The organism is Paraburkholderia sp. FW306-2-2C-D06C (genome assembly GCF_058781505.1).
This window is the reverse complement of sequence record NZ_JBYSWU010000030.1, coordinates 1-57671: the sequence shown is the minus strand read 5'-3', so window position 1 is coordinate 57671 and position 57671 is coordinate 1. Positions and strand designations below refer to the sequence as shown.

The window sequence follows — 57671 nt, the reverse complement described above, 5'->3', positions numbered from 1 at the left end:
CTCTCGACGATGCGGGCGAAGGTCTGGACAGCGGGACGGATGGCTTCGATATCGAGCGCGCCGAACCCCAACAGAAATCCGTCACGAAATCCTGGATCGCCTTGATTGAACGTGTGCAGCCTGCGAAGGTAAATTCCCTGTTCAAGCGATCGCGATACAGTCGTATCGAAGTCAACCAGATCCCGGATCCTGATTGTCATATGCAGACCCGCCGCGTTCCGTGATGTTTCAAGTGCATCGCCAAAGCACTGGTCCAGACATCGGAGCAATTCCGATTGTCTTGCACCGTAGATATCGCGCATCCGCCGAATGTGCGTCGAGAAATGACCGTCCGCAATAAAGTCTGTCATTGCTGCCTGCAAGGAAAGGTGCCCTGGTCTGTATAAGCGCAACGAAGCGGCTGCGAAGGAATCGACCAGGTCGGGCGGAACGACTATATAGCTGAGCCTCATGCCGGGGTACATTACCTTACTAAACGTTCCCATCAGAATGACACGGCCGTTTTCATCGACGCCTTGAAGAGACGGAAGCGGACGCTGGTCATATCGGAATTCACTGTCATAGTCGTCTTCCAGAACGAATGCGTCCCACCGCTCAGCGGCCGCACGCAGACGGGCACGCCGTTCGTCCGACAACGTCACCCCCATTGGAAACTGATGCGATGGGGTCATCACTACGAGTCGAGGTCGGCGCAAACATCGTTCGAGCTTCATACCGTTACTGTCGACAGCAATAGCCTCCACTTCCAGCCCGTTGGCGCGCAACAGGATTGGCGTTGCCCAGTGGCAAGGGTTTTCAACATAGGCTAGTTCACCCACGTCGGCCAGAATGCGTGAGCAAAGGTCAATCGACTGATTGCTCCCCATTGTTACGATGATCTGTTCCGGGGAGGCCCGAACCGCGCGCGATACGCGCAAATACTCCGACAGCGCGCGGCGCAACGGGAGATATCCGCCTGGATTGGAGTAGCCCATGAGGTCCGCATGCTGCTCCCCGAGATAGCGATTCTGGATACGCCTCCATATCTGATAAGGAAAATAATCCGTATCGCAGACGCCCGGCACGAACGCCCCCTTGCGTTCCTGGATGCCCGCAGGAGCGCGTATCAGTTGCTCCCCGCGCTCGGACAGGGTTCGTGCGGTTGATTCCCGAGGCACCGACTTCATCGATTGCGGCAGCTTGTCGGAGACAAGCGTACCGCTCGTGGAATCGGTATGGAGATAGCCGTCGGCCGACAGCCTGTCATAAGCCGTTACAACGGTTATTCGGGAGACCCCTAGTGCCGCCGCGAGCGTACGGGAAGACGGCAAACGTGCGGAAGCCTTCAGAGTGCCGTCGGATACCGCGTCTCGGATCCCGTTCGCGATCTGGATCTGTAGGGGTACGGACCCGTCCCGACGGAGACGGCCGATCAGGAGGTCAGCAAGTAAGGAGTCAGCCATTGGACCTATCAAACTTTTTGAATTGGACTCATAGGTTCGCCGCGGGTACGCGTACTGTCAAGTCTCGCCGTCGACCAAAGCCCTAAGTCGAAGTGCGCCAGGAGATTCATGGATCTTACAGATATTAAGCATCATAGGATGTTACTTTGGATTCCTATCTTATCTGGTTTACTCCTAACGTACTGTTTGGGCGGCATCTCGGTAGGAGGCATGGTTGCTAATCGCAGGATATTCGCAACGATGATACTGCCGGGCGTTGATCATCTGCCTCATACCCACAGCCTGCCAGACATGGCCTTCTCTAAGAACCAGCCCACGTGGGGCGCGCACCTCGCATCTGACCTCGAGCGACTGGTGGCGCTGCACGACGCCTCATCCATCGCAGCAGTCATCGTCGAGCCGATGGCTTGCAATCAAAGCCAACGTCATTCCAGTTATTGGGGGTCCTATGCGTGTATCTCTACGTGAGCGTATTCTTCAGCTACATCGCGTGATAGGCCTGAGCATCGGTCTATTCGTCGTCATGGTGGCGGTTACCGGCGCGGGCATGCTGTTTCGGGCGCCACTCGAACCCGCCATCTACCACGATCTGCTCAAAGTCGCATCGTGCAAACAGCGCCTACCGCTGGATACGTTGATTGCCAATGCCAGCGCTTCTAATCCAGTCGCAGGCCGGCCAAAGCAGCTGCGCATATACGACGACGCGGATTCCAGCACGCGCGTTCTTTTGAGCGACAACCGGTGGTACTACGTCAATCCATGCACTGGCGAAGTGCTTGGAAGCGAGCATCGTTACGGCGGCCTGTTCGGTACGATGGCCAGACTGCACAGCTTTCAGTTTCTGGAGAATGGAAGCGTCGTCGCTGGAACGCTTGCGCTGACATTCGCGATTGTCCTGGTCGGTGGCGGCTTGGCTGTGTGGATTCCAGAGGCCTTGCGTAAGCGCAGGCGCGCCGTCACGATCAAGCCCAACCTCACCGGTCGCGCGCGCTGGCTCAATCTGCACAAAACCCTTGGCGTCTATGTCAGCCTCATCGTACTTGCGTCCGCGCTCACCGGCGCGCTGCAATCGTTTCAATTCGTGAGGGATGCGCTCTACACACTGACAGCCTCGAAGCCCCCCGCACCTTCTCCTGGATTGGTCGTGCAGGCCGATACGCAAAGCCTGCCAGTCGAGGCCCTCTGGCAACGCGCACAGGCATTGGTGCCGCAACCAAAATATGCCCGCATTCGCTACCCTGGCAAGCCCGGGGATGCTTTCAACATCGATCTTGTCGCACGCGACGCACCGCATGTAAATGCGTTTTCCTATGTCAGTTTCGATGCGAGCACAGGCAAAGTGTTGCGTTTTACCCCATATGCCGAGAACAGCTTAGGTCATCGAATTTACCTGACGGCGCTTGCGCTGCATTACGGATGGCTGAGCGGCGGAATTATTCAAGTCCTGCAACTGATCGGCATGCTCTCTGTACCGGTATTGGCTTACGCCGGCATCGGCAGTTATCTGCGCGGCAAACGCCGTCGGACGGCTTCCGTGTCGCCCCGAACGACGCTCGCGTTGAAAGTGTCCAGAAAAACGGCCGAAACGGAGAACATTCAATCTTTTGAACTTGTCGACCCTGCCGGAAAAGCACTGCTGCCGTTTACGGCCGGTTCCCACATTGATATTCATGTGCCCGGCGGAAAGGTTCGACAATACTCACTGTGCAATCCTCCTGGGGAAAGACATCGCTATCTCATTGCCGTCATGCGGGCAGAACCAACGCGCGGTGGATCGCGAGCCATGCATGAGCAGGTCGAGGAAGGCGACTTAATTGAAGTCAGCGCTCCGAAAAATCACTTCCCGCTCGTGGAATCCGCGAAGCATTCCCTGCTCATCGCGGGTGGTATCGGTATTACGCCGATTCTTTGCATGGCGGAACACCTGGCGGATCTCGGAGCCGATTTCAAAATGCATTACTTTGCGCGCTCGCCGGCGCGCGCAGCCTTTGTCGACCGCATCAAGCGCTCGAAATTCGCCGACCGCGTTTTCTTCCACTTCACGGAAGACCAGAAACAGCAACGGCTGGATCTAGCCGCGCTTCTCGAAACGCCCGATGCCGAAATGCACTTATACGTATGCGGCGGCGAAGCATTCATGAATGCAGTCATCGACACCGCATTGCAAAAAGGCTGGCACAAAAACCGCATGCACAGGGAATATTTCAGCGTTGAACGCAGGGAATCCGACAGCAATGTCGAATTCGACGTCACGATTGTAAGCACTGGCAAGACTATTTGTATCCCTGCAGACAAGACGGTAATGGCTGCTTTGGCGGATTACGGAATCCACATTACGACGTCGTGTGAGCAAGGCGTCTGCGGCACTTGTGTAACGCGCGTGCTGGAAGGCGAACCGCAGCATCGTGACGTGTTTCTCTCCGACGACGAGAAGAATAGGAACGATCGCTTCACTCCCTGCTGTTCGCGTGCCAATAGCCGGAGGCTGGTACTCGATCTGTAGATGGAAAAGCCGGCACTGTCGGCAAAACTGTGAACAAACCGTTTTTTGCCAACCACTGAAGGAGACACAAATGAGGATCACCGGAAAGCTTGCTATCGTGGCAAGCATAGTTGCAGGCATGGGCGCAGCCAGCCTGGCGCAGGCCCATGGCATCTGGTTTGCGCAGCGCTCGAACCAGCTGGCGCTGATCTACGGCCTCGGCGGCGACGACCTGGATGTCATCAAGCGCCAGCAAAAAGTGAAGAGTGTCACGGCCTACGACGAGCAGGGCAAGGAGGTCTCCACGCAGCTCACGCCCAGCGGCCCGCTGCTTGTGGTGAATACCGACAACCAGCCGGCAATCGTTGCCGGGATCATGGACAACGGCCTGTGGAGCAAGACGGCGGACGGCAAGTGGTACAACAAGGGCAAGGAAGAGGTGCCCAACGCCACGATCAGCTTGCACACATTCAAGTACGGGGTGCATCTGCGCCGGCCTCTAGATGGGGCGATGCCCGTACTGCCCGGGCAGAAGCTGCAGATCGTGCCGATCGGCAAGCGGCTGCCGGATCAGATGGGCCAGCCGCTGACGGTTCGGGTGCTCTACGACGGCAAGCCCGCGCACGGCGCCGAGGTGCAGCCAGACCTCCTCAACGACCCCGATTCCGAACCGCTGAAGACCGGCGCCGACGGCACCGTGACGATCAAGGTGCGCAACCAGGGCCTCAACGTAGTCGTTGCGAAATTCGATTCGCCGCCGTCGGAACCCGCCAAGACGAACAGCGACGAGCATGAGGCCACACTGTCGTTCATGCTGCAGCACCTGCCCGAATGATCAACCGTTATCTGCTGGAGCTCCTCCCATGAAACGAATTTCCGGCCTGGCCGCACTTGCTGCGGCCGCTCGCGGCGTGAAGCTTGTCAAGGGCGACAAGGTGATGGCTCTCGCGACGATGGAAGACAAGTCGACGAGCGGCGCGCACTTGGTCATCAAGTAAGGAAGGCGTCCCTGGACGCCGTCAACTCTGGTTGCCGGCGTTTTAATCTTTCCCGGAAGCACCGCACTGCAACCAGCGTGACGAAGGGGTTTGCACCTGCTTTCGGCAGGCTCTCGACTGTGCCCGGAGATCCAAAAAGAGTCGTCCAAGGGCAGGCCGCGTGACCTCGCTGATTGTCGAAAAGATTGGAGTGAGACAGTGAAGAATTTTTTTATCCAACCACAAAACATTCATATGAAAAAGTCCTTGATTGCGGCGGCCCTCATAGCCTCGTTCGCATCTACGGCACAGGCTCAGAACAGCGTCACACTCTACGGTATGATCGACGTCGGCATGAACTATGCGAACAACGTTGGTGGCCACAAGCAGTATTCGATGGTCGCCGGAAATCTCAGTGGCGACCGTTGGGGGCTGCGAGGCGCTGAGGACCTCGGCGGCGGACTGCAAACACTTTTCGTGCTTGAAAACGGCTTCAGTGTTGCGAACGGAAAGCTCGGTCAAGGGGGCGACGAGTTCGGACGCCAAGCCTATCTCGGTTTTTCATCATCGAACATAGGTACCGTTACGTTCGGGCGTCAATATGATTTGATTAACGACTTGACCTACATGTTCGTGGCGGCACAGATGTGGGGCGGATACGCCAGCGCCCATCCTGGCGATGTAGATAACACAGATGGCAGCAACCACGTCAACAACGCGATCAAGTTTCGAAGTGTGTCGTACGGTGGATTGTCGTTCGCAGGCCTCTACAGCTTCGGCGGTGTCGCTGGAACATTCAACCAAAACCAGATCTGGTCAGTCGGGGCGAACTACAATTTGGGACCACTCACGCTTGGCGCCGCCTTCGTCGACGCGCGGGATCCTAACTTCTCCTATTTTGGCAATACCGCGGCTTCAAGCACTACGGGGTCCAACATGACTGCAAGCCGCGTGTATTCCGGCTATGCGTCCGCGAAAAGACAGCAGATCTTCGTCGCAGGCGCTTCTTATGCCGTTGGTGCCGCTACGTTCGGCGTTGACTACAGCAACACGCAGTTCAAGGATATCGGGACGCTACCGGGTCTCCCGGCTACCGGCGCAGGCGGCGATGCAAGATTCCACGACATTGAAATCAATGTCGGCTATCAACTCACGCCGGCCCTCCACCTCGGCGTCGCCTATAACTACCTGAAAGGATATGGCGTCAACGGTGCAACTTACAATCAAGGCACGATCGGGGCTGACTACTTCCTTTCCAAGCGAACTGACCTTTACACAGTCGCTGTTTACCAGCACGCGTCGGGCACTGATTCGACCGGTGGGAAGGCGGTCGCAAACCTCACGGGCCTAACCGCCTCCTCAACTCAGAGCCAAGCGCAAGTAGTTATTGGCATCCGGCATCGCTTCTAGCAGAAGCTTGAGGCAGGCTTCAGTTTGACGAGCTAGGCGCCGTGAAAATGAGTCTCGTACGCGATCAGCCGTTCAGGCAACGATGGGCTGGCTAGCGGCCAGCCGGTGCCTGGTGCACGATGGCCGCGCCGCGACGGCGTTTGCGTCCGGGCTCAGGTGCTTTGCGAGATGCAGCAGAGGCGCCCGGTGAGCCTCAGCAAGGCCAGGAGCGAAGCTGATGATGATAGGAGGCCAAGACTTTAGACTTCGCCCTAGTTTAGGGAAACGCTGATCAAAGGGCTCACCACTTGCCTGGCAGACAAGACAGCTTGCGATTTTCAGAGCGCCGAAGAGATTCGATCGTGATCGAAGTGGGTTCCAGTCGTATCAGGAGTCTCTTCTCGCGCATTTTTCATACAGCGGACGCACTTCTCCCATAAGCAAAGCGCAGCCGGTTTTTCGCGATCACCAGATTGGCCAAAGCGAACAAGCTGAACAGTTGCGCCGTGTTCTTGACCAGCCCCTTGTAGCGCACCTTGGCGATGGTGAAACAGGTTCTTGACGATATGAAACGGATGCTCGACTCGCGCACGAATCTGCGCCTTGGTCTGCTCGACCTCGATGAGCAGCTCTTTAGTGCACCGTCGCGCATCGCCTTCATCTTGCCGCGCTTGACGGCTACGTGCCACTTCACCGACTTGCCCTGCATCTCGTCGGGCTTGTCTACGCCCGTGTAGCCACCATCGCCGAATGCTTCACGCTCATGGCCGTTCAGCAGGGCATGGGCCTGCGAGACATCCGACTCATTGGCCGAGGTGCCGACCACGCTGTGAACCAGGCCCGAATCGGCATCGACACCGATGTGCGCCTTCATCCCGAAGTGCCATTCGTTACCCTTCTTCATCTGATGCATCTCTGGGTCACGGCTGTTATCGGCATTCTTTGTCGACGGCGGTGCCGCGATGATCGTCGCACCGACCAACGTGCCTTCCTTCATTACCAGCCCGCGCTTGCACAACGTATCCGCCCGAGAATCCCCGTTATCGAGCGAACGTCGCTGATGGCTGACGATTCTCCCATTGCGATGACGGGAGGATATTCATGCAGGAAACGGAGAAGTTGCCTGGGGATGCGGCGGGTGTGAGTTCGCCACCAGCGAGAAGGCGGCGCAATCGTGGCACACGGCCTTGGCGAGAGGTCATAGGCGAGTATCGAGCAAGCGGGTTGACGATCCAAGCCTATAGCGAGCGCAGCGGAATTTCCCGTTCCTCGATGACGAGGTACCTGGCGCTTGCTCGCCAAGCCGAGCGAAGCGGTGGCGCGGAGCACGCCGCGAGCGCCACGGTTGCAGTGGCGCAGACCATGGCGGGCTTTATGCGCGTTGGAATCGTCGATTGCGGCGTGGACGCCACCGGCAACGGGAACGTGTGCGACGTGCCTGAGTTGATTTTGGGCGATGGAGTTCGGCTGCGACTGCCTGCTTATGCGCTCGAGCCTTTGCTTCAGGCGATGATCAATCGTATCGGTGCGGGGGCGCGATGATGATGCTCTCGACGGCGGTGCAGGTGTCGATCAAGGCAGGCAGGATGACGCCGTCGACGATTCTGCGCCGGCTCGGCTCGGAGAGCACGAAGAACAAGCTCTATTTCGCATTCCGGGAGCTGGGGCGCGTGATCCGCACACTGTTCCTGCTGAAATATCTGAGTGATCCGGAGCTGCGTCGCACGATTCACGCCGCGACCAACAAGAGCGAGCAGTTCAACGACTTCGCGCAATGGCTGATGTTCGGCGGCGAAGGCGTCATCGCGGAAAACGTCCGCCATGAGCAGCGCAAGGTGATCAAGTACAACCACCTCATGGCGAATATGGTGATCCTGTACAACGTGCAGTGGATGTCGCGCAAACTGAAAGAGCTGCAGCAGAAGGGGCATCCGGTCGACGCCGAGGTACTCAAGGTGCTATCGCCGTACCGGCGGGAGCATATCACCCGGCTCGGGGACTATCTGCTGGATCTACAACGCCCCGTTCCACCACTCGACCCGACCATCGATTTCGCGTTCAAATCAGCAGCTAAGGCCGAGATGTGGCGGATTTTTAGCGAATCCCGGTCGGACCTCAGAATATGGCGGTACGCTCAGGCCAAGCGCAGCCGGTTGGTTGTTGCGGCTGTACTTCGCGACGAAGCTTAACGATACTTAAGCGGCTTCGGCCGCAGCTTCTCGGGGATCGCGCAGCGGACGTAACTCGCCGCGGGCGACGGCCTCGTGAATGGCGAACGAATATCGCCCGAGCATGTTGATGTGGTCGAAGCCGAGCGGATCGAGCCGCGCGACATCTTCGTCGTGGACCGGAAACCCTTCGGCCCGCAACTGCGTCAGCACGGCGTCCATGTAGATGGTGTTCCATAAGACGATGACGTTCAGGATCAGCGCGAGCGCTCCCAACTGGTCTTCCTGTCCTTCGCGATACTGCTGATGGAGTTCACTGCGCTTGCCATGAAACAAGACCCCATAGATCGAAGAACTCGAGCCAGATGGCATTTTCGGCGGCTATGTGCGTACTACCCCTACACTCTGACCGGCGACGAAGCGTTGTCGAACGCGGAAGCGATGGCGCGCATCGGTGCCGCGCTGGGTCGCCGGATCGACTACGTGGCGGTGTCGGATGAAACCGCCATCGCCTCGATGCGCGACGCAGGCATGGATGACTGGTCGATCGAGGCACTCATGAGCCTGAGCCGGACTATCCCCGCCGGCTACGCGGCGGGGATCAGCCCGGACGTTGTGCAGTTGCTGGGTCGCGCGCCTATCGGTTTCGACCGTTTCCTGGCGGACCACCTGGCAAGCTGGAGATAGCCCATAACGGCGAGTCAACATGGCGACATAAGTTATGTCGCCATGTTTCTCACTCAACCCGGCTAGAACGAATGCTTCATCCCGATCCGCACATCGCTCTGCGTATTCGACGTCGACGGTGTGAAGCTGTAGCCGATCACCGCATTCACGCCATCCGATGCACGCAGGTAGTCGCCGGAGATATAGACGTCGGTACGTTTCGATAACAGGTAATGCAGCCCGAGCGAGCCCTGATTCCAGTGGTTTCCTTCGAAGCGCGTGTGCTGATATCCGCCGTACAGAACCAGCGCCGGGGTGAAGTTGTAGGACGCGCCCGCTTCGTAGACCTGCATGTGCGAGGTCTGCCCGAAACCCTTGATCGTCGTGTACGTGAAATCCCCTGAGAGCATCACGTTGCCCATCGTATATGCCGCACCGATCGCGAACGCGCCTTGTTTATCGACCGGGAACGACGACGAGCTATATAGATCGGTAACCGCGCCGGTCGTCGGATTGACGGAAACGGTCGGCTGGCCGAGGAAGGTCCGCGTGCCGATCATCGCGTACGGGTCGAACGCATAGATGCCGAACGGATTGTTCAGCTGCGTATACGCCGCGCCGATGTTGAACGTGCTGTGCTCGTAATGCACGCCCACGCTCCATGCGCTCTTCTGATGGAAGTCGCCGGCGGTGTTGCCGAACGAGTACATGCCGCCGAACTTGAAGCCTGAAAAATCGCTCGATACGAATTTGACGGAATTCGGCAGGCGATCGCCGTTCATGCGGTCGAAGTCGCCCTGGTGGATCGCGTAGCCGCTCGCCCACGAGGAGATGTTGTACAGATAGACGAACTCATCGGTCATGTCGAGCTGGTTGCCGAACGAGAACGTCCCCCAATTGTTCTTCAAGCCCACGTATGCCTGCCGTCCAAACTCCGCACCGCCGAATCCTGATCGTCCGTTGCCTAGATGGAAACCCGATTCGAGCACGAACACTGCCTGCAAGCCGCCGCCGAGGTCCTCGACACCCTTGAAGCCGATCCGGTTGCCGTATGAAATACCGTCGTCGAATTTGAACTGATGGGCGCCGCCGGCATTGTTCACGTAGGTGATACCCGCATCCAGGATACCGTATAGCGTGACGCTGCTCTGCGCGTGGACAGCCGCGGGCGCGCATGCGGCGCTTGCCGCGAGAGCGAGCCCCGAAAGGCTGACGGCATTTCTCTTCTTCATCTAATTCTCCCCTGCTCTTTGCCTGCGTATTTCGTTGGATAAAGCGATCCCTGCTGCGTGTAATAACGTCTTACGCGCGGCGCTTCTCGCATGACGGGCAGATCTATACCGATTGAGACCGAGTGACGCTGGAGGCGATGCATGCAATGCGTCCGGCATGCCTGCATCGACGGATCAAGAATACGGGTCCAGATTTAGAAGGATTCGACCGGATGCGACATGAATTTTTCGAGTAGCGACCTGGTGGTTAGGAATGCCGCTGTTATTTCACGCCGAGTGCGGTCTGCACGGCTTGCAGACCGTTGGCCCCGCTAGCGGTGTTCACGCCTTCGAGCCATGACTTCAGTAATTCCGGATGACGCTTGAGCGCATCGGCGGCAGCCACGTCCACGCCGGTCTTCTTTTCCAGCACCTCGGCGATCACGCCGTTTTCCAGATCGACATTGAACGTCAGTTGCCTGAACAGGCGGCCGACATTCGGGCATTGTTCCGCGTAACCCGTGCGCGCAACGGTATTGACCGTGGCGCCGCCATAGTTCGGGCCGAAGTACTTGTCGCCGCCGTCGAGATAGGTCAGCTTGAACCTGGTGTTCATCAGATGTGGCTCCCACGCCAGGAACACGATCCATTTCTTCTCGCGAACCGAGCGTTCGGCCTGGGTGAGCATGCCGGTCTCGCTCGACTCGACGAGCTTCCAGCTGCCGAGTCCGTACGCTTTTTCATCGACCATCTTCTTGATGTTCTGATTGGCCGGCGCCCCCGGCTCGATGCCGTAGATCTTGCTATCGAACTTGTCGGCGTTCTTCGCGAGATCGGCGAACGAATGCACGCCGGCCGCCGCCACGTAGTCGGGAACCGCGAGCGTGAACTTCGCGTTGCTCAGATTCGGATGCACGACCTCGATCGACCTCTCATCCTCGAACGGCTTGACGACCGGCGCCTGCGCGGGCATCCAGTTGCCGAGAAACACGTCGATCTGCCCTTTCTTCAAACCCTGATAAGTAATCGGCACCGACAGGTTCGCCACGTTCTGCCGGTATCCGAGCGCCTTCAACAGAACGCCGGTCATCGCATTGGTCGCATCGATGTCGGTCCAGCCGGGCCCGGCCATGTTGACCTGGGTGCACGACCGCGGCTCGGCCGCCGACACGAACGTGGTCGCCGCGCATAGCAACACAACGCCGGATACCGCCTGTTTGAAGAGCTTTTTCATGTCGGCTTCCTGAGGGTGAGATGAGAGTGAGATGAATCGCTAACGGACGCGCTAACGGACGCACTGGCGAACCACGGCCGGGAAACGCGCCATCGCTTCGAGCGTATCGAGGTGGATGTGATTGCGCATATAACGCTGGCCTGCATCGACAAATGGTTGCCAGTCCCATGACGCGACCGTGCCTTGCGTCGTGGCCTCGAAATGAAAGCGGCGGCGGCGCTGGCTTCTCAGCACGTCGTCGTGCAGCGCGGCGAGATTCCAGCGCCGGGCAATCTCGCCGCGAAACGCCGCGACCCGCGATGCGTACTCCGCGCGCGCCGCGAGATTCTCGCGTTCCAGCGGATCGGCGGCGACGTCGTACAGCTGGTCCGGATCGGCTGGCGTGTGAATGAACTTGAAGCGGCCGCGGCGCAACATCACGATCGGCGCGATGGCGCCCTCGCCCAGATATTCGCCGATCGCTTCGTCATGGCCGCCATGCGCACCACGTGCGCCGAGCAGATGCGGCACGAGGCTTTGGCCGTCGAGTGAATCGGGCCATGCGGCGGGCCGCTCGCCACGCGCCAGCTCAACGAGCGTCGGCAGCAGATCGAGATGCGACACCGACTCGCTCACGCGATGCGCGTCGAACTTCCGGGGCGCATGCACGATCAGCGGCACGCGGCAGCCGCCTTCGAAGAACGTCATCTTGTACCAGAGGCCGCGCTCGCCGAGCATCTCGCCATGATCGGACGTCACCACAATGACGGTGTCCTGAGCGAGTCCGGACTGCTCGAGCGCTTCGAGGATCGCGCCGAACTGGTCGTCGACGTATGAGATCGCGCCGTAGTAAGCACGGCGCGCATTGCGGATCTGCTGAACGGTCGGCGGCGTGCGGTCGGTTTCGCATACATGGCGCAGGCGCTTCGAATGGGGATCGGCTTCATCGAACGAATCGCGATGTGTGGGCATGTCGATCTCTTCGTCGCGGTACATGTCCCAGTATTTCTGCGCAATCGCGTACGGGTCGTGCGGATGCGTCAGCGAGGCAGCCATGCAGAACGGCCGTGCATCTTTACCGGCGTGGCGTTCGCGCGCGATATCGAAGAGCTTCTGACGCGTGGTGAACGTGACTTCATCGTCGAAGTCGAGTTGATTCGTGCGCACGCAGGGACCGGAGTCGATCACCGAACTCATGTTGTGATACCACGTCGGACGCGCTTCGAAATTGTCCCAGTCGGGCGTCCAGCCGAAATCGGCGGGATAGATGTCGGTGGTCAGGCGCTCCTCGAAACCGTGCAACTGATCGGCGCCGCAAAAATGCATCTTGCCCGAGAGAATCGTGCGGTACCCTTCCGCGCGGAGATAATGCGCGAACGTCAGCGTTTGCGACGGAAATTCTGCTGCATTGTCATAGGCGCCGATCGCTGACGGCAGCTTGCCGGAAAGAAAAGAAAAGCGCGACGGCGCGCACAACGGACTCGCGCAGTACGCCGATTCGAACACGACGCCCTGCTTCGCCAGCCGATCCAGATTGGGGGTTTTCGTCAGACGATGCCCGTATGCGGCAAGCGCGAATGGCGTCATCTGATCGGCCATCAGAATAAGAATATTCGGTTTCGTGTCAAGCATTGGAGCGCGCCTCGAATAGAATCGCAAGTGTCGGTGCAAGCAGCGGGACGTGAGTGCGAGTCCCGGTATGCGCACCACTATTGCCGTCCAATTCGCCGCTGTGAAGACTGCAAATCGTTATGTGCCTATAAGGGGGTGTTATGTCGAGGCAGGATCGCTTGCCGCCGATGCAGGCGTTGACGATGTTCGAATCGGCAGCGCGTCTGGCCAGCTTCACGGCAGCCGCGCGCGAACTGGGCTCGACCCAGCCGGCGGTCAGCCAGCGTATCGTGCAGCTCGAGGAAGCGCTCGGCGCGCCGCTGTTCGAGCGCGGCCATCGCGGCGTCACGCTGACGGAAGACGGCGCGCGCCTGTTCGAAGCGGTCCGTCACGCGCTCGACACCATTCGCCTCGCCACGGCCGACATCCGCGCGCGGCGCACTCCGCAAACGTTGACGCTCTCCACCGACTTCGGCTTCGCAACCTATTGGCTGATGCCGCGCCTGTCGCAATTCAAGGCGCTGATGCCGGACGCCGACGTCAAGATCATCACGTCGCAGAACGTGTTCGATCCATCGCACAATCAGGCGGACATTGCGATCGCTTTCGGCGACGAAGATTCGGACTGGACCGCCCGCGGCGCGGTCAAACTGTTTCCGGAGCGCGTTATACCGGTGTGCAGTCCGGCGTTTCTCGCCGCGCATCCGCAGTTGCGCTCGCCGTCCGATCTGACGATGCTGCCGCTGCTGCGCCTCGAACCGACCAATCCTGCACGCTGGCTGTCGTGGGCCGACTGGTTCGCCGCGCAGGGTCTCGACGCGCCGGCCGCGCATCGCGGCATCACGTTCAACAGCTTTACGCTGGTGGCGCATGCGGCAATCATGGGTCAGGGTGTCGCGCTCGGGTGGGCGCCTTTAGTCGACGAACTCGTCGCGACTGGGCAGCTCGTCGAACTGTTCGATACGCCGGTCGTCACCGACCGCGGCTATCTGCTCGTCACGCAGCGCGCGCCCACACCCGCGATCAACGCATTCCGCCAATGGCTGCTGGGCGAGTGCGGGCTCGATGCCGAATAGCCGCTGACGCTCCCATTCCAGCGCGACGGCGGTTAGCTTCTATCCGTGCGCATCGCTGATTTGCTCTACTTCGATGATGGGGTATTGGGGTGATTGTACTTACAAGCCGTCTAAACGCGGACGTAGCCGGCCCCGCAGAACTCGCGCTACAGCGCGTACTGCAACGCCAGGTCGAAACCGATGACGACCAGCGAACAGCCGAGGCCGGCCAGGAGATTCGCGACCCGATGTTCGAAATCGTGATCCCGGCTCATCCAGGCACCAATCAGGAAAATCCCTTCAAAGACGACCTGGAGCGCAACGAACACAAGCATCAGCAGAAACTCGTAACCCATGAACCTGAAGTTCGCGAAGTTCATCCCATAATCGAAGATCCACCTGCCCACCCTATACACCTCATACGCCAGCAACAGGATCGGAAAGAGGTAGCTGGCAACATAGGTCGGCACGCTTGCGTGCCGCAGTTCCAGGTGAAAGTGACGAACAGCTTGCATATTCCCTCCTGCGCCGGCTTTTAGTACTCACAAAACTCTTTGCTCGATTGCTCGGCCACAGATCCTGCTGATCCGCGTTTGCATCGCGTGATCGGCCGCCCATCGAAAGGCGCAACCGAACTGCTAACTTTCCGTTTCCGGAATCGTTTTGACGATCATTGAGAATAATTTGCCGAGATCGTCTTCAAGTTTGACCCCGTCGAACGGGTCACGATTTGCTCCAAAGGCGGCGTCGATCTCCACCCAATCTTCCTTTGTCAGCAGACGTCTGGCGGCCGGCAAAATCAACGTCTCTTCCATACACCGGTGGTCTGCATAGAACTCGCCATACTCATCCACCATGGCTCGCAGCTCCCGAAGTGCGGGGGCACCCTTCAATTCATACCGGGTCAGCGCACGCTCGATATTTATCAACTTCACGTCACCTCGAGCGTGCTGGGATTCCAGTTCCGCAAGGACATAGTCAAATTCATCTGTCCGATCCCGCAACGGCCTGAACAGGTAATGATCCTCCTTAGGATGATGCACCTGCTGAGGATACTCGCGGATGTAATAAAGCATGCCCGTAACACAACAAGTCCCGGAGCAGGCGTACCTGCTGCCAGCAGACGCACAAAGCGCCGCATGCCCTCTATCACGGTCGACAGCTGCTCGTGTTCACGAAGGATGACGGTTATCGCACTATGCGGTTCCGGCGACTGCATATCAAACTCCGCGCCAGTACATGAAATGAAGTGGCGAATCGATTTGCTGGCACACATTGGCGGCAAGCGCGAGAAGCTGCGCCCATATATTGGATGTTAGTCATCCTCGGCTTGAAATGACAGCGCGCTGACCTCACGGCCTTGATGAAGATCAATGGATGCGCAGCGCGTACTCGTTTGAAACTACGGGGATACCCACGATCCCACCCATGTTGTGAAAGCGCGACGCCTGGCAAGGTCGCCGCCATCACACCGAGCCCCTTTTCCGATATAGACCCATCGCTCCTGCGTGTCAGCCATCAATCTGTGCAGAAAAGGAAGTTATGAAGCAGTTTAAATACCGTCGGTATCGACTTGGCCCGTCTGACGGCTCCTGCCCATGTAATGGCAGTGGCGAACAGTAGGCTCAGGGATATTCCCTGAGCCAATCTGGCCAGCCAGCGATGCCGATGACGTCAGCCGATTCGCTCCATCAAGCCGCTCCTTCGCTTCATCCCGAAATCATACCGAATGACAGGATAAGTCGAGATCCGTCAGCGCAATTGAGTTGCATCAATACCCGAGCGCAACGCATTTCCTGGCGCTAACGTGCCCCTGTCGCGGACCCCAATGGAATGTGCGTCACGGCCGCTCACCGGCTCCCACTCGCGGCAACCCGCTGAGGCGTCGCGCCACTACGCCGTTGATCTGAATCAACGGCGACGACTATCTGGTCTATAGACTCAAAACATGCGCTCGTGTGCTATTCACCGACATCTGGAGCGACTGCAATGAGCTACAAGACCATCGTTGTCCATCTTGATACGAGCCAGCACGTGCATTCCCGGCTCAAGCTCGCACTGTGGCTCGCCAGGCGCAGGTGTCGGATACCGGAGCCGATCTGCTCGTGATGGGCGCATACGGCCATGCCCGCTGGCATGAACTGGTGATGGGCGGAGCGACACGCTCGATCCTCAAGTCGATGACCGTGCCGGTCCTGATGTCGCATCGATGAACGCATGCCCCACTCAGGAGAGCTCTCCATGTATCAGCAGATTCTGGTTGCCGTGGACGGCAGTGAAACGTCTGCTCGCGCGTTCGACGCCGCATTGCAACTGGCGCGCGAGTCCGGCGCGCAGTTGCAGCCGCTCTATGTCGTCGACGTGCCGCTGATGTCCTACGATGCGCCGGGGTACGACCCGACGTACATTCGCGATGCCTTCCTCCAGGAAGGCACCCACGTGCTCGGCGACGCCGTCGCGCGCATGAGGCGTGAGGGCGTGCGGGGTTCGTCACGAATCATCGAAGTCGATCCGGCGGCCGACGACATTGCGCACTGCATCCTGCGTGCGGCGAACGAGTTGAAAGCCGACGTCGTCGTGATGGGTACGCATGGCCGGCGCGGCTTCCCGCGGCTCGTGCTGGGCAGCGTCGCCGAACGCTTTCTGCGGATTGCAGAGTGTCCGGTGCTGATGATATCGGCCCATAGCGCCGCGTCGGCGGCCACGGGCGCCGACGCACAAGCTCACCCCGCCAAGGAACCGTCATGAACTACAAAACTCTGCTCGTACATCTCGACGACAGCGCCCACAGCTCCGCGCGCGTCGACTTCGCGCTCGATCTGGCGCGTCAATATGATGCGCATCTGATTGGCCTTTATGTCGTTTGCCAGGATCTCACGCAACCGCTGCTTATCTACGGCGAAGGCTTGCGCCCCGCCATCAGCGAGGCGCAGCACGACATGAACCTCAAAAGTGCCCAGGCACGATTTCTCGCCACGGCCGAGCAGGCTGGACGCAGCGTCGAATGGCGCGCGCCGTCGGGACCGGCTGTCGAAACAGCGGTCCTGCACGCGCGGCACGCCGATTTGCTGATCCTCGGTCAGGACGACGTGGAGGATCGCGCATCGTATATCGCACGTCATTTTGTCGAGGATGTGCTGATGAGTTCGGGCCGTCCGGCTATCGTGTTGCCATACGCCGGACACGTTCGGTCGTTCGCCGAGAATGTGCTCATCGCGTGGGACGGCAGCCGCGAAAGCGCACGGGCGATTGCCGATGCGCTGCCGGTCATCCAGCATGCGAAGTTTGTCACCGTGATGACAGTCCAGCGGCATCCCGACAGCGAGGCACCAGCCGGTATCGACGTTGCCGCCTGGCTGGCGCGGCATGGCATTGATGCGGGGTTCGTGGCCGCCCCCAAGGAGGCGAGCCTGACGACGGGCTCGATGTTGTTGGACGCGCTGGCTGACCGGCATGCCGATCTGCTCGTGATGGGTGTGTATGGTCACACGCGCGTTCAGGAACGGCTGCTCGGTGGCGTCACACGGACCATGCTCCAAACGATGACCGTGCCTGTATTGATGTCGCACTGAGCCGCCGTGCTGGGCCGTGCTGATGTGAACGTGGCATGACCTCAGTCAATTCCGGTTCATGACGCGGGCCTACGCTGGAGGGGCCCTCATTGCGTTCCGGAGCCGACCATGCCCAGTCATTTCATCCCGCCGCTGCACAAGCCACTGCATGCACGGCAACGCGAACACCTCGCGCAGCGCGGCTGGCGCGCAATCGATCGAGCGTTGCAACGGCCCTGTTCATACCGCCATCCGGCAGGTCGGATACGCCGTATCGAAACGCATATTTCGGTGATCTATCTGACTGGCCGCTACGCATACAAGCTCAATAAACCGGTCAATCTGGGCTTTGTCGATTTCACGCGGCCTGCCTCACGGCAGCGTGCATGCTGTGACGAAGTGCGGCTGAACCGTCGGCTCGCGTACGAACTTTACTGTGGTGTTGAAACGATTGTTCGCCGGGGACGCGTCAGCAAGATCGGCAAGCACGGGCGCGTGACCGAACACGCGGTCAAGATGCGACGATTTGACGAACGCGATGTGTTTTCTGCATTGCTCGCGCGCGGCGAACTCGGCTTTGCAGAGATCGACGCGCTCGCCGAACGCCTCGCCGCCTTTCATCGCCACGCAACGCATACGCCACCGGACCACCGCTACGGCTCGGCAGCGGCGGTGCGTATGCAGATGCAGACAGTGCTGGATGCATTCGAGCGGGAAACACGGACGCTCGTGCCCACCCAATTGCGTGACTGGTGCGAGAACGAAGGCAAGCGGCTCGCGGGACATCTCGAAGCACGCCGTGCCGGCGGCTTCGTGCGCGAATGTCACGGCGATCTGCACCTCGATAACGTCGTAGGCCGTGGCAAGCATGTGCTCATGTTCGACTGCATCGAATTCAGCGATGCGTTGCGATGGATCGACGTCGCCAGCGATTTGAGCTTTCTGCTCATGGACCTGCAGGCGCACGACCGGAATGATCTCGCGGCGCGGCTCCTCAATAGCTGGCTGCAATGGACCGGCGATTTTGCCGCGCTGCCCGCGATTCGTTACTACATGGTTTACCGCGCACTGGTGCGTGCTTACGTAGCGTTGTTGAAAGCGCGCGGCAACCTGGCGCGGCACGCCGCTGAGCAGGCGAATCGATACCTGCGGCTCGCCGAACGTATGATCGCCATGCAGCGCCCTTACCTGCTGCTGTGTCACGGTTATTCAGGGTCGGGCAAATCGGTCGCAAGCGACGCGCTGGCCAGTCTGATCGGCGCGATACGCCTTTCCAGCGACGTCGAACGCAAACGCTTGAGTCCGTTCGCGCCGGTTGACAACCGGCCGATGGCTGCCACCGCGTATTCAGCCCGCTCGATCGATCACCACTACAACGTACTGCTGGCGCTCGCGCGGCAGGTGCTGGAGGCCGGCTATCCGGTGCTGGTCGACGCTACCTTTCTCAAGCACGAGCATCGATCACGTTTTTCGGCATTGGGTGACAGGCTGTCGATTCCCGTTGTCGTGCTGGATTTTCATGCGCGCGCGTGTCGACTTGTGGAGCGGGTACGCACCCGTGCTTTGGAATTGCACAACGAGTCCGACGCCGGGGCGGTCGTGCTGGTCAAACAATTGGCGAACGAGGAGCCGCTTACTTCAGAGGAAATGGCGGGTACCGTCTGTTTCGACACAGAAGTGCCGCTTGGCGCCTTCGCGCATGTCGAGTACTGGACAGCACTGTTGCAGAGGCTGGACCAGCTTGCAGCGGCTCTGCCGGAAACGGCGCACGCGTGAGCAGCGCCCTCGACCAGCGCCACCCGCGATCGCCGCGCGTCACTGCACCGGGATTCGACATGACCGCGACCATGCCGGCATCGATCTTCCTCCTGGGCTGCCCCCGGCAGAGCGAACGTCGGCGTTCATGAGCAAGGCGATTGATTTGAGTCAACTACCGAAAACGGCGGCAGCGCACGATGATTTTGTGCCGTTTGCCGTCCTCGCTCGTATTAGCTGCTTTCGCCGGCGTGGCATAAGGCTGTCATGGAACATCTGTTCAGATTGTGCACCGCGCTTTACGATTCCGCGCGCCCACGTTCGGTAGCCGATGTGGCGTCGCAGCGGATCTCGCGGGGACGGCACCGCCCCTACACTGAACCCGGAACCTGTCCTCGAGTGTGTCTCGTGAATACCCTGCCCTTGCGCTCTCTCATTGCAAATGCACTTACGCTGTTGCTGGCGGCAAGCGGCGCAGCGCTCGCGCAGTCCGAGCCGACTGCGCTGGTCGATCAGCAGCATTGCATGTTCTGCCATACCCGGGACGCACCCTTTCTCGCACCGTCGTTTCAACAGATTGCGGACCGTTATCGCGGTGTGCCACACGCTGGCCTGATGCTTGAACACAAGCTGCGACTCGGCGGCAAAGCCCATTGGGGCGACATGGCAATGCCGCTGCCGGCGGATCGCGGCGGCCCGTTGACGCCCGAAGACGCCCACACGTTGATCCAGTGGGTTTTGAGCCAGTAGACATCCAGCTCGTTTGCACGTGTTCGTAGCATGTACGGAGAACCTCATGCGCCTCACCCTCCACCTCGACACGTTCGATCGTGTCAATCCCATGGCATTCGCCATCCTGTGGCTCGACAAGGAAACGCGTCAATGGTCTCGCGAGGGCCATATGGGGCTCGAGTTGCCCGAATGGGGCGCCTTGCACGTCGATCGCGGCAGCACGCTCGTCTGCGGGCCGCACGATTCGACGCCCTGCTGCGTACTCGAAGGGCTCGATCTGAACGCCGATTCCGGACCGTTCGAGGGCGAAACCGGACGCGCGCAATGGTGCTCCGATGCCGGCAGATCTCTGATGACAGGCCATTGGCACGTGCAATGCGTCGACAACGAAAGCACGCAGCCGGAAGACGGCATCTTCGCCGCCGACGACAGCCAGTGAGCGTTGCCGACACAGCCACCGAGATGAGGTACATCGTGGCATTGACTGCTGATCTGGACGGCGTGCGTCATGCGTACGGGCTCTGCTTTGTGCGTGCGCCCTGGGCCTATTTCACGCGTTTGACACTCGATCAACAATGGGGCGACGGCTGGGAGCGCGCGCCTTATGAACAGCACGCTGGAGTCCCTTATTCCGACAGTCCCGAGCAGATCCTGACCGTCGCCTTCGACGGTCCGCTGTACCCACCCGACCTCGGCTATGACGCCCGATCCGTGGCCCGAACTCAAGACGTTCATTCAAGGGATGCGGGGTGCGGACTGTGCATAGCATCAGACTCCTTTGCCGGATGAACTCTCGGCAGTTTTTGACCCACGTCAATTCCTGCGCGTCCGTGAAGACGATACTGATCGCCATCGATTCTTCGTCTGGAGAAAAACATGGATCAACTCATGAAAGCTGCTGTCGTCCACGAATTCGGCGCCCCGCTGCGCATCGAGGAGGTACCCACGCCGAAGCCGGCTCGCGGGCAGATTCTCGTCAAGATCGAGGCATCCGGCGTGTGTCACACGGATCTGCATGCCGCTGACGGCGACTGGCCGGTCAAACCCAAACTGCCGTTCATTCCCGGCCACGAAGGCGTCGGCTATGTCGCCGCGGTCGGTGAGGACGTCAAACACGTCAAGGAAGGCGACCGTGTCGGCGTGCCATGGCTCTATACCGCCTGCGGTCATTGCGAACATTGCCTGGGCGGTTGGGAAACACTGTGCCACGAGCAGCAGAATACCGGCTATTCCGTGAACGGTAGTTATGCGGAATACGTCCTGGCCGACCCGAACTACGTCGGCCATCTGCCGCCGGAGGTCGGCTTCGAAGAGATCGCACCGATCCTCTGCGCCGGCGTGACCGTGTACAAGGGCATTCGCATGACGGACACGCGCCCCGGTCAATGGATCGCCATCTCAGGGATCGGCGGCCTTGGCCATGTTGCGGTTCAGTATGCGATTGCGATGGGACTGCGCGTGGTAGCAGTCGACGTATCCGCCGACAAGCTTGCACTCGCCCGCGAACTCGGCGCCGCGCTGACGTTCGATGCCGCGCAATGCGACGCTGCCGCCGCAATCCAGAAGGAAATCGGCGGAACGCACGGAGTACTCGTCACCGCGGTATCGCGCAGCGCCTTCGCTCAGGCACTCGGCATGGTTCGCCGCGGAGGCACCATTGCGCTAAACGGACTGCCGCCGGGCGACTTCCCGCTGCCGATCTTCTCCACCGTGCTGAACGGCATCACCGTGCGCGGCTCCATTGTCGGCACACGCAAGGATTTGCAGGAGTCCCTCGAATTTGCCGCCGAGGGCCGTGTCCGTGCACGCATTCATGTCGACCGGCTGGACAATATCAATCATGTTTTTGCCGAATTGAAGAGCGGTCATGTCGACGGGCGCGTCGTTCTGAAAATCGACTGACGCGCACAACCACTTCCCGACGCCGGTACGACGCCCCTGCCCTGCTTCATGACCGGCCAACCGAGCAGACTCGCGTCATCGAGACCGATATAGCGACGTCATCTCGACCATCAGAAAGGGCCAGGAAGCCCCGGCGACCCAGCCGCGCTAACGGATGGTCAGCACCGCCGCACCGGTCAAGTTGCCATCACGCAGATCGCTTAACGCCCGGTTCGCGTCGGTGAGCGCGTAGGTCGTCGTTTCGATCGCGAGGCGCGTCTCGGCCGCAATCCGCATGAAGGCGAGTCCATCGTCGCGAGTCAGATTCGCAACCGACACCACGCGCCGCTCGCCCCACAGAGACGCGTAAGGAAACGACGGGATGTCACTCATGTGTATCCCGCCGCACACCACCACGCCGCCTTTCGCGACCGCTTTCAACGCCTGCGGAACCAGCGCGCCGACAGGCGCGAACAGCAGCGCCGCATCCAGTTCGCTGGGCGGCGCCTCGTCGCTGTTGCCCGCCCATGCTGCGCCGAGGCGCAACGCCAGTTGCTGGGCCGCATGGTCGCCCGGGCGCGTGAACGCGTACACCGTGCGTCCCTGACGACGCGCGACCTGCGCGACGATATGCGCGGCGGCGCCGAACCCATAGATGCCGATCCGCTGCGCGTCACCCGCCATGCTCAGCGTGCGGTAGCCGATCAGGCCGGCGCACAGCAGCGGCGCCGCTTCGATATCGGTGTATTGCGCAGGCAGATGGAAGCAGTAGCGACTGTCGGCGACGGTGCGCTCGGCGTAACCGCCATCGATCGTGTACCCCGTAAAGCCGGGCTCGTCGCAGAGATTCTCCCGCGCTGACAGGCAGTAGCGGCAATGGCCGCAGGTATGGCCGAGCCACGGCACGCCGACCCGGTCGCCGACGGCGAAACCCATGACACCCGCGCCGAGTTCGGCTACGGAGCCGACGATTTCGTGGCCCGGAATCACCGGCTGCCGGGGATGCGGAAGCTCATGGTCGACCAGGTGCAAATCCGTGCGGCACACGCCGCACGCATGGACATCGATCAGGATCTGCCCCGGACCGGGTGTGGGATCAGGCACTAGCGATTCATGCAGCGACGTCGCGCTGCCGTCGAAGACCATCGCACGCATTCAGTTCTCCTTGACCTTGCTGGCCCGGCGCATGCCGCACGCCTGACAGACGCGGCGCCGCGGCAGAGGCGCGGCCGTCGGCCGGGTCATACGGATTCACTCGAAAAAACGAAAAAAACCGCTGTGCATGAGCACCGGTTTGCCGCCGACCTCGCCGAGCAGCCGCCTCGCCGCATGTTCGATGGGATGCCGGTTCGAATTGAACGCGGCAATCAGATCGTCTTCACGCAGCGAAGCAGCGCCGAAATGATCTTCGAGCGCTTCCGCCGTGATCGCGCACTGCACGCGCTCACCATCCACTTCGGCCGGGAACGCGACGACGAGATCGCGCGCGCAATATTCCGGACGCTCGTGGGGAAAATGAATCTTCATGACCGCCACCTGATTCAAAGCGCGGAAATGCCAGGCTCCAAGGGGCGCGTTTGCGGACCCGCGCGTCGCGCGCAACGCTCCGAAGCGGATGCGGCATTCGCGGCGCCCGCTTGTCAACATCATAGGAGTTATGCGCGACCCGTCAAATCCCGTCAAATTCAGGCCCTGCGACCTGGTTGATCGAAGTCAATTCCAGCGCCGCATGGCGCAATCGGTTGTTATGCGCTCTCGCCCAGCGTATGGAACAGTTCTTCCTCTTGCGCGCAATGCAGCCGCACGATTACATCGAGCCCGTACAGCAAGCGCTGCAGTTTGCGCAGACTTCCTGGATCAGGGCCTCCGGGCGCCACGTCGGCGGTCATCCGGTTGATCAGGCGCATGACTGGTGCTGTCGACCGGCCCCTCATTGCCCTCCAGTTTGATGGGGAACAGTACCCGAACCGTTTTGTATGTGTGAAACCGCACGCCTGCCTTCAACTTTCCCTGCGCCGAGCCTGGATAGCTCACATGCTGACCAGATGGCCCGGCCGCTGATATTTTCGATCCGCTCAGCCTGATGAGAACGCGCATGAAAAAGATACTTGCTGCATGGATGCCAGCGATCGCGCTGCTTGCCGCAACTGGCACAGCCTTGATGCTGCCCGCTCCCACACGCGCCGAGGATGGCGCCCGCCTTGCCATGCAACTCTGCTCCGGCTGTCATGGCGTACACGGGCGCAGCGAATCGCCGATGTTTCCGAAGCTCAACGCTCAGACACCTGAATACATCGAGGCCCAGCTCAAGGGATTCCGCGGACACGCGCGCGGCGAAACCGCTGCCCGCGATTACATGTGGGGCATGGCCGCAATGCTGGACGACGCTGCCGTCAAATCGCTGGCCGACTATTACTCGCGTCAGGCGGCAACGCCTGGTGCGGCTGGTGATGCCACCTTGATGGGCAAGGGGCAGGAAATCTTCGAACACGGTGTGCCGGACAAGGGGGTACCGGCCTGCGCTTCATGCCACGGCGCGCAGGCCTAGGGCGCCGGTACTTTTCCGCGCCTCGCAGGGCAGCATCAGGAGTATCTGCTGCGTCAGATCGAGGTCTTCCAGAACGGCACCCGCGCCAACGCGCCCGTGATGACCGCCGTCGCACACACGTTGAATTCCGAACAGGCCAAGGCCGTTGCCGCCTATCTGCAATCCAGATAAGCCATTGCCAGTTTTTGCGGTCGACGGGCGCTGATCCCATGGACCACCACGTCCGCACAGCCGTTGCCCCCCATCAAAGCTGTGATCGGGTAAGAAGCGCATTGACTTGACATGGTTCAACGGACGGGGCTACGTGCTGTGAGTGCGCGGTGTTTCAGGGCGCAACCCGCACCACAAATCCCAACGTATGTTCGGTCGCTCAAACGAATCTCGCCGTTCAAGCCAGACGTGAGCCGTAGCGGCGAGCTCATTTGACCTGCATCAATATGCATCGCCGGCCCAGACGTAGTCTGATATGCGGGTCCGTCTCCACCTTGCTGTCGTCAGAAACATCGTCCTGGGTATACATGACGCCCGGGCAACTTCGGCAGCGGCAATACATGACCGACTAGTACCTGCGGATGCAGCAGGAGATGATGAACGACATGCTGTGGCAGCAACAGTACCGGATGGGGCCGCCTGCCGGAACGCAGTAAACGTATCAACGTCGAGCGATGCTTCGGCTACCGGGGGGCGAAGCATCGCCGGCAATCGGCCGGTTTCCAGCGCTAGCCAAGCTACAGGAGCAGAGATGAGTGGTATTCCCGACTACAAAGAACTCACGAGCGCAGTTGCCCTTCAAATGCGAGCGATGCGCACATCGCAACCGGATTTGATGAATGCATTCAGCCAGCTCACCGCCGCGGGTACGAAAGACGGCGCGCTGGACCGGAAGACGCGGGAGTTAGTGGCACCGGGGATTGCGATTGCCTGTCGTTGCGATGATTGCATCGGTTTTCACGTGCAGACACTGGTGAAACTCGGCACGACAAGAGCCGAGGTCGAGGACGTGCTCGGCACCGCCGTCTATATGGGAGGCGGCCCGTCGATGATGTACGCCACCCATGCGCTTAGAGCGTTTGAGCAGTTTTCGTCCTGAACGGACTTCAACGTATTTGCTTCCGCAAGACTCATTCGCTGGTAGCGCGCGATGCTATTCAGATCCTGGCTGCACCATGCCGGGGTGATGCGCAATATGCGAATGTCGTGTTTCAGCAAGAGTGATCCGGGCGATTCTGTATAACCCGAAAGCGACGGGCAGGAACAAAGTCTCGTTGTCCCAGGTATCGTGAAAGTGGTTGCCGCCGCGCGTCTCAGCTCAGATGCCCGAACCTGCCTCACAGGCGTTTCGATCGATTCGAACCTTTGCACGCAAAAATCGCCTCCGGCTTCGTGCGTACGCTTGCCGTCTGCGCCCACGCAAGCGTGCAGGACGCAAGCCGGCAGTGTGCCGCTGCCATTCTCTGGCGTCATCCGCGAAGCCAATCATGATCTGCTCGCCCTCACCGGTGTCGAGAAACTCGTCGACCGCACGTGATCCGGCTGACACGGACCGTTGTTTGTTCATGCTTCCACCTTCAATGTTACCCGGACTGGTCTGGGGGTTTGGATCGAATACATCAGGCATTGCGATTGTCTGGCAGCCGTTGCGTCAACATCGGCTGATCCAATGCCGCCATGACGTCAGCGAGTGTTTGTTGCCGCGACCCGGAGCCCGATACGCAACTGAGCCGACATCGACGGGTTGGTTAAGCGCAAAAAAAAACGCCCCGAGAACCAACCATGCGTGCCGATTGCTCGGTCGCACAGCTGGCGCTCAGGACGCCGTTGTCCCCGCAGGTCGCTTGATACAAGCGGCCGGTCGAAATTCGCTACGTCGGAGCCCCCTTTGGCCCCGTCCCGCTCGACGCAATATCCATGCCATAAATCAAACAAACACGCATCTTTCGAGCTTCTCCGTCAGGCGCGTCAACGAACCCTCCGTGGCGCCTGACAAATCTGCCGCGTCATCGAAGTTCGCGAAAACGAGTTCGCTTAACATAGGACGGTCGATGAAATGGGGACAGCTCATGGCGCACGGATTGATGGCCTGAGACGACCCGTTGTGGTGCAATGCCGAGTACCGGGCACCACCGTTGTGCGAGACGCCAACCTGTAATCCATTGCCAATGTCGGCAGAGAGAAAGCCCAGATGCATGCATCCATGCTCTATGGTTGCCCGCCTCCGCCCTGCTCCTTCGTCACTCGCGACAACACGCTGGCCACCACGCGGTCGCAATGAGTGCCGCCGAACTCAAACAGGTCGCGCTCCGCGAGATCGATCTCGCGCGCGAGCGATTCACGTAGCAGGCCTCTCGCGCGGAAATGGCGGCTACGTACAGTGGCCTCGGGAATATTCAGGCACGCCGCGGTTTCCTCCACGCTCATTTCCTCGACGGAGCGAAGCACGAAAACCGTGCGGAAGGCGTCGGGCAGTTCATCCAGCTTGCGCTCGAGCAAGGCACGCATTTCCGCACGTGCAACCTCCGCCTCAGGCGGACCTGCGTCAGTCGTGATCATTGCATCCGCATCCACGTAAGCGTCCAGATCCACGATTGGGATCACGTTCTGACGGCGAGCGTGCCGGCGCTGCCGCCCCCGACACTCATTGAGCACCAGTCGCGAGAGCCAGGTGAACAGCGCGCACTCGCCTCGAAATCGCCCAATGGACCGGTAGGCCGACAGATACGCCTCCTGCAACGCGTCCTCGGCTTCCGCATCATTGCGCAGCGTGGCACGTGCAAGCCGGTACAAGCGCCGGTTGTGTCGGCGCATCAGCAGTTCGAAGGCGGCCTGGTCGCCGGCTGCAACGCGGCGCACGATTGCCTGCTCGTCGTCCACGGGGCGTGTCTCAAATGCCGCAACCAGGTTTGTCATCAATGCCTCGCCTTCCCTTCCCGCTTTACCGTTCTACCGCACAATCAGCATCCCTTGCATCGTGGGGTGGAAACGGCACCGATACGGATAGTTGCCTGACTTGCGCGGCACGTAGGTCCACGACGCACCTGGAGCGATGCTGCGTGAATCGATCGCCATGGAGTTGGCGCTCGCCGTGTGCGGAGTCAGATCCTTGTTGGTCCATATCACACGATCTCCGGGCTGCACCGTCAGCGTTGGCGGATTGAATTGCATCCCCTCGATGGCGACGACATATGTCGCCGGCGCCGCCTTCGTATCGCGCGCTGTTACAGCGAGGCTACCCGCCACGATTGTGCAGGCGAGCACCCAATCTCTTCGCGCCATGTACCGGCATCGAGCCTGGCTGGAAACCGAACGGTCAGCCACCGCTTTTCCCCAACGAAGCCTGAATCATCTTCGCATGCTCGAGATGAGCGACAAAGGCCGGCCGGACTTTGAGCAGCAGGGCCTTCAACTCCGCGTTCCGCGCATTCGGGATCAGCGTTTTGTCGAGCGCGTCCAGCACCGCTTCGTGATATGTCACTTCATGATCAATATACGCCTTGTCGAACGCCGCGCCATCGAGCTTCTTCAACGTCGCGACATTGGCCTGGCCGCCTTGCGCGAGGTTCTGGCTCGTTGCGTTATCCTCCGGCGTGACATTCAGCCGGTGGACGAGATCAGTGGCCGCCTGGTTCACGGCACTGTGGTCTGTCACCATGCGTTGCGCGAATGCTTTGACGTCTTTCTTTCCGGTCTTCGACTCCGCAAGTTTCGCTGCGTCGATATCGACCTGATTGGCCGTCACGACGATCGCTGCGATCTGCGGGTCAGTCGGGCCGGCAGTCTGCGCCCACGCAACGAGGCTGACAAGCGCCAGCGTGCCTGCCCATCCGGCATGAATCAGTTTCATGAGCTGTCTCCCAGTGATCATCGAAAGTCGACACCTGCCCGGCGGGCTGTTTCTCGATTCGACTTTCGATGTGGGGATAGATGTCACCACCGCCACCCGCGTTCCCGATGCCGACGGCGGCGTAGTTCGCTCGTAGTTCGCTCGTAGTTCGCTTTATCCCGGCCGCCGAGCCGGCGGGAAGCGCTTGGCGTTTCGGCTGAACTTCACCTGGCGGAACCGCTCCTTCTTGTGCTCCTCTTCGAAATGCGCGAGCGATGGTTTGATCAGATCGCTTCGCGACACGATGCCTACCAGCCGCAAACTGTCCCGATCGGAGACCACGGGCAAACGTTCAAGACCCTGCACGGCGAGCCGGGTTGCGACGAGCCGGCAAGTCTCTCCCGGCAGCGCCACGACCGGCGTGCTGCCGCGCAACACGTCGACGAGGCGCGCGACGAGTTCCGGTCCGCTTCCATCGCTACGGAATTGCTCGAGCACCGCGCGATCAACGGTACCGACCAGCACGCCCTTTTCGATAACCGGATAGGCGCGATGCGTTTGCGTCGAGCCGAAGTACGTCGCAAGCACGTCGCGCACGGACATGCCGGCATCAATGGTCTGAACTGAGCGCGACATCACCTCGTCGACATGGTGGCGCTCAAGCGGGTCGACGCCGTATTCGCGGTAAATGTGATATCCGCGGCGAGCGATTTTTTCCGTCATGATCGAGCGCCGCATGACCACCGTCGCGAAGCCGTGTGCGACGAGTGTGGCCGCCAGCAACGGGAGCAAAGCGTTGCTGTCATGGGTCAGCCCGAATGCGAATACGATCGCCGTCAACGGCGCGCCGAGGGTCGCGCCAAGCGTTGCGGCCATGCAGACAAGCGGCCACAGCGCAGGCTCGCCGCCCGGCAACACATGGCCGAGCACCGTGCCAAGCCCGGCCCCCAGCATGAGCAGCGGCGCAAGCACCCCTCCCGAGGTGCCGGAGCCCAGTGCGACTACCCAGATCACGGCCTTCACAATCAGGATCGCGAGAGCGATCTGCAGCGCGATGTGCTGACGCAGCAAGTCACCGATTACGTCGTAGCCCACGCCGAGTGCGCGAGGCTCGATGAATCCGCCGATCCCGACCACGAGGCCGCCAATGGCGGGCCACCACATCCAGTGAAGCGGCAGTTTGCCGAACAGATCTTCCGTCTTGTACAACGCAGCAGACAGACCGGAAGCCAGCGCTCCACTCAGCAGCCCGGCAATCACGCAGGACACGAGCGACAGCGCATCAGGCGGCGCCGTTTCGAGCGGAAACAGCGGACCTGTACCGAAGAACGCGGCCCGCGCAAACCCGGCGACCGCGCAGGCCAACGCGACCGGCAAAAAACTGCGAGGCCGCCATTCGAACAACAGCAGTTCAACCGCCAGCAGCACGGCGGCCACAGGCGTGCCGAAAACGGCCGTCATCCCCGCTGCCGCGCCGGCGACCAGCAAGGTCTTGCGCTCCGCGGAAGTCAGCTTCACGCACTGTGCGATCAGCGAGCCGAGCGCGCCACCCGTCATGATGATCGGGCCTTCCGCGCCGAATGGCCCGCCGCTGCCGATCACGATGCCGGACGACAGCGGCTTGAGGATGGCGACTTTCGGCGACATGCGGCTCTTGCCGAACAGGATGGCTTCGATCGCTTCCGGAATGCCATGTCCGCGGATTTTTTCCGACCCGAAGCGGGCCATGAGGCCGACGATCAGACCGCCCGCCACCGGGATCAGAATCACCCAGCCGCCGAGCGTGTTCTGTGCCGGCGACCGGTCCGCTAAGGAGAACGCGCCGAAGAAGAAAAGGTTGGTGAAGAGGTGAATCAGGCTCAGCAGCACGAAGGCTGCGAGCGTACTGAGCGCGCCGATGCCGGCCGCAAGCGCCGAAATACCGGGAAGCCGCCCGTTGACGGAGAAATCGCGCTTATGGGGGTCGAGGCTCATCGTGATTCAGAAATCGATCTGAGGGACATTAAAGGCGCCCTTGAGCGACTTCAACTCGGCGCGATGCATCTCGGCAAGCCGCGCAAGTACCTGTTCGCCCGCTTTCAGCAGATGAACCTCGACCTGACGGCGATCCGTATCGCTGATCTTGCGTCGCACGAGTTCGAGTGCCTCGCAACGCGACACGAGCGCCACCACGCCGTGGTGCTGTGCCTGGAGCCGTTCGGCGAGTTCGCCGACCGTCGCCCAGTCGCGCGCCGGATAGCCCTTGATGTGAAGCAGCAGCAGATACTGCAACGGCGTAATACCTTCGCCTTGCGCGGCCTGTTCGGAAAATCGCTCAAAGCGTCGCATCTGATAGCGAAACTCGGATAGCTGCTCAAAGTCCGCCTTGGTCAAGCCGCGAGCGAGTGTTTTCATCGAAGCTCCGTTGAAACAGGGAAAAGGTCGATAATATCACATTGTGATATTTATGCTCGCATTCATCTGCGGTAAAACCGGCAGCCGTTATGCCGCGCGTTGCTGCTGAACGTACGCCTGACGATAGAGGCCCGTAATAAGGTCCGCCTGCGTGATCATCCCGGCGAGCCGCTCCTCGGCATCCAGCACTGGAATATGGTGGTGTCCATAGTTTGCGAAAATGGGCAGCAGTTCGACGATGGGCGTCGTCGTGCCGACGGTACGAACATCAGCATTCATCCATGGGCCGACCACCGGCACCGCGCCCGTACCGCGCGCAAACCAGCGGCACAGAAATGACGACAGGACGGACACATCCGCGGCCGCCGGTTTCTCGACGAGATCCGCTCGCGTCACTATCCCGATGACGCGCTGGTCCGCGTCGGTCACCGGAAGTGCCTTGATACCGTGCTGTTTGAGCAAACTCAATGCCGCTGAAATCCGTGTACCCGCTGACACGGCGATCGCGGGGCGCGACATGATGTCGGCGCAGGTCAATTCGTGGAACGTGCGTGCGTAGGCCTGCAACTGGACGTCGCGCAACAGGGACTCGAGATCCTCGAGGTCGATGTCCAGCAATTCACCGCGCCGCCTCACTACCGCCTCGAGGTCCGCGCGTGTGAAACCCTCTTTTGACGTTTCGGGGGAACCGACCGGTCCCTTTCCCGAGCCATGGTGGGCGGCGTGCGGATAACGGTGGCCGGTGACGGCGTGGTACACGATCGCGGCACACAGAAGCGCTGCGGACTGGAGGGCTATCGGTTCGGCCACGAACCGATAGCCCAGTGCATGAACGGTCGGACCGCCGAGGACCGCAGTCAGTGCGACCGCACCCGATGGCGGATGAACACAGCGCAACGCAAACATCAGACAGATCGCAAGCGCGACAGCCAATGCCGCCGCGTCGACCGGGTTGGAGATCCAGCTTGCACAGGCGACGCCGATCGTGGCAGAAACGAGATTGCCGCCGATGATGGACCACGGTTGTGCCAGTGGACTGGCGGGAACCGCGAACAGCAGCACAGCTGAAGCACCCATCGGTGCGACGAGAAGCGGAATGCTTGCAGCTGGTCCGAGCAGGACGTGCATTGCCCCGCCAGTGAACGCGATCCCAAGCAACGCGCCGAGGCATGATCGTATGCGCTCCGGCCACTGGACGGCGATGGGGCTGGGAGTAAAGCTGGAAAACCAGCGGATGACTGCGTATCGGGACAAGATTAGACCAGGAATGTGGGTAGGTGGCATCGCAGGAGGCGGGTTCACACGTTACGGTCAAAACCTCGCGAAACGAAAGAACGTGTGGTCATTATTATATTTCATTGTGATATAAAAGCGGATTCTCCGCTGTTGCGATACGCCGACCGCGACCGCGTCACTCTGATTCGGCCTGTGGTTCCCGGGTCGGAATCCTGAACTGGCGAATCTTGTGATAGAGGGTCTTCCGCGGCATGCCTAGCGCTTCACTGGCCGCGCCGACATTGCCATGATGGCGTTGCAGCATTTCTTCGATCAATACTCGTTCGAAGCGTGCCGTCTGTTCTGCAAGCGTGCCGGATATCCCCGCCGGGTTGGCATCAGATATGAGCCTGTCGCCAACCAGGCCCAGCACGAAGCGGTCCGAGACGTTCTGCAGTTCGCGCACGTTGCCCGGCCATTGATGGGCCATCAGTTCGGACACCTGCGATGCGGAGAGGATCGGCGCGGCTTGCCCAAAGCGCCGGGCTGCGGCGAGCACAAAGTGCTCGAACAGCAATGGAATATCTTCGCGGCGTTCGCGCAACGGCGGCAGATCGATTTGCGCGACGTTCAACCTATAGAGGAAATCCGTCCGGAAGCGCCCTTCTTTCGCAAGTTCCGTAAGATCCGCCTTGGACGCCGCGACGATCCTGCAGTCGACCGGAATCGACTCATTAGCGCCCAACCGTTCGATGTGGCGCTCCTGCAGGACGCGCAGCAGCTTGATCTGCAGGGCAACCGGCATGGTTTCGATTTCGTCAAGAAAGAGCGTGCCGCCGTGAGCCCATTCGATCTTCCCGACCCGACTCTTGAGCGCACCGGTAAATGCCCCAGCCTCATGACCGAAGAGTTCGCTCTCAAAAAGCTGCTCAGGCAACCCTCCGCAGTTGAGCGCGACAAAATGACGGTCGCGCCGCTGGCCAAAATCATGCAACCCACGCGCGATCATTTCCTTGCCGGTTCCCGTCTCGCCCGTGATGAGTACCGATACGGCGGTATCCGCGAGCCGCAGGATTTTCTTGCGGACTTCGGCAATCGCAGGCGACTTGCCTAGCACCATGGCCTCGATACCGTGCCAGTTACGCAGCGCGTCGCGCAGACCCTGTACTTCGAGCGTCAGACGCCGTTTCTCGACGGCGCGTGCGACCCGGCTCGCAATGTGTTCCGACGAGAACGGTTTTTCAATGAAGTCATAGGCGCCGAGGCGCATCGCGCCTACCGCTGTCGAGATGTCCGCGTGACCGCTGATCAGAACCACTGGAATCTGCGCATCGACCGCCAGCACACGTTCGAGCAATTGCAGCCCGTCGATGCCCGGCATCCGGACATCGGACACGATTACCACCGGTGCGCCTGGCGCGACCTCGGCCAACGCCGAGCCCGCCGATTCATAAGCCTGAACCGGATAGCCGGCCAGCGCAACGGCCTGCTCGACGCCGAGCCGGACGTTCTCATCGTCTTCGACCACTACAACACGAATCTCATCACCCATTGGCTTTCCCTTGCACCGTTGTCGCTACGAAATCGATCCTGAACTGCGCGCCACCGCCGGGGAGGTTCGCCGCCGAGATGCGGGCGCCGAACCCCTCGACAAGACGCGATGTGATCGCCAGACCAAGCCCCAGACCCCGCCCCCGCGGTTTTGTCGTTACAAACGGCTCGAACAGATGAGCCAGTACCTCGGGGGCAATGCCAGGGCCGCTATCGCCGATCGTGAACATCACGCGGCCGTGCTCGTCCGCCTCGTGCGCATCAATGGCAATCGTACGCCGTGCCTCGGACGCGACGGCATCAAGTGCGTTGCCAAGCAGGTTAACGATCACCTGCTGCAGCTGACTCGGCTCCGCATACACTGTCGTACCCGCGGCAACGTGCGTGTCGAGTCGCACCTGTTCGTCGCGAATTCGTGACTCGTAAATCAGTACGGCGTGCTTCACCGCGTCATTCAGCGACACTGGGACCCGTTCGACGCCCGGCCTGCGCGCGAAGGTCTTCAATTCGCCGGTGAGTAAAGCCATGCCGTCGACCAGGCGCGAAATACGTTCGAGATTGGCGATTGCGGATGCGGGCTGATCGCGCTCGAAAAACGTGCGGGCGTTGTCGGACAGTGTCCTGATTGCGACCAGCGGCTGGTTCAGTTCATGCGTCAGCCCCGCTGCCATCTGTCCCAGCACTGCCAGCTTGCCCGCATGCACCAGTTCCTGTTGCGAATCGCGGAGTGACTGCTCTGCACGTACACGTTCGGCGATTTCCAGCCGCATCCTCGCGTTGGCACCTGTCAGCTCTGCTGTGCGTTGCTGCACGGTGACTTCCAGACGCTCATTGGCGCCGCGCAAGGCATCCTGGGCGTTCAGCTTCTCGGCAATCGCGCGACGGTGCTGGATCGCATACAGGCCATAGAGGCCGGCGATCAGAAAGAGCCCGGTGACGAACGCGAATGCCACGTATTGCTGGTGCCGCGCCGGTGCGACGTCGAGCAACACGATGATCGAATCGCCAGCTTGCGGCGCCGGTCCCGACAGGGCAAGAAAGCGCTTGTAGCGGCCAGGATGGGTCCAGTCGGGAAAGTGAGCAAACCAGCCCGCCGCGCCCCAATCGCCAAGCCGCCGATACAGCAGCGGCTCGACCGCTCGGCCCGCGTATTGCCGCGACGCCTGAATCTGCGTCTGCCGGTCCGGCGTGATGGGTCTCAGCGCCATGAATTTCCACGCCGGGACCGTGGAGATGACGATCACGCCGTTGGCGTCGATGACCATCGCGGCCTCGGCCGGCACCCTCCATGCGGATTCAAGCGCATCGACGCTGACCTTGACCGCCGCTGCCCCGATCGGCCTGTCGGCCTCGCGCACCGAACTCGCAAAATAAAGACCCGGTACACCTGTGTTGGTGCCGATGCCGAAAAAGCGCCCCGAGCCATGCGCGAGCGCGTCCTTGAAGTATGGGCGGTACGATACATTCGTACCTACAAAGCTCACCGGCTGATCCCAGTTGCTCGCGGCGATCACGGTGCCATGCGGCTCGATCAGGTAAACCGCGACGCTGCCCGCCTCGCGGTTTACCGCGGCCAGATAGGTGTCGACCGTGTGTAAAAACACCGGCTGCACATCGGCTCGCGCGCGCAACAGCGCATGTACACTGTCCTGCCGCGCAACGATGCCGGGCAGCATTTCGTAGCGGCCCAATTCACTTTTCAGGCTCGCGGCGTAGAGATCGAGGCGGTGACCGCCGACCGCCGCAATTGCGCTAACCGAGCGCTGCCACGCGGCCTCGATCGCTACGGCAGCCACGCCGGCGTATAGCGCCGCTGCGGCCAGCCATCCCCACAGCGGAATACCGCACACTCTCGCGTGCACGAACGACCTCATTGAAACCTCGCAGGCGACTGACGCCGGCCAATTCTCGCAAATCGCCAATCCGGCGTACAGCCTATTCGCGCAGGCGGTCGTTCAGCATCCAGACCGCATCGGCGCGTCATCCAAAGTGCGCAAGCACGATCAGCGTCGCGGTAACGACGATTGCGCCTCCAATGCGCGTGGCGATCTGCGCGAACGGCATCAGTTGCATCCGGTTTGCCGCTGTCAGAATCGCGACGTCGCCGGTTCCCCCCTGACCGCTATGGCATGCGTTCACGATCGCCGTATCGATTGGGTGCATCTTCAGCATGAACGCCGCCGCAAAGCCGCTACCCATCAGCGTCACAACTGTTGCAACGATGGTGACGATATTGGCCAGGGTGAACGCCGCGACCAGTTTGTCCCAAGGCGTCATCGCGACACCGATTGCGAACAGCAGCGGGTAAGTCACCGCCGTCGAAAAGAACTTGTAGACGACAAAGGCTCCCTCCTGCAACGGTGGCGATACCGCCCGTGCGAGTTTGACCAGCACCGCGATGAACAGCATCGCGACGGGCGCCGGAAGCCCGAACAGGTTGCGACACATCAGCCCCAGCAGATACAGCGTAATGGCTGTGATCCCCGCTGCTGCGATGTGGGTAACGTCAACGTGTCCGGTGAGTTCATCATGCACCGGGCTCATCTCGTCCTGTTCGCCGACTTGCAGGCGCCCTTGCCCGGTGAGGTGAGGAAAGCGTTTGCCGAGCATGTCGAGCGCACCGGACAGGACAATTGCGGTGAGGCTGCCCAGCATCACCGGCGGCAGCACTTGCGCGAACAACTCGCCTTGTGGCAGATGAAGAATTTCTGAGTAGCCAATCGACAGAGGAATCGCGCCTTCACCGACGCCGCCCGCCATGATCGGTACGACGATGAAGAAGAACGTATGATGCGCGCCGAGTCCGAGCGCGGTTCCGACAGCGGTCCCAACGATCGCAGCGGCTACAGAACCGACCGCGAGCGGAACGAAAATCTTCAGGAAGCCCTGGATCAGCACACGGCGATCCATGCTGAGAATGCTGCCGACAATAATCGATGCGATGAACAGATACAGGAAGTTGGTCGACTTCGTGAAGTCCATCGTCAGGGTGAGTATCGGTTTCGGCAGTAAGTGGTAATAGGCCAGCGCGGAAGGAATAAACGTTGCAAAGATCGCAGCCGCGCCGATATTGCGGAACAGCGGCAAGCGCTTGCCGAATTCCGCGCACGTGAAGCCGAAGAATGCGAGTACTGCGATCGCCATCGAGATCTCGCCAGGCACCTTGCCAGAGATCACAAAGCCGACGATCAACGCGAGCAGCGCGACATAGATTGGCAACGGGATGATGCCGATCCGGAATTCCATCAATTTCCACCAGCCCTCCGGCCAGAAGCGGGTTTTGGCTTCAATGAGTTGTGCCGGTTTCGGCTGTGACGTGTGGGGTGTGCTGTGCACGTATGTCTCCTGACGGTTCAAGGACCCTTAACGCAGTGCAATGACGCGTTACGGCTTTCGAGTTGATTAATACGGGTGACCATGCAGCGAACGCATGTCCGCTTGCGGTGGCGCCTGACGGTTATAAATGGCGGCCTTGCTGGTCGCTGTGGCGTATGCCGCAATGTATCCATCGACAGACGCACGTATCCCAACCGCGGGAAACAGGCGGGTATACGATCTCGATGACGGGTAGATTGGCGGGCGTTGCGGATAACGTCACGCGGTCCTGCGAGAGGGAACAAGTATGATCATTGCGTTGTCTCCATGAGCGCGGCGTCGCATGCCGCTTTGAGGTCGGTTCCGAGCGCGGGCTATGCAGTCCCGATCGGAGGCGTTTGTCGGCGGATAAAGGCAAGAGTCGGGCCAGCCAGCATCTGTTTTTTCGCGCCTCTATGTGCCTGTTATCGTTATGTTTTTTTTGGCCCGTGGCGCAGGACAATTGGCTTCTGGCTCAAAACTCAGAATTCGGCGGCCGGGTAGGCTGAGATCTCAGCCACCGCAAAACGCACAGTAAACCGCGAACCAGGACCATTGGTTCACCGGCGCCTTGACTCGCATACACATCCCGGATGCTGCGTGCGCCGACGTTTTCAACCTGATGCTTTGGGTGACCGAGGTAGCGAGTTCATCAGGGTCGATGTGCTCGTCATGGCAGCCGCTGCCACCTTGTCGATACCGTGTCCGCCCAGTCCGTCAGACGGTGGCGTGCAACGAATTTCCATCGGCAAATCGTTATCCTCAGCGAACCTCGCGACGAATTCAAACGCAGCTGGGCAAATCAGCGGAAGATCGCCGGAAACCAGCAGGCACTTGACGTCGGCCTGGACGATTGGCATCGCTAACCGTGTGCAGGCGATATGAATGCCCGGCCGGCGCTCGCCAACGAACAGAGTGATGACACCGGTCAGCCGTTCAGCCCAGTCGCCGGGCCGGAATGTCTTGCAACTGGACGTGATGCCCTTGATCAGAAAGTGTTGGGTACCGAAGTGTGCAGTCATACTTCTACAGCCGATAGTTCGGACGACGAGGCTCGTGATCCAAGCCGCGCGAAGCGGCCAGATGCACGATCCCAAGGGCCAATGAGTTGCAGGCATCACGATCAAGGTCGCGCGATCGCGCAGGCAAGATAGATAAAGTCATTGCGTTGTCTCCGTGAGTGCGACGTCGTGGTCGCGTCGATGTCATTCCAGTCACGGCTCTCCGGTCTTGATCGAAGGCCGTCTGCAGGCAGAGGTCTCGCAAGGGCTATGCCAGGTAGCCGCGATCATGCGCGCTTCTATTCTTTTGTTTTTTCAATGCTTTTTTCGTTGTCACACGGCGAAGAAGGGGTTCAGTCGCAAACCTCGGAATTTGGCCTCCAGAATGGCCGAGATGTCAGCCATCCGCGTGTCGCGCAGCCAAGAAAAGACAGGGTAATCCGATTCACCAACGCTACTGCCAGACAGGTCTCTGTGACGCCTGCACCTCGCGCTATGTTCATTCCGATTTTCCCTATCCAATAGTCAGCAATTGCCCGTCGGTATTTCCCTACAAAAAAATCAGGACATTCTTTTTTTGAGCGCTTGCGTGGAAAAATCGTATTTCGAGTTGCACCGTTGATGGCTTATAGAAAGCCAAACCGTGCTAAGCAAAATTTCAATTGGTCTACTTTTGTGATTTTTTACTTGATAAGCGGAAATCACCCCTTCAGTTGCAGTAGGTCCTGCCGTATACCCATTGATGTGTCGGGGCCATAGGCCCTTTCCCACAAGACCTTGAATACTCAAGCAACGAAGGAAGCAACTTGAACAGCTTTACACAAACAATCAAATTCAAGATCGTCCTCGCTTTTGGCGTATGCATCGCGCTAATAGCGGTAATTGGCCTATTCGGGACGTTTGGACTATCCAGATTGAACTCGAACATGAGCGACGCCTATTCCGGCAATACTGTTCCGATTGCCGATCTATCAGACGTTCGTGCGGCCCAGCTCAATGTACGTCTCATGCTGAGGCGCATTCAGGTATTCCGCGATCCAGCTAAAACGGCGGAATCCGTTTCGAGCATTCAAACCGCTCTCGAACGTCTCGACAAGTCGTGGAGCCACTATTACCCGGACGGCATATCCAGCGATAAGGAACGCGAGATCGCAGACCGGATCAGGAGCACCCTGCCCCAGTTCAAAGCAACAACGAACGAAGCGGTAGCCGCCGCTAGTGCGGGCAATTTCGACGCGCTTTCTTCCGCAATCGACAAGGTGACTCCTGTGGCCGCGTCATTGAATGACGCGCTGGACCAGGACGTTACGCTCAATATGGATCAGGCCAAACAGTTTGCCGACGATAGCGAATCGACCTTCAGAGCCTTTTTCCGGATCGCAATCGCGCTGGTTGGTGTGGGCATCCTGGTCGCCGTCGGTGCGTCCGTCTATCTGCTACGCGCGATCTCGAATCCCCTCAACAAGGCCGTAGACGTTGCAAACCATATCGCCGCCGGCAGGCTGGAAAATCAGATCACGGTGGATTCGCGGGGCGAGTTCGGCCAGCTTCTCGAAGCGCTGAAGAAAATGGATCTGCAACTCAGCGATACGGTGCGCGGAATCAAGACCACCACTGAATCGGTCTCGGTGGCGTCGCGGGAAATCGCTAGCGGCAACACCGATCTGTCGGCGCGTACGGAGGAACAGGCCGCGTCGCTTGAAGAAACCGCGGCAAGCATGACGCAGTTGACGGAAACGGTGAAGCAGAACGCCGACAATGCACGTCAGGCGAATGCGCTGGCAACACGTGCCACCGACATCGCCGACGCAGGTAACGAGGCTGTCCAGGGCATGGTAGGAACGATTGAAAAGATCAGCGGCAGTTCAACCAAGATTTCGGATATCACCGGTGTGATCGAAGGCATTGCCTTCCAGACGAATATCCTTGCACTGAATGCCGCTGTCGAAGCGGCTCGTGCAGGCGAACAGGGACGTGGCTTTGCCGTCGTTGCCAGCGAGGTTCGCAGTCTGGCCCAACGTTCTGCCACTGCCGCGAAAGAAATCAAGGAGCTGATCGGCTCGTCTGTCGCGATGATTCAGGACGGGTCAAAGCAGGCGTTCGAAGTTAGCGCGACCATGGGTCAGGTCAAACAGGCCATCAAGCAGGTCTCCGATATCGTCGGCGAGATCGCAGCCGCTTCTGAAGAACAGAGCCGTGGCATTGAACAGGTGAATCAGGCTGTTGGCCAGATGGATGAAGTGACGCAACAGAATGCCGCGCTCGTTGAACAGGCTGCGGCGGCCGCGCAGTCGCTCGAAGACCAGGCAACCAAACTGACGGACGCCGTATCGGTATTCAAGGTCGCCGACACGGGGCAATCCACGTCACGAATGGTTATTCCTCAGAGCAAGCCTCGCCTGCCTTCGCCAAAGATTCAAACAATGCGTCGCACAGAGTCTTCAAAGCCGAAGACTGGACCGTCCACCATTGCTGAACAGCCCGCTACCGCCGTCGATACGGCGAACGCCGACTGGCAAACCTTCTAATTTTGAGCGGACGACATGCATAACGCCTTCAGTATGCAGAGCGACGACGCAAGCCTCCAGACCCCAAGAGGTTCGGCAGAGCAATCGGCGTTCGTCTCGCATACCCATTCTGAAAAAGTAAACCACGACACGTTGCTCGATTCGCTTGTGACCCTGTCGAAGGCAAACGGTACCGCCGTTGTTCAACATGGCGCACGCCTTGCTGTTCTTGGCGAACTACTCGCTGCCCTGTTGATGCACCTGCCGCACTCCATGCGAGTCGCTATTGCCACGTCGTTCCGCGACAGGATTGAGGATCTGATGTCCCTGAGCGACGACAGGTGCTTACCTGAAAAATACCATTCCGCACTATTAATCGAGGTCAATCGTTACCTCAACGCACTCCGGTAACCCGATCGCGCGGGCAGTGTGGTCCATGGCTCAACTCGACTCCGGCTAGAGCCAGTGTCGTCATGTTCACGCGCCCCTTCCGGGGATGCCGTTACACAAAAATCAGATTCACCGCACGCCGATTTCACTGCAATAGCCTTCGCTTACCGGCGCATATACATATTCCGCCGTGTACACAGGCTATTGCTATCAACGCCATGTTGTTAACTTCACAAGAGTATCAATTTTGAAAAGACGGGTATCAGGGATATCGCTTGCAGCAATTAGCTACTTTTCCTGCGGCACAGCTTACGCGGACCGGTATGAAGGCGTGGTCAGCGACTCCACCACGCTCTATGGAATCGTCAACGACGATATCGATTACGTTAGCACCAGGAGCAAACGTCAGGGTGTTAGCGCAACGCGGATCAATTCCAATTCGTCCAGATTCGGCATCCTTGGCAGCGAAAATCTGGGCGGCGGTTTGTCGGCGATTTTTCAGATCGAAAGCAAGGTCAACGCCAGCACTGGGACAGGTGCATTCGCCGCCCGCGAAACGTTTATTGGACTTCATGGTGATTTCGGCGCGCTCAAGCTGGGCAATATGGATCCGCCGATTGACGAGGTAAAGGGCTTTTACGGCAACGCTCCGACCGGCGTTACCAGCATACTGAGCACACAGGCGATCATCAACAACAACTCGGGCGACGCCTATGGCGACAGCAATGCAGGGGTCAATAACGGTTTGCCCACGATGAACGACACGATGCCTAACGCGATCAAATATGAGTCGCCAAAGGTGAGCAATCTTTACGTCGATCTCATGTATGCGCGTCCAAAAGGCCAGAATCCCGGATTCGTACCCTATAACGTCGGTGGCGACATTGTCTACGCAGACGGCAGGATCAAGGCTGCACTCGCAACGCAACGCAATTTTGGCGTGCGTGGCCCGGGCTTGAATGACTCAACCTACCTTCTAACGGGAGGCGTCACCTTTTGGAAAACCTACGCGGCCTTGGTATTCAGCACTTTGAATGCCGACTATGCGGGCGGAACCGTCAGGCGTAACTTCTGGGGTGCGTCCGTGACGCAGAGTGTTGGCCTCGGGAAAATCTATGCTTTTTATGGCCGAGCTGGGAACGGGAGTCTGGACAAACCTGGAATGTCCCAAACGGGTGCCAGCATGTTTGAACTTAGCTACACCTATTACCTGTCCAAGCGGACCTCGATCTACACCGGCTTCGTCAGAATTATCAATGAGGCGAACGCTACTTATCAGTTGGGTGTCAACGGCGTGAAAGGTGGCTCAACCGATGCGGGAGCCAGCGTCTCCGGCTTCATCGTTGGGATCAAGCATAATTTTTAACCCCGCTCGAGGATGAACAGGTTTGCGTGCCGCCGCCACAGACCTGACGGCGTTAGCTCTTCTTCTTCAAACACGAGGCTCAGTCCACGTGTGCCCTATTTGACAGGTTATTCACCATGAAATGGTTCTATGATTTGAGGATTGCGAACAAGCTGGTGACCGCGTTCATCGCGATGCTTGCATTGACGTCGATGCTCGGCGTTTTCTCTATTTTGCAGCTCTCGTCAGTCAGCAGCACCTCTTCGGATATCGCAACCAACTGGCTGCCGGGCATCAGCAATGCTCTGAAGATGAAGGTAACGCTGGCACGTTACCGCCTTTCCGAATTGCAGCACATTCTTGCCAGTGAAGATGATGTCCTTCAGGACGAGGCAAAAAGTCTTGACGTTCGGTTAGTCGAATTACGGAAATATAACCAGGCATATGATGCCGTCAATTCCAGTTCGGAAGACAGGGGGCTCTCGCAAGAATTCGAGAAGACTTTGTCAGCCTACGCGGACGAGAGCAAGAAGGTCATCGCGCTATCCGGCTCCGGGAAGAAGGAAGAAGCGCGCCTCCTGATCAGAGCTGATTCCACCCTGCTATACCGGAAACTCAACAATCAAACAGACAGGATGGTGACGCTCAATGAGGAACGCGGTCTGCAATCGGCGACGACAGCAACTGCTACGTATGCCTCGGCGCGCACCTGGATCATTGTCCTGCTGGTCGGCAATGTTGTAATTGGTTTGCTGCTCGCGTTGTGGCTTGCCCGCATTGTGTCTCGTCCTCTGAATCAGGCCGTGAAGGTTGCGACCCGTGTAGCCGAGGGTGACCTTACTGCCGACATTGCGGCGACGTCGAAAGACGAAACCGGTCAATTGATGCTGGCTCTGAAAGCAATGAATAGTAGCCTGACGAGAATTGTCGGCGGAGTACGACTTGGTACTGACAGCATAGCCACAGCATCCAGCCAGATCGCAACAGGTAACTTGGATCTATCGTCCCGCACCGAAGAGCAAGCGACATCGCTTGAAGAGACCGCGGCAAGCATGACGCAGTTGACGGAAACGGTGAAGCAGAACGCCGACAATGCACGTCAGGCGAATGCGCTGGCAACACGTGCCACCGACATCGCCGACGCCGGCAACGAGGCGGTCCAGGGCATGGTAGGAACGATCGAGAAGATCAGCGGCAGTTCAACCAAGATCTCGGAAATCACCGGTGTGATCGAAGGCATTGCCTTCCAGACGAATATCCTTGCACTGAATGCCGCTGTCGAAGCGGCTCGTGCAGGCGAACAGGGACGTGGCTTTGCCGTCGTTGCCAGCGAGGTTCGCAGTCTGGCCCAACGCTCTGCCGCGGCCGCAAAGGAAATCAAGGAGCTGATCGGGTCGTCCGTGGCGATGATTCAAGACGGCGCGCAACAGGCTGCTGAAGCCGGTGCGACCATGGGTCAGGTCAAGCAGGCGGTCAAACAGGTCTCCGATATCGTGGGAGAAATAACAGCCGCATCGGAAGAGCAAAGCCGTGGCATTGAACAGGTGAATCAGGCTGTTGGCCAGATGGACGAAGTGACCCAGCAAAATGCGGCGCTCGTCGAGCAAGCGGCCGCCGCCGCGCGCTCACTTGAAGAGCAGGCGCTGAGTTTGAAGGATGCGGTCTCGGTGTTCAAGGTCACCGAAACAGGTATCTCTGCGTCACGAGCGGTGATTCCGCAAAGCAAACAGCGCGCGTCCGCTCCGAAAACTTTAACCCCTCGGCGCACAGCTCCGGCCAAACTGAAAACAGCTTCTCAATCACCCAGCGCCGCGACTAGCACCGGCACGACCGTCCCGGCGGATGCAAGCGCCGACTGGGAAACGTTCTAAGGAACCATGGTTTTGAATAACACCGAAGCGCTCCTGCAATCGCTGACCGAACTGGTAACGTCGAACGGCAAGGCCGTTTCCCGTTTCGGCGCACAGGTTGTGGTGATGAGCAAATTCATTGATGCCACGTTTCCACACCTCACAGCAACGCAATGCGAGGAGATCACGAAGGCATTTCGTCACGGGATCGAAGACACGATGTCGCTCATGGATAACATACCCCTGCCCGCCGAATATCACTCAACGCTGCTGGTACAGACCAATACCCTACTGAACGTGTTGCATGGGAGGAGCACAACTCGCCAGTAACGCCCCTTTCGGGACCGAAAGATCACACCGCCTCTCACGTTCTGGCGTAACCCCGGACCTCGCCGGAGCCAGAACGTTCTGGCGTCATGTTCAGTTCTCACGACGCCTTTTTTCATTCGAAGAAGCGCCCACATACAACGCCTGTATCACAATGGATAGCACCGCTTCGACAATAAGACCTGAACTGACCGCGCTCTTCGAAGCGTGCGCATGGGTTAGATATTCGCTTTCGAAGAAGGCATTGCACCGGTGTTGCTTTGATTCGCGCTCATGGCCGATTTGCGCAACGCATGTCTCCCTTTGCTACGCCGGATGGTCAGCATGACCAGCAAGACGACCGGGACGATCAAGAGCCCTTCGGCCAGTTCCGGATCGAGAGGAAAATACAGTGTATGAAGGGCCTTGAATCCGGCCGACGTCAGGGAGAGCACGTAGTACGAGATGGCGGCAACAGACAGGCCCTCGACCGCATGTTGTAGCCTCAACTGGCTTCGCGCAGTCTGATTCATTCCTTCCAGTAACCGGGTCGTGTCCTCTTCCTGCGCGAGATTGACGCGCGTGCGCAGCAGATCAACTGCTCTCGCCACCCGTCCGGCGAATTGTTCGTGGCGCGCCCAGACGGTCTTGCACGTCTCCATCGCCGGAGCGAAGCGCCGCTCCATGAATTCGGCGATCGTCGGCATCCCTTCGATGCGTTCTTCGCGCAGCTCCTGAATACGGGCAAGCACGAGTTTTTCATAGGCGCGCGACGCGCTGAAGCGCCCGCTCGAGCCCGCCAGCGACTCGATGCGGACTGCAAGATGCGTGAGGCGCACCAGCAGCTCGGCATCGTTACGGCGACCCTGACTCATGTCCATGCTGCGCATTAACGGCTGAAGCGCTGACTGCAATTCGTCGAGACTTCTGCCCAATTCGCGGGCGACCGGCAGCGCCAGCAAGGCCATCATCCTGTATGTCTCGATCTCGTAGAGGCGCTGCAGGAGACGTCCGCCCTGCTCTTCCCGAAAGCCATCGTCGATCACGAGAAACCGCGAGAAGCCGTCGGGCCGGATGGTCCAGTCGCAGTAAGCCTGTCCGCCTCCCAACACCTTGCTGCCCACCAGAACGGGACCGTCGATCCACTGCCGCACGCTCTCGCGTGCCGCGCCGGCTGCGTCGCCCGACACGAGTTCCATCCGGATCGCAACGAACCGCTTGCCTTCAAAACCGCGAAACCATTCAGACGGAACGTGTTCCGACGGCAGATCGGAGAAGTAGTCCGCGTCATGGCGTTGCGCGACAAACGTGAAGGTGGAGAATTCCGTGTGCCTCTCCCACTTCAACTGCTTCTCCTCATTCCAGCGTGCCGAGTAATGCGTCGTTCCGTCGACTGGAACCTCCAGGCTGGTCAGCCTGCACAGCGATCGAAGGAGTTCTTCGTGAATGGAACGGTCACCATCGGAATAGATGGCAAAGTGCGCGAGCGCCACCGATCCGCCGATCCGGAGAAACGGCCGCGCGTGCAACTCGCTCGCAAGGCTGGCGCGCAGGAAATGATCCATAGTTGATCTTCTTTCTGATTGTTATCCGCGTTGCCCGGTATACAGGTCCCGCCTATGTCACCGATGGCTCGTGCGTCGCGCGTCGCCGGCCGAATGCCTGGCTGATGGCTCTGATGCCGATGAAGGCGATCGACACTATCAGGAACTCACGAAGGAGTGGACAAGCCGATTGAATACCCCTGGGTTTGCGACGTTCATCCCATGCGATGCTCCCGCAATGGTTTGTTTGTCTGCGTAATCGACCCAATCCGCGAGCTTTTCAACGTTGTTGCGAAACATGCGAGGGCTCTTTTCCCCTTCGATCAGCAACGTCCTGCACTTCACATCACGCGCTGCGTCACGTGAGTACGCTGGCAAAGGATCGCGAAACTGCTTCGGAAGCGTGGCGGCGTTGTCGATCGCCATCGTGCGGAAACTGGCGGGACTCTTGCGCCAGAAGCCGGGCATGCTCACCGAATCGACGAAAAGTTCCAGTCCGGCGTCAATCGCACCGCTTTCAATTAAATCAGCGACTTTGGCGCGAAGTACATTGGTCGCAGGTGGCAACGCTGCTTCCGGCGTCTCATCGATTTGCAACGGGCCACCCGGATCAGCGAGCGTCAGCGTTTTCACCAGCCGCGGGTACTCGCGCGCCACGTGGAATGCCACGCACCCGCCCCGCGAGTGCCCTACCAAATGAACCGGCCCGAGGTCCATTGCCGCAATGAACTCGGCGAGTTCCGCGACATGCGTCTTCCAGCCAAATTCTCCTTGAATGCAGGCATCGTCAGCCGGCCAGTAGTGGCTGAGGCTGACTGAAATGCAGAGGAAATGGTTCGAAAGAAAACCTGTTTGACTGCTCCAATAGCGGTAATCGCAAAGCGATCCGTGCACGAAAAGCAGCGGCTCTCCGGAACCGCAGACCATATAGGGCACGCAGATGCCGGAGGGGACGGTCGCAAAGCACAACTCCGGGACGGCAAGTATTGAAGGGTCGGTTCGCGCGTTCATACATGGGCTCCTTTCCAGCACTATGCACGACGCAACAATCTAAGAAAATCGCGTAATATTGATGGTATCTATCGATTTATCTGATACCAATGAAGACACTTGATCTCGACGTTCTGACAATGATTGTGGCTGTGGCCGATACGGGGAACATCAGTCGCGCGGCGGAAGTCGTCCATCGCTCGCAATCGGCGGTGAGCATGCAGATCAAGACGCTCGAAACCGCGCTCGGCAAGCCGCTTTTCGTGCGCAAGCCGAGAAGCGTTATCCCGACGCAAGATGGCGAGGTCTTGCTGACGTTCGCGCGGCGTATGCTCGCTCTGCGCGATGAAGCGTGGGCGGCGGTGGTCCGTCCCGACGTAACCGGCCGAGTCGTCATCGGTGTGCCAGACGACTACGCGTCGTCACTGCTGCCGTCGATCCTCAAGAAATTTTCCGCCACCTACCCGAAGGTCGAGATTCAGGTCGTCGGACTGCCGAGCGTGGCGCTCGCGCCCATGGTGAAGGACGGATCGGTCGACCTGGTTTGCGCGACACGTGTAAAAGGCCTCTCGGGTGAGTTCATCCGACTCGAACCGATGGTCTGGGCCGCGGCGCCCAGCGCGCATGACATCTGGCACGAGCGGCCGCTGCCGATTGCGGTGTTCCTGCCGGGCAGCGTCGCTCGAGAAAACGCGATCCGCAGTCTTGAACAGGCGAAGATCACCTATCGGACCTCTTACGAGAGCCCGAGCCTGCTGGGCCTTCTCAGCATGGTCGAAGCGGGACTCGCGGTGGCGCCGCTCGCGCGATGTGCGGTTCCCGCCCACCTTACCTTGCTCGGCCATGCGCAGGGCTTGCCCGAGATCGCCGCGCTGGAACTAATACTTGCGCGGAGTGCGAAATCGAAGCGGCCGCCATGTGACTTTCTCGCCGAAAAGATCATGTCGGAACTGCGGCGTTAGTGACGCAAGGAATGCGGCAATCGCCGGTAGGCGTTTCATGCGTCTCCCACGACGGAGAGACTCGCGCCATCGGCCACGGCGGCTTCGAGCGCGTACGGATCGACACCTTCCAGGCAGCCGATATTGACGCGCCACAGCTTAGGGTCCTTGCGTGCGTGATGGAACGGATAGATTCCGCAATGTTTGCAGAAGTAGTGTTTTGCCACACGGGTATTGAACTGATACAGCGTGAGTGCGTCTTCGCCGCTCAGAATCTTCAGCCCGTGCGCGGCGAACATGGGACCCATCAATGCGCCCTTGCGGCGGCACAGGCTGCAATTGCAACGCGTCGCTGGAACAACGGCCGTGCGGACTTTGAATTTCACTGCGCCGCAGTGGGCCCATGCAATGCATCGGCGCTCATATAGCTCTCCGCGTTAAGTTGACGTCCACTATATAGCGCGGCGCCTGCATCGATTTGTGTCGCAATGTATCTGGACGCCGTGCCGATACAAAAAATTGCATATGCCCGGCATGACGAATACAAGCCAGATACGTCCGGACGTTCCAATCACGGGGATGCCAAAGCCCCACAGATAGGGAAAATACTATCCGAAAGCGCTTGCGCAAGCGCTTTCCCTTTCCTACTATCCTGGTGTCCCAGACGACATGCATTCTCACCACGCAGTTGGGTAAAGCGAAAAACTGAACGGACCGTACGCATGCCATTGCGGCGCACGGTAGCAGCGTGCCAGCACGGCCCATCCAACTCTCCGGCGTGGCGCGTGCGCGTTCGGTGTTCGACACGATTCGTCAAGGAGTCGGCTGAGTTGAGCACGATGGAAGATGTCGCACGAGCGGCGAATGTCTCGGTATCGACGGTTTCTCACGTCCTGAACGGTACGCGCAAGGTAAGTCCAAAGACCGCGCGCGCGGTCAAGGACGTCATGCAAAGGATCGGTTACGTACCGAACACGCTTGCGCGCGCGCTCGCCGGTTCGGTCTCCAGCACGATCGGGGTGGCCGTCTCCGCATTGACGAACCACTACTTTGGCGAAACCATCCGGGCGATCGAGGCTGCGTGTACAGAACACGGACTGATGACGCTGTTTTCCGATACCCACGACGATCCCGAGCAGGAGTTGAATGTGGTTCGCGCCTTGCACCAACGCCGCGTCGACGGCGTTCTGCTCGTGCCTGCGCCTGATCCGGAATTCCGGACCTTGGAGTATCTCCGCGTCAATAAGATACCGTCGGTATTGATGGATCGTTCCATGTCGTGCGAACTGGACCAGGTGGGCGTCGAAAACAAGCTGTCGTCAATGGAACTTACCTCGCACCTGATTGGACATGGACATCGCCGGATTGGCTTGATCTCCGGTGCGCATGGGCTTTCCACGACTCACGAACGCATTGACGGCTACAGGGCCGCACTTGAGGAGGCAGGCTTGCCGTTCGAAGCATCTCTGGTTTGCTGCGGCCAATCGGGCATCGAAGCGGCGCGTGTCGCGACGTGCCGTCTCCTTGCGCTCGATAGCCCTCCCACTGCAATCGTGGCGGCGAACAACCTGATGACCATTGGCGCCATGCATGCGCTACGTGATGCGCATATCGACGTGCCGCGTCAAATGGCGCTGGTGGGATTCGATGATTTTGACTGGGCGGACTATTTCAACCCCCGCTTGACCGTCATGGCGCAACCGCTGGAGGATCTGGGTGCTCGCGCCGTGGAGTTGCTGATGAGGCGCATCGCAGACCCGGACGGGAACCGCCAGATCGTTCAGCTCGCCCCGACGTTTCATGTCCGCAATTCATGCGGCTGCGTGTGACCGCCATCGCATAACGGTCCCATTGGCTGCCCTGCCCTGCGGCATGCGCAATGCGTCGATGGACGCGCGCGCACTGTGGCTTCACGGGATTTTTTTTCATTTCCTGATCCTGCCTCCAGCATCGTTATGAGCTGATCGCGAAGCGAGAATCAGACCGAAAGCGGTTAAAACGCATGAGTTTGATTTGATATGCCCCAGTTGTTTAGTATTACGTACTAAACAGAAATGCATGGGAAACTGATTGAAAAGTTACAGGCAGTGATCCGGGCGCCACTTTCCGGATCGCATAACTGATTGACAACACATAAAAATCCGGCTTTCGCTTGAAGCCGGTTGCCGGTTCGTGCCTGCCGCCGTAACGGACACGAGGTCTAATATCAGGAGACGAAGACAAATGAAACTGAGAAAGACGAAAATGCTGCTTGCCGTCGCGCTTGCACTGACGGCGATCCCCACCCTCGCGCAGACCTATAGCGAGCCCTTCCGCCCACAGTTCCACTTTTCGCCGGCCACGAACTGGATGAACGACCCGAACGGCATGGTTTTCTACAACGGCACGTTCAACCTGTTCTTTCAGTACAATCCGACCGGCATCACCTGGGGCAATATGTCGTGGGGACATGCGATCGCCCCCGACCTTCTGCACTGGAAGCAACTTCCCGACGCTTTCGACTATACGACGGACGCCAGTGGCCAGGTCAGCCAGATGTTCTACTCCGGCAGCGCCGTGGTGGATGCGGGTAACACCAGCGGCTTCGGAACGAGTAGCAATCCGCCGCTCGTCGCGATTTACACCAGCAATTACCCGATCGCCCAGACGCTCCCGAACGGCACCGTCATTCAGGCCGGTCAGCAGTCTCAGTCGATTGCGTACAGTCAGGATCAGGGAAAGACCTGGACGCAGTACGCCGGAGACCCCGTCATCGCGCCGCCGCCCGGCCCCTATCAGAGCGAATATCAGAACTTCCGGGATCCTAAGGTCTTCTGGTATGCGCCCAGCGGGAAATGGATCATGGTCGCCTCTCTGGCGCTGCTGCACAAGCTGGTTCTGTTCTCTTCGCCGGACCTGAAGAACTGGACCTTCATGAGCGAGTTCGGGCCCGCAAACGCGGTCGGCGGTCTGTGGGAATGTCCGGATCTATTCCCGCTGCCGGTCGACGGCAACCCGCAAAACGAAAAGTGGGTGCTTATGTTGGGCATCAATCCGGGATCGCTGCCCGGCGGTTCCGGTACGCAGTACTTTATCGGCAAGTTCGACGGCACGAGTTTTATTGCCGACAGTACAATCGATACTCTGCCGCCGCCCGGCAGCATCGTCTTTCAGGATTTCGAAGGATCGAGCTATAGCGCGATGGGATGGACCGCAACCGGCGGCCTTGCCGGAACCGCGCCCGCTTCCGGAACGCTGCCCAACCAGCAGGTGGTCAGCGGGTTCCAGGGCAATCATCTCGTCAACACCTACGTCAACGGAGACGCGACCACAGGAACGTTGACATCGCCCGAGTTCACGATCTGGAAGCCTTACGTCAACTTCCTTGCCGGTGGCGGCTACCATCCGTACGACCCGTCCACCTATGGCACGTCCGCCGACACCGAGGCCGCTATCAACCTGGTGATCAACGGCAAGGTCGTGCAGAGCACCACAGGTTCCAACTCCGAACATCTCGGCTGGAGAAGCTGGGATGTCAGCGGGTATCGTGGGCAAAGTGCGAAGATCGAGATCGTCGATAACAATACGAGCGGCTGGGGCCACATTCTGGCGGACGACTTCGTCTTTTCTGACGTTCCGAAACAGGAGGCTAACTGGGTCGACTACGGTCCGGACTTCTATGCGGCCGGCTCGTGGAACGGGCTGCCCGAGAACCAGCGCATCGGCATCGGCTGGATGAATAACTGGAACTACGGCGGAAACATCCCTACCAGCCCCTGGCGCAGCGCGATGAGCATTCCGCGTCGGTTCAGCCTGCGCACGATCAACGGCCAGGTCCGCCTCGTGCAGCAACCGGTTTCGAACCTGACGTCTCTTTGGCAGAATGCACTGGTTGGTCCTGCGGGCTCATACACTATTGCTCCCGGTACGACAGCGATGCCCGGCGGCGCGACGGGCAAGACGCTCGATATCTCCGCTCAATTCTCGCCCGGCGGCGCTTCGCAGTTCGGCATCAAGGTCCGGACGGGTTCGAACGGGGAAGAAACGCTGATCGGCTACGACGTCAAGACACGGCAGGTTTTCGTGGACCGTTCGAAGTCGGGGCAGGTCAACTTCGATCCCACCTTCTCGGGCCGCTACACTGCCCCGCTGCTGCCTGATGCAAAGGGGCGCATCACGCTGCGCGTACTGGTGGATTGGTCATCCGTGGAGGTTTTCGCCGGGAATGGCGAAGCTGTATTGACCACGCAGATTTTCCCGTCTGCGACAAGCGATGGGCTGGCGCTCTTTGCCACCGATGGAAACGCGACGCTCGACTCCATCGAGATTCATCCGCTGAAGTCGGCCTGGACGAATTGAGCGGCAAGACGCTCGTCATGATGACCTCTGGGAAAGCGGGGTAACGGAAAAGCGGAATCGAAATCGGGACAGTTCAAAGCCCGTACTGGTGCTCACATGTTCGGACATATTATGTTCGAACATATAGATCAAGCTATGATTAACCCTGGCGCATCCGAAGCGACCGTTTTGCAGAGAATTTTGCAGAGAAAGATGAACAGGCCGCATTTCGCCGACATCGCACGCGACCTGACCGAAGCCATCGCGTCAGGCCGCTTCCCGGTTGGGTCATACCTGCCGACCGAACTTGAACTGCGCGACCAGTACAAGACCAGCCGGCACACCGTTCGCGCCGCGCTACATGAACTTCAGCAGCTTGGCTTCGTGTCCCGGCGCAAGAATGCGGGTACGCGCGTCGAGTCGGCGCAGCCGAAAAACGACTTCCGGCCTTCGCTTGCGTCGATAGACGATCTTGTTCAGTTCGGCTCCGAGCACCTGCGTGTGGTGCAGTCGAGCGGGGAGATCCTGGCCGTCGGACAGCTGGCCGACGTCTTGCGCTGCGAGCAAGGCACGCACTGGCTGCGCGTGTCGAGCCTGCGCGTCGATCGCGACAGGAAGCAGCCGCCGGTCGGCTGGACCGACGTCTATATCGACCCGGCCTACCTCGATATCGCCGAGACGGCCCCGGCCGAACCGGACACGCTGATCAGTTCGCTCATCGAGGCTCGCTACGGCCGATGCGTCGCGGAGATACAGCAGAACGTTCAGGCGGTGAACGTCTCACCGGAGATGGCCGCGCGGTTGCAGGTGGCGGCAGGCACGGCGGCGCTGGAAATTGTGCGTCGATACATTGACTCGTCAGGTGTCGCATTCGAGGTGTCGATTAGCATCCACCCTGCCGAACGGTTTTCCGTATCGATGAGATTGAGGCGCTCCGAGACATGACAAGCACACGAGCGCAACGCGATTCCAACTGCCTTAACACTTTGTCCAGACGACTTTCCTGCAAAGTGTTTTCATGCCAGGAAAACGAACCGTGCCAACACGATGGCATTGAGGATCAACCCAGCGGCGCATAGCCGCCGGGCTGCAGATTTTCTCCAGCCTGCCAGGCCGACTATCGTTTTTGTCATGCACCGGGCGCCACGTGCTCAATGCGCAGCGCCAGGAGCGAAAGCCCATGTCTGCGGGTGGCACTCGAACGATACGGTGGCGCTATGCTGCTCGAGATGGCTCACGCCGCTTGTCACTTCCGATTCGATCGCGGGCTGCATCCCCTTCTGCTTGCAGTAGCTGGCCGCCGCCGACACCGCCTTCTCGTGCGCGTGCGCCCAGGCGAGGCTGGTGCCGGTCGCCTGCGCCGTCACCATGTAGACGTCGGGTTTGTCGCTCGCCACCACGTCGGTCACCGACGCACAGCCAGTGGCGACACCTGCCGCTATCAGGCCGACAGCTGAACAGGACAGGAAGCTTCGCTTCACATTCGCGCGAATCGCGGCAAGAACATGCGCTGCGGTGAGCGGAGATCCGCGAGGTTTCTTCTGCGTAAATAGGTACGGGATGGACATAGGGGTAAGCTGCCGATACTTCGCGATCGCCGGGTTGCATCGGAAGTACAAGGCGAATCAGGTAGAACGTGCCGCTGGAGTATCGGCTATTCCGCGCGAATGATCATTGGCGATTTCGCGAACGCAGTTTCCCGCTTTTCGCTACAATTTCCTGTAGTCCGCTGGAAGAAGCGCAATCAGGTGTTGCCGGCGGTCCAGAGCGCACTCACGAGCATGAGCGTGTGACAGCGCGGGGCCGCGGAATCTGGATCAAGCCGTTCGCTGCGCAGAACACGGGCTGCCCGAATTTTTGCTATTATCGAAAACTGCATTCAGAGTCGGAATCACGCCGACGCCAACCTGCCCCTCCCAGGCAAGGTGGAAGCCTTCTTTTAAGGCAATGCGGCCGATAGTCGGCAACGAAGCGGGAGCGACATAGCTTGCACCGGTTCGATTCATCTCTTTCCGGAGTCGCTATGCATCACGAAACATCTTGCCCATCTTCCTCAACCAGCGCCGGTGGTGCTGAGGACGATTTCGAACATTGCCTGCCGGGTTTTCAGTTGACCCATATCCTGAACGTCGTATCCGGTCCGGATCTGGACATCGTCGATCAGATTCTGGACTGCATAAAAGAGGAGCAAGCTTCCGTTTCCGACTGGACGATAGTACGCAGAGGAGATCTGCTGGACCAGCGAATCAGCTTGCAAGGCACCAGCGAACTCCGCGTCCGAACCGTGCGCGAACAGCTGTTGCGGCTCGATAAAGGACTCCGGATTCGTCTTGAACACCAATTCAACCGGCAACAGCCCCCGAACGTGGAGTCGTCCGCACGCCAATGAGCGCCGAAGGGAGCCCTGGCCAGCTACTCGTTGCCTTGTCTCTGAGCAGTTCACGGGGTTCCCGAAGGCGCGAGCACCAAAGGCACGGATGGTGCATTCTCTCCTCTGCAATTGGCGTCTTGAGACAGTTTTCGAATGCCTCGCTCCCGGCAATATAGGCCAGGCCAATTCAGCGTATGGCGTTTCACGGCCGCCATTGATTCGTGTCAGTATTGCGGCTCAGATGATGCGTTCGAGGTAATGGAGAGCCGTGGGCTCTATTTAATGTAATGATGAAATGCAAATTCGGACATTCAAAATCGATGTGGGCATAGCTAGAATTTGCGGCGCCCGGCAGCATGCCCCTCTTCGGCCTGGCTGCGGCAGCTTGAGCGCAAGTCCGGTTGCATGCGGACTCCCTGGGCGCGCGGCGGAAACGAGGAAGCAGACCCATAAGAGCGGGTGAATCAAACCCTCGTCAGTCTTTCAATTCTGTTTGTTTTATTTCAAACATTACAGTATTAAAATCATGTCGCTTGTTGCGGCGCGCTGAAGCGAAAAACATCGAACGAAGAGATATGCAGGGGAAGCCGAAGACCATGCGGATTTGCGTTTCTTATGAAAATTCCTTGAGTCGCTTGCCGTCGGCAGCGCGGCGGGCTGCCGGGAGTAGCGGACAATGACGGCCCATTCGCTGTCGGCTTGCCAATGGCTGCTGATGACTGTGTGTTGTTTCGCCATGATTTATGGCGTGTTTGCCGCTTTGGCTACACCCATCTTTCGCACAGAACGAACCGGGGACGAGCTCACTGACGCGCCAGGACAGGCGCCTGCCGTCAGCGTGCTCAAGCCGCTCTGCGGTGCGGAGCCTCGGCTGTATGAAAACCTCGCGACGTTTTGTCAGCAGACTCATCCGTGTTTCCAGCTTTTATTCGGCGTGTCGTCGCCGAACGATCCGGCGATTGCCGTCGTTCGGCGTTTGCAGGCTGCGTATCCGCAGATCGATATAGAGCTTGCGATCAATGCAAGCGTGCACGGCAGCAACCTCAAGGTCAGCAACCTGATCAATATGGCCGGGCTGGCGCGGCACGACATCATTGTGATTGCCGATAGCGACATCGCTGTCGAACCGGACTACCTGACAACGGTGTCGGCACCGCTGGCCGATCCGGAGGTGGGTGTCGTGACCTGCCTTTATCGCGCACAGGGTGTCGGCGGTTTCTGGCCGCGCGTCGGCGCGCTGTTTATCAACGAATGGTTCGCGCCTTCGGTACGTGTCGCCCACGCGGGCGGCTCGCGCCGCTTCGGATTCGGCGCGACCCTGGTGCTGCGTTGCGCGACCCTCGCCCGTATCGGCGGATTCGCGGCAATCAAGGACTCGCTGGCGGACGACTACTGGCTCGCCGAACATGTCCGCGAACTGGGCCTTCGCACGGTCCTGTCGGAGGTGACGGTGGCCACCGACGTGATCGAACCCACGTTCGCGACGTTGTGGCAGCGCGAAACACGTTGGTTGCGCACTATCCGGTCAGTCAACCGGTTCGGCTTCGCGAGCCTCTTCATCACGTTCACGACACCGTGGCTGATCGCCGGCGCGCTGCTTGCGCTTCGTTTCCAGACGGGCGCGGAGGCCGGCTTGCATCCGCTCGCGGCCAAGGCGATGGTGATCGGTACAATCGTGAGCGCGATGGCGCGCGTGCTGTTGCATGCGCGCAGTGCGCGCCACTCGCGCTCCTTCTGGCGCGACCTGCCGCTGGTCCCGCTGCGCGATATCCTGCTGGCTGTACAGTGGCTGGCTGCGGCATTCGGCTCGAACGTGATGTGGCGCGGCGAGCGCGTGCCAGTGGATAATCGCGTCACGCGGCCCCGCCCGAGGATCATGAAAGCGTCCGACGGCAGATAGGCATTCAAGTACGAACCGGCGCGCGATCAGGCCGGTACAGCATCATTCACATATTCAATCATTGCATCCAAAGCTGATAGGCTGAGCATTCATGAAAACCCTGTTCTTGCAGGCGCCGTCGTACGACGGTTTCGATGGTGGCGCGGGTTCGCGCTATCAGGCCAAGCGTGAAATCCGCTCGTTCTGGTATCCGACGTGGCTCGCGCAGCCCGCCGCGCTGATCCCCGACAGCCGCGTGCTCGACGCCCCGGCCGACAGCCTGTCCGTCGAAGCCTCGCTCGAGATCGCGCAGCAATACGATCTGGTGATCATCCATACCAGCACGCCGTCCTTTCCCACCGACGCCCTGTTCGCCGAGGACCTCAAGAAGCGCAAGCCTTCGGTGCTGATCGGCATGGTCGGCGCGAAGGTCGCGGTCGACCCGCACAATTCGCTGACCGCCAGCGAGGCGATCGATTTTGTCGGCCGCGAAGAGTTCGATTTCACCTGCCAGGAAGTGGCCGAGGGCAAGCCGTTCGCCGACATCAAGGGGCTGAGCTATCGCGCCCGCGACGGCTCGATCGAGCACAACGAAGCGCGCCCGATCCTCGAGAACATGGACGAGCTGCCGTTCGTCGCGCCGGTCTACAAGCGCGACCTGACGATCGACAACTACTTCATCGGCTATCTGAAGCATCCGTACGTGTCGATCTACACGGGCCGCGGCTGCCGCTCGAAGTGCACCTTCTGCCTGTGGCCGCAGACAGTGGGCGGCCACCGCTACCGCACGCGGTCGGTGGAGAACGTGCTCGAGGAAGTGAAGTGGATTCGCGACAACATGCCTGAAGTCAGGGAGATCATGTTCGACGACGACACCTTCACCGACTTCAAGCCGCGCGTCGAGGAAATCGCCCGCGGGCTGGGCAAGCTGGGCGTGACGTGGTCGTGCAACGCGAAGGCGAACGTGCCGTACCCGACGCTGAAGATCATGAAGGAAAACGGCCTGCGCCTGTTGCTGGTGGGCTATGAATCGGGCGACGACCAGATCCTGCTGAACATCAAGAAGGGGTTGCGCACCGACATTGCGCGCCGTTTCAGCGACGACTGCCGCAAGCTCGGCATCAAGATTCACGGCACTTTCATTCTGGGGCTGCCGGGCGAGACGCAGGACACGATCCAGAAGACCATCGAGTACGCGAAAGAGATCAATCCGCA

General features: G+C 59.6%; 51 protein-coding genes, 7 pseudogenes and 1 riboswitch (1 of these 59 running past the window's edge). Of the genes and pseudogenes, 33 read left to right on the top strand and 25 right to left on the bottom strand.

The window, feature by feature from the left end:
• On the bottom strand, positions 1–1442 hold the 5' portion of the coding sequence (gene pdxR, locus AC3WLT_RS22245) for a MocR-like pyridoxine biosynthesis transcription factor PdxR (protein WP_492593844.1). The gene continues 28 nt to the left of window position 1, outside the view; the window shows 1442 of its 1470 coding nt (coding positions 1–1442); its start codon is at positions 1440–1442; its stop codon lies beyond the left edge, outside the window.
• A gap of 189 nt (positions 1443–1631) precedes the next feature.
• On the opposite strand from pdxR, the pseudogene AC3WLT_RS22240 reads away from it, so the two are divergent.
• The 5 genes and pseudogenes from AC3WLT_RS22240 to AC3WLT_RS22220 all read left to right on the top strand — a co-directional run.
• A pseudogene (locus AC3WLT_RS22240) lies at positions 1632–1850 on the top strand (omega-aminotransferase AptA); the annotation flags it as partial.
• A 40-nt stretch (positions 1851–1890) separates the two neighbouring features.
• On the top strand, positions 1891–3945 hold the full coding sequence (locus AC3WLT_RS22235) for a PepSY domain-containing protein (protein ID WP_492593843.1): 2055 nt from the start codon (positions 1891–1893) through the stop codon (positions 3943–3945).
• A gap of 70 nt (positions 3946–4015) precedes the next feature.
• On the top strand, positions 4016–4759 hold the full coding sequence (locus AC3WLT_RS22230; protein ID WP_492593842.1) for a DUF4198 domain-containing protein: 744 nt from the start codon (positions 4016–4018) through the stop codon (positions 4757–4759).
• 28 nt (positions 4760–4787) lie between these two features.
• Positions 4788–4922 (top strand): hypothetical protein, encoded by a 135-nt coding sequence (locus tag AC3WLT_RS22225; protein WP_492593841.1) that lies wholly within the window; start codon positions 4788–4790, stop codon positions 4920–4922.
• A gap of 234 nt (positions 4923–5156) precedes the next feature.
• Complete coding sequence (locus AC3WLT_RS22220) at positions 5157–6311, top strand: porin (RefSeq protein ID WP_492593867.1); 1155 nt, start codon at positions 5157–5159, stop codon at positions 6309–6311.
• A 391-nt stretch (positions 6312–6702) separates the two neighbouring features.
• Here the strand turns inward: AC3WLT_RS22220 and AC3WLT_RS22215 are convergent, their stop codons facing one another.
• Positions 6703–7308 carry an IS5 family transposase gene (locus AC3WLT_RS22215; protein ID WP_492593840.1) on the bottom strand — a complete coding sequence of 202 codons (606 nt, stop codon included), beginning with the start codon at positions 7306–7308 and terminating at the stop codon, positions 6703–6705.
• Between the two features lie 83 nt (positions 7309–7391).
• On the opposite strand from AC3WLT_RS22215, the gene tnpA reads away from it, so the two are divergent.
• Positions 7392–7832, top strand: a complete 441-nt coding sequence (gene tnpA, locus AC3WLT_RS22210; protein ID WP_492593839.1) for an IS66 family insertion sequence element accessory protein TnpA — start codon at positions 7392–7394, stop codon at positions 7830–7832.
• A 17-nt stretch (positions 7833–7849) separates the two neighbouring features.
• Positions 7850–8329: pseudogene (locus tag AC3WLT_RS22205) on the top strand (Tn3 family transposase); the annotation flags it as partial.
• A gap of 156 nt (positions 8330–8485) precedes the next feature.
• Here AC3WLT_RS22205 and AC3WLT_RS22200 read toward each other — a convergent pair.
• Positions 8486–8794, bottom strand: a pseudogene (locus tag AC3WLT_RS22200) (Tn3 family transposase); the annotation flags it as partial.
• 87 nt (positions 8795–8881) lie between these two features.
• Here AC3WLT_RS22200 and AC3WLT_RS22195 point away from each other — a divergent pair.
• The gene (locus AC3WLT_RS22195; protein WP_492593838.1) at positions 8882–9145 is read left to right on the top strand and encodes a hypothetical protein; all 264 of its coding nucleotides are present in this window, start codon (positions 8882–8884) and stop codon (positions 9143–9145) included.
• Between the two features lie 62 nt (positions 9146–9207).
• Here AC3WLT_RS22195 and AC3WLT_RS22190 read toward each other — a convergent pair whose 3' ends face one another.
• From AC3WLT_RS22190 to betC, 3 genes are all read right to left on the bottom strand, one after another.
• The gene (locus tag AC3WLT_RS22190) at positions 9208–10356 is read right to left on the bottom strand and encodes a porin (protein WP_492593837.1); all 1149 of its coding nucleotides are present in this window, start codon (positions 10354–10356) and stop codon (positions 9208–9210) included.
• Between the two features lie 262 nt (positions 10357–10618).
• Positions 10619–11569: a choline ABC transporter substrate-binding protein gene (locus AC3WLT_RS22185; RefSeq protein WP_492593836.1), complete on the bottom strand. Its 951-nt coding sequence runs from the start codon at positions 11567–11569 to the stop codon at positions 10619–10621.
• A 51-nt stretch (positions 11570–11620) separates the two neighbouring features.
• A complete protein-coding gene (gene betC / locus AC3WLT_RS22180) occupies positions 11621–13180 on the bottom strand; it encodes a choline-sulfatase (protein WP_492593835.1) in 1560 nt (519 codons plus the stop codon).
• A gap of 140 nt (positions 13181–13320) precedes the next feature.
• Between betC and AC3WLT_RS22175 the strand changes: the two genes are divergently transcribed.
• Positions 13321–14235, top strand: a complete 915-nt coding sequence (locus tag AC3WLT_RS22175; RefSeq protein WP_492593834.1) for a choline sulfate utilization transcriptional regulator — start codon at positions 13321–13323, stop codon at positions 14233–14235.
• A 146-nt stretch (positions 14236–14381) separates the two neighbouring features.
• Here AC3WLT_RS22175 and AC3WLT_RS22170 read toward each other — a convergent pair whose 3' ends face one another.
• Both AC3WLT_RS22170 and AC3WLT_RS22165 read right to left on the bottom strand, forming a co-directional pair.
• Positions 14382–14729: a hypothetical protein gene (locus AC3WLT_RS22170; protein ID WP_492593833.1), complete on the bottom strand. Its 348-nt coding sequence runs from the start codon at positions 14727–14729 to the stop codon at positions 14382–14384.
• Positions 14730–14852: 123 nt separating this feature from the next.
• The gene (locus AC3WLT_RS22165) at positions 14853–15290 is read right to left on the bottom strand and encodes a hemerythrin domain-containing protein (protein ID WP_492593832.1); all 438 of its coding nucleotides are present in this window, start codon (positions 15288–15290) and stop codon (positions 14853–14855) included.
• 1008 nt (positions 15291–16298) lie between these two features.
• On the opposite strand from AC3WLT_RS22165, the pseudogene AC3WLT_RS22160 reads away from it, so the two are divergent.
• From AC3WLT_RS22160 to adhP, 8 genes and pseudogenes are all read left to right on the top strand, one after another.
• A pseudogene (locus AC3WLT_RS22160) lies at positions 16299–16427 on the top strand (universal stress protein); the annotation flags it as partial.
• A gap of 28 nt (positions 16428–16455) precedes the next feature.
• A complete protein-coding gene (locus tag AC3WLT_RS22155) occupies positions 16456–16962 on the top strand; it encodes a universal stress protein (RefSeq protein ID WP_492593831.1) in 507 nt (168 codons plus the stop codon).
• Complete coding sequence (locus AC3WLT_RS22150; RefSeq protein ID WP_492593830.1) at positions 16959–17786, top strand: universal stress protein; 828 nt, start codon at positions 16959–16961, stop codon at positions 17784–17786. Before AC3WLT_RS22155 ends, AC3WLT_RS22150 begins: the two co-directional genes overlap by 4 nt.
• Positions 17787–17894: 108 nt before the next feature.
• Positions 17895–19541 (top strand): bifunctional aminoglycoside phosphotransferase/ATP-binding protein, encoded by a 1647-nt coding sequence (locus AC3WLT_RS22145; protein ID WP_492593829.1) that lies wholly within the window; start codon positions 17895–17897, stop codon positions 19539–19541.
• Positions 19542–19928: 387 nt separating this feature from the next.
• On the top strand, positions 19929–20270 hold the full coding sequence (locus AC3WLT_RS22140; RefSeq protein ID WP_492593828.1) for a c-type cytochrome: 342 nt from the start codon (positions 19929–19931) through the stop codon (positions 20268–20270).
• Positions 20271–20316: 46 nt separating this feature from the next.
• Positions 20317–20691, top strand: coding sequence for a DUF3564 domain-containing protein (locus AC3WLT_RS22135; RefSeq protein ID WP_492593827.1), 375 nt, complete (start codon positions 20317–20319; stop codon positions 20689–20691).
• Positions 20692–20726: 35 nt separating this feature from the next.
• Positions 20727–20948: pseudogene (locus AC3WLT_RS22130) on the top strand (hypothetical protein); the annotation flags it as partial.
• Positions 20949–21128: 180 nt separating this feature from the next.
• Positions 21129–22154, top strand: coding sequence for an alcohol dehydrogenase AdhP (adhP, locus tag AC3WLT_RS22125; protein WP_492593826.1), 1026 nt, complete (start codon positions 21129–21131; stop codon positions 22152–22154).
• A 147-nt stretch (positions 22155–22301) separates the two neighbouring features.
• On the opposite strand, the gene AC3WLT_RS22120 is transcribed toward adhP, so the two are convergent.
• From AC3WLT_RS22120 to AC3WLT_RS22110, 3 genes are all read right to left on the bottom strand, one after another.
• Positions 22302–23288, bottom strand: a complete 987-nt coding sequence (locus AC3WLT_RS22120; RefSeq protein ID WP_492593825.1) for a zinc-dependent alcohol dehydrogenase family protein — start codon at positions 23286–23288, stop codon at positions 22302–22304.
• 96 nt (positions 23289–23384) lie between these two features.
• On the bottom strand, positions 23385–23660 hold the full coding sequence (locus AC3WLT_RS22115; RefSeq protein ID WP_492593824.1) for a DUF1488 family protein: 276 nt from the start codon (positions 23658–23660) through the stop codon (positions 23385–23387).
• A 218-nt stretch (positions 23661–23878) separates the two neighbouring features.
• Positions 23879–24040: a hypothetical protein gene (locus tag AC3WLT_RS22110; protein WP_492593823.1), complete on the bottom strand. Its 162-nt coding sequence runs from the start codon at positions 24038–24040 to the stop codon at positions 23879–23881.
• Between the two features lie 176 nt (positions 24041–24216).
• Here AC3WLT_RS22110 and AC3WLT_RS22105 point away from each other — a divergent pair.
• The 3 genes and pseudogenes from AC3WLT_RS22105 to AC3WLT_RS22095 form a co-directional block, all read left to right on the top strand.
• Positions 24217–24534 (top strand): annotated as a pseudogene (locus AC3WLT_RS22105) (c-type cytochrome); the annotation flags it as partial.
• 60 nt (positions 24535–24594) lie between these two features.
• Positions 24595–24852, top strand: a pseudogene (locus AC3WLT_RS22100) (c-type cytochrome).
• A 571-nt stretch (positions 24853–25423) separates the two neighbouring features.
• On the top strand, positions 25424–25771 hold the full coding sequence (locus AC3WLT_RS22095; protein WP_492593822.1) for a carboxymuconolactone decarboxylase family protein: 348 nt from the start codon (positions 25424–25426) through the stop codon (positions 25769–25771).
• A 1109-nt stretch (positions 25772–26880) separates the two neighbouring features.
• Here AC3WLT_RS22095 and AC3WLT_RS22090 read toward each other — a convergent pair.
• From AC3WLT_RS22090 to AC3WLT_RS22080, 3 genes are read right to left on the bottom strand one after another with little or no spacing between them, the layout of a single operon-like run.
• Complete coding sequence (locus tag AC3WLT_RS22090) at positions 26881–27588, bottom strand: RNA polymerase sigma factor (protein WP_492593821.1); 708 nt, start codon at positions 27586–27588, stop codon at positions 26881–26883.
• Positions 27589–27621: 33 nt separating this feature from the next.
• The gene (locus AC3WLT_RS22085; protein WP_492593820.1) at positions 27622–27954 is read right to left on the bottom strand and encodes a cupredoxin domain-containing protein; all 333 of its coding nucleotides are present in this window, start codon (positions 27952–27954) and stop codon (positions 27622–27624) included.
• Positions 27955–27988: 34 nt separating this feature from the next.
• Positions 27989–28522, bottom strand: coding sequence for a DUF4142 domain-containing protein (locus AC3WLT_RS22080; RefSeq protein ID WP_492593819.1), 534 nt, complete (start codon positions 28520–28522; stop codon positions 27989–27991).
• Here AC3WLT_RS22080 and AC3WLT_RS22075 point away from each other — a divergent pair.
• Positions 28521–28658: a hypothetical protein gene (locus AC3WLT_RS22075; RefSeq protein ID WP_492593818.1), complete on the top strand. Its 138-nt coding sequence runs from the start codon at positions 28521–28523 to the stop codon at positions 28656–28658. The genes AC3WLT_RS22080 and AC3WLT_RS22075 overlap by 2 nt on opposite strands.
• Before the next feature lie 17 nt (positions 28659–28675).
• Here AC3WLT_RS22075 and AC3WLT_RS22070 read toward each other — a convergent pair whose 3' ends face one another.
• The 7 genes from AC3WLT_RS22070 to AC3WLT_RS22040 all read right to left on the bottom strand — a co-directional run bounded on the left by AC3WLT_RS22070 (position 28676) and on the right by AC3WLT_RS22040 (position 38037).
• Positions 28676–30475 (bottom strand): chloride channel protein, encoded by a 1800-nt coding sequence (locus AC3WLT_RS22070; protein WP_492593817.1) that lies wholly within the window; start codon positions 30473–30475, stop codon positions 28676–28678.
• Positions 30476–30481: 6 nt separating this feature from the next.
• The gene (locus tag AC3WLT_RS22065; protein ID WP_492593816.1) at positions 30482–30895 is read right to left on the bottom strand and encodes a MarR family winged helix-turn-helix transcriptional regulator; all 414 of its coding nucleotides are present in this window, start codon (positions 30893–30895) and stop codon (positions 30482–30484) included.
• A gap of 87 nt (positions 30896–30982) precedes the next feature.
• Positions 30983–32149 carry an HPP family protein gene (locus AC3WLT_RS22060; protein ID WP_492593866.1) on the bottom strand — a complete coding sequence of 389 codons (1167 nt, stop codon included), beginning with the start codon at positions 32147–32149 and terminating at the stop codon, positions 30983–30985.
• A gap of 157 nt (positions 32150–32306) precedes the next feature.
• Positions 32307–33662 (bottom strand): sigma-54-dependent transcriptional regulator, encoded by a 1356-nt coding sequence (locus AC3WLT_RS22055; RefSeq protein WP_492593815.1) that lies wholly within the window; start codon positions 33660–33662, stop codon positions 32307–32309.
• Entirely contained in the window at positions 33655–35535 is a 1881-nt protein-coding gene (locus AC3WLT_RS22050) for a sensor histidine kinase (protein WP_492593814.1), read from the bottom strand. Before AC3WLT_RS22050 ends, AC3WLT_RS22055 begins: the two co-directional genes overlap by 8 nt.
• A 106-nt stretch (positions 35536–35641) precedes the next feature.
• Positions 35642–36997, bottom strand: a complete 1356-nt coding sequence (locus tag AC3WLT_RS22045; RefSeq protein WP_492593813.1) for a 2-hydroxycarboxylate transporter family protein — start codon at positions 36995–36997, stop codon at positions 35642–35644.
• A gap of 632 nt (positions 36998–37629) precedes the next feature.
• Positions 37630–38037: a DUF3579 domain-containing protein gene (locus tag AC3WLT_RS22040; RefSeq protein WP_492593812.1), complete on the bottom strand. Its 408-nt coding sequence runs from the start codon at positions 38035–38037 to the stop codon at positions 37630–37632.
• A gap of 785 nt (positions 38038–38822) precedes the next feature.
• On the opposite strand from AC3WLT_RS22040, the gene AC3WLT_RS22035 reads away from it, so the two are divergent.
• The 5 genes from AC3WLT_RS22035 (at position 38823) to AC3WLT_RS22015 (ending at position 44438) form a co-directional block, all read left to right on the top strand.
• Positions 38823–40544 carry a methyl-accepting chemotaxis protein gene (locus AC3WLT_RS22035; protein WP_492593811.1) on the top strand — a complete coding sequence of 574 codons (1722 nt, stop codon included), beginning with the start codon at positions 38823–38825 and terminating at the stop codon, positions 40542–40544.
• Between the two features lie 15 nt (positions 40545–40559).
• Positions 40560–40934, top strand: coding sequence for a hypothetical protein (locus AC3WLT_RS22030; RefSeq protein WP_492593810.1), 375 nt, complete (start codon positions 40560–40562; stop codon positions 40932–40934).
• Between the two features lie 169 nt (positions 40935–41103).
• Positions 41104–42279 (top strand): porin, encoded by a 1176-nt coding sequence (locus tag AC3WLT_RS22025; RefSeq protein WP_492593809.1) that lies wholly within the window; start codon positions 41104–41106, stop codon positions 42277–42279.
• Positions 42280–42395: 116 nt separating this feature from the next.
• Positions 42396–44129, top strand: coding sequence for a methyl-accepting chemotaxis protein (locus AC3WLT_RS22020; RefSeq protein ID WP_492593808.1), 1734 nt, complete (start codon positions 42396–42398; stop codon positions 44127–44129).
• Between the two features lie 12 nt (positions 44130–44141).
• Positions 44142–44438: a hypothetical protein gene (locus tag AC3WLT_RS22015; protein WP_492593807.1), complete on the top strand. Its 297-nt coding sequence runs from the start codon at positions 44142–44144 to the stop codon at positions 44436–44438.
• Between the two features lie 215 nt (positions 44439–44653).
• On the opposite strand, the gene AC3WLT_RS22010 is transcribed toward AC3WLT_RS22015, so the two are convergent.
• Together AC3WLT_RS22010 and AC3WLT_RS22005 are read right to left on the bottom strand one after the other, a co-directional pair.
• Complete coding sequence (locus AC3WLT_RS22010; RefSeq protein ID WP_492593806.1) at positions 44654–45979, bottom strand: DUF3422 family protein; 1326 nt, start codon at positions 45977–45979, stop codon at positions 44654–44656.
• Between the two features lie 138 nt (positions 45980–46117).
• Positions 46118–46969 (bottom strand): alpha/beta fold hydrolase, encoded by an 852-nt coding sequence (locus AC3WLT_RS22005; protein ID WP_492593805.1) that lies wholly within the window; start codon positions 46967–46969, stop codon positions 46118–46120.
• 89 nt (positions 46970–47058) lie between these two features.
• Here AC3WLT_RS22005 and AC3WLT_RS22000 point away from each other — a divergent pair, with 89 nt between their 5' ends.
• Positions 47059–47910, top strand: a complete 852-nt coding sequence (locus tag AC3WLT_RS22000) for a LysR substrate-binding domain-containing protein (RefSeq protein ID WP_492593804.1) — start codon at positions 47059–47061, stop codon at positions 47908–47910.
• Between the two features lie 35 nt (positions 47911–47945).
• Here AC3WLT_RS22000 and AC3WLT_RS21995 read toward each other — a convergent pair whose 3' ends face one another.
• A complete protein-coding gene (locus AC3WLT_RS21995) occupies positions 47946–48299 on the bottom strand; it encodes a GFA family protein (RefSeq protein ID WP_492593865.1) in 354 nt (117 codons plus the stop codon).
• 429 nt (positions 48300–48728) lie between these two features.
• On the opposite strand from AC3WLT_RS21995, the gene AC3WLT_RS21990 reads away from it, so the two are divergent.
• From AC3WLT_RS21990 to AC3WLT_RS21980, 3 genes are all read left to right on the top strand, one after another.
• Positions 48729–49718, top strand: a complete 990-nt coding sequence (locus AC3WLT_RS21990) for a LacI family DNA-binding transcriptional regulator (protein WP_492593864.1) — start codon at positions 48729–48731, stop codon at positions 49716–49718.
• A 394-nt stretch (positions 49719–50112) separates the two neighbouring features.
• Entirely contained in the window at positions 50113–52227 is a 2115-nt protein-coding gene (locus AC3WLT_RS21985) for a glycoside hydrolase family 32 protein (protein ID WP_492593803.1), read from the top strand.
• 192 nt (positions 52228–52419) lie between these two features.
• Complete coding sequence (locus tag AC3WLT_RS21980; protein WP_492593802.1) at positions 52420–53151, top strand: GntR family transcriptional regulator; 732 nt, start codon at positions 52420–52422, stop codon at positions 53149–53151.
• 206 nt (positions 53152–53357) lie between these two features.
• Here AC3WLT_RS21980 and AC3WLT_RS21975 read toward each other — a convergent pair whose 3' ends face one another.
• Positions 53358–53774, bottom strand: a complete 417-nt coding sequence (locus AC3WLT_RS21975; protein ID WP_492593801.1) for a hypothetical protein — start codon at positions 53772–53774, stop codon at positions 53358–53360.
• Between the two features lie 302 nt (positions 53775–54076).
• Positions 54077–54187, top strand: a riboswitch (SAM-I-IV-variant riboswitch).
• Positions 54188–54229: 42 nt separating this feature from the next.
• Between AC3WLT_RS21975 and AC3WLT_RS21970 the strand changes: the two genes are divergently transcribed.
• From AC3WLT_RS21970 to hpnJ, 3 genes are all read left to right on the top strand, one after another.
• Positions 54230–54595, top strand: coding sequence for a hypothetical protein (locus AC3WLT_RS21970; RefSeq protein ID WP_492593800.1), 366 nt, complete (start codon positions 54230–54232; stop codon positions 54593–54595).
• A 658-nt stretch (positions 54596–55253) separates the two neighbouring features.
• Positions 55254–56477 (top strand): bacteriohopanetetrol glucosamine biosynthesis glycosyltransferase HpnI, encoded by a 1224-nt coding sequence (gene hpnI / locus AC3WLT_RS21965; protein ID WP_492593799.1) that lies wholly within the window; start codon positions 55254–55256, stop codon positions 56475–56477.
• A gap of 91 nt (positions 56478–56568) precedes the next feature.
• On the top strand, positions 56569–57671 hold a 1103-nt coding region (gene hpnJ / locus AC3WLT_RS21960), incomplete at its 3' end, for a hopanoid biosynthesis associated radical SAM protein HpnJ (RefSeq protein ID WP_492593798.1).

Excerpts from the sequence above, each read along its gene's own strand:
- AC3WLT_RS22235 (WP_492593843.1), top strand. The coding sequence starts at position 1,891 with ATGCGTGTATCTCTACGTGAGCGTATTCTTCAGCTACATCGCGTGATA.
- AC3WLT_RS22230 (WP_492593842.1), top strand. The coding sequence starts at position 4,016 with ATGAGGATCACCGGAAAGCTTGCTATCGTGGCAAGCATAGTTGCAGGC.
- AC3WLT_RS22225 (WP_492593841.1), top strand. The coding sequence starts at position 4,788 with ATGAAACGAATTTCCGGCCTGGCCGCACTTGCTGCGGCCGCTCGCGGC.
- AC3WLT_RS22220 (WP_492593867.1), top strand. The coding sequence starts at position 5,157 with ATGAAAAAGTCCTTGATTGCGGCGGCCCTCATAGCCTCGTTCGCATCT.
- tnpA (WP_492593839.1), top strand. The coding sequence starts at position 7,392 with ATGCAGGAAACGGAGAAGTTGCCTGGGGATGCGGCGGGTGTGAGTTCG.
- AC3WLT_RS22190 (WP_492593837.1), bottom strand. The coding sequence starts at position 10,356 with ATGAAGAAGAGAAATGCCGTCAGCCTTTCGGGGCTCGCTCTCGCGGCA.
- AC3WLT_RS22185 (WP_492593836.1), bottom strand. The coding sequence starts at position 11,569 with ATGAAAAAGCTCTTCAAACAGGCGGTATCCGGCGTTGTGTTGCTATGC.
- betC (WP_492593835.1), bottom strand. The coding sequence starts at position 13,180 with ATGCTTGACACGAAACCGAATATTCTTATTCTGATGGCCGATCAGATG.
- AC3WLT_RS22175 (WP_492593834.1), top strand. The coding sequence starts at position 13,321 with ATGTCGAGGCAGGATCGCTTGCCGCCGATGCAGGCGTTGACGATGTTC.
- AC3WLT_RS22170 (WP_492593833.1), bottom strand. The coding sequence starts at position 14,729 with ATGCAAGCTGTTCGTCACTTTCACCTGGAACTGCGGCACGCAAGCGTG.
- AC3WLT_RS22165 (WP_492593832.1), bottom strand. The coding sequence starts at position 15,290 with ATGCTTTATTACATCCGCGAGTATCCTCAGCAGGTGCATCATCCTAAG.
- AC3WLT_RS22155 (WP_492593831.1), top strand. The coding sequence starts at position 16,456 with ATGTATCAGCAGATTCTGGTTGCCGTGGACGGCAGTGAAACGTCTGCT.
- AC3WLT_RS22150 (WP_492593830.1), top strand. The coding sequence starts at position 16,959 with ATGAACTACAAAACTCTGCTCGTACATCTCGACGACAGCGCCCACAGC.
- AC3WLT_RS22145 (WP_492593829.1), top strand. The coding sequence starts at position 17,895 with ATGCCCAGTCATTTCATCCCGCCGCTGCACAAGCCACTGCATGCACGG.
- AC3WLT_RS22135 (WP_492593827.1), top strand. The coding sequence starts at position 20,317 with ATGCGCCTCACCCTCCACCTCGACACGTTCGATCGTGTCAATCCCATG.
- adhP (WP_492593826.1), top strand. The coding sequence starts at position 21,129 with ATGGATCAACTCATGAAAGCTGCTGTCGTCCACGAATTCGGCGCCCCG.
- AC3WLT_RS22120 (WP_492593825.1), bottom strand. The coding sequence starts at position 23,288 with ATGCGTGCGATGGTCTTCGACGGCAGCGCGACGTCGCTGCATGAATCG.
- AC3WLT_RS22115 (WP_492593824.1), bottom strand. The coding sequence starts at position 23,660 with ATGAAGATTCATTTTCCCCACGAGCGTCCGGAATATTGCGCGCGCGAT.
- AC3WLT_RS22110 (WP_492593823.1), bottom strand. The coding sequence starts at position 24,040 with ATGCGCCTGATCAACCGGATGACCGCCGACGTGGCGCCCGGAGGCCCT.
- AC3WLT_RS22095 (WP_492593822.1), top strand. The coding sequence starts at position 25,424 with ATGAGTGGTATTCCCGACTACAAAGAACTCACGAGCGCAGTTGCCCTT.
- AC3WLT_RS22090 (WP_492593821.1), bottom strand. The coding sequence starts at position 27,588 with ATGACAAACCTGGTTGCGGCATTTGAGACACGCCCCGTGGACGACGAG.
- AC3WLT_RS22085 (WP_492593820.1), bottom strand. The coding sequence starts at position 27,954 with ATGGCGCGAAGAGATTGGGTGCTCGCCTGCACAATCGTGGCGGGTAGC.
- AC3WLT_RS22075 (WP_492593818.1), top strand. The coding sequence starts at position 28,521 with ATGAGCTGTCTCCCAGTGATCATCGAAAGTCGACACCTGCCCGGCGGG.
- AC3WLT_RS22080 (WP_492593819.1), bottom strand. The coding sequence starts at position 28,522 with ATGAAACTGATTCATGCCGGATGGGCAGGCACGCTGGCGCTTGTCAGC.
- AC3WLT_RS22070 (WP_492593817.1), bottom strand. The coding sequence starts at position 30,475 with ATGAGCCTCGACCCCCATAAGCGCGATTTCTCCGTCAACGGGCGGCTT.
- AC3WLT_RS22065 (WP_492593816.1), bottom strand. The coding sequence starts at position 30,895 with ATGAAAACACTCGCTCGCGGCTTGACCAAGGCGGACTTTGAGCAGCTA.
- AC3WLT_RS22055 (WP_492593815.1), bottom strand. The coding sequence starts at position 33,662 with ATGGGTGATGAGATTCGTGTTGTAGTGGTCGAAGACGATGAGAACGTC.
- AC3WLT_RS22050 (WP_492593814.1), bottom strand. The coding sequence starts at position 35,535 with ATGAGGTCGTTCGTGCACGCGAGAGTGTGCGGTATTCCGCTGTGGGGA.
- AC3WLT_RS22040 (WP_492593812.1), bottom strand. The coding sequence starts at position 38,037 with ATGACTGCACACTTCGGTACCCAACACTTTCTGATCAAGGGCATCACG.
- AC3WLT_RS22030 (WP_492593810.1), top strand. The coding sequence starts at position 40,560 with ATGCATAACGCCTTCAGTATGCAGAGCGACGACGCAAGCCTCCAGACC.
- AC3WLT_RS22020 (WP_492593808.1), top strand. The coding sequence starts at position 42,396 with ATGAAATGGTTCTATGATTTGAGGATTGCGAACAAGCTGGTGACCGCG.
- AC3WLT_RS22010 (WP_492593806.1), bottom strand. The coding sequence starts at position 45,979 with ATGGATCATTTCCTGCGCGCCAGCCTTGCGAGCGAGTTGCACGCGCGG.
- AC3WLT_RS22005 (WP_492593805.1), bottom strand. The coding sequence starts at position 46,969 with ATGAACGCGCGAACCGACCCTTCAATACTTGCCGTCCCGGAGTTGTGC.
- AC3WLT_RS22000 (WP_492593804.1), top strand. The coding sequence starts at position 47,059 with ATGAAGACACTTGATCTCGACGTTCTGACAATGATTGTGGCTGTGGCC.
- AC3WLT_RS21990 (WP_492593864.1), top strand. The coding sequence starts at position 48,729 with ATGGAAGATGTCGCACGAGCGGCGAATGTCTCGGTATCGACGGTTTCT.
- AC3WLT_RS21985 (WP_492593803.1), top strand. The coding sequence starts at position 50,113 with ATGAAACTGAGAAAGACGAAAATGCTGCTTGCCGTCGCGCTTGCACTG.
- AC3WLT_RS21980 (WP_492593802.1), top strand. The coding sequence starts at position 52,420 with ATGAACAGGCCGCATTTCGCCGACATCGCACGCGACCTGACCGAAGCC.
- AC3WLT_RS21975 (WP_492593801.1), bottom strand. The coding sequence starts at position 53,774 with ATGTCCATCCCGTACCTATTTACGCAGAAGAAACCTCGCGGATCTCCG.
- AC3WLT_RS21970 (WP_492593800.1), top strand. The coding sequence starts at position 54,230 with ATGCATCACGAAACATCTTGCCCATCTTCCTCAACCAGCGCCGGTGGT.
- hpnI (WP_492593799.1), top strand. The coding sequence starts at position 55,254 with ATGACGGCCCATTCGCTGTCGGCTTGCCAATGGCTGCTGATGACTGTG.